At 71.6% G+C, this 56451-nt stretch carries 53 protein-coding genes and 1 riboswitch (1 of these 54 only partly in view); of the genes, 26 read left to right on the forward strand and 27 right to left on the reverse strand.

The genetic code is table 11. The features are described 5' to 3' along the window. Nucleotides 1–128: 128 nt before the first annotated feature. The 3 genes from ABZU43_RS13370 to ABZU43_RS13380 form a co-directional block, all read right to left on the reverse strand. The gene (locus tag ABZU43_RS13370; RefSeq protein ID WP_355006793.1) at nt 129–647 is read right to left on the reverse strand and encodes a TrmH family RNA methyltransferase; all 519 of its coding nucleotides are present in this window, start codon (nt 645–647) and stop codon (nt 129–131) included. Between the two features lie 341 nt (nt 648–988). Further along, on the reverse strand, nt 989–3472 hold the full coding sequence (locus ABZU43_RS13375; protein ID WP_355006794.1) for a DNA topoisomerase IV subunit A: 2484 nt from the start codon (nt 3470–3472) through the stop codon (nt 989–991). Nucleotides 3473–3564: 92 nt separating this feature from the next. Continuing rightward, the gene (locus tag ABZU43_RS13380; RefSeq protein WP_355007077.1) at nt 3565–5694 is read right to left on the reverse strand and encodes a DNA topoisomerase IV subunit B; all 2130 of its coding nucleotides are present in this window, start codon (nt 5692–5694) and stop codon (nt 3565–3567) included. Nucleotides 5695–5975: 281 nt separating this feature from the next. Here ABZU43_RS13380 and ABZU43_RS13385 point away from each other — a divergent pair, with 281 nt between their 5' ends. After that, entirely contained in the window at nt 5976–7232 is a 1257-nt protein-coding gene (locus ABZU43_RS13385) for a hypothetical protein (protein ID WP_355006795.1), read from the forward strand. Nucleotides 7233–7374: 142 nt separating this feature from the next. Next, nucleotides 7375–8238, forward strand: coding sequence for an alpha/beta fold hydrolase (locus ABZU43_RS13390; protein WP_355006796.1), 864 nt, complete (start codon nt 7375–7377; stop codon nt 8236–8238). Nucleotides 8239–8257: 19 nt separating this feature from the next. Here the strand turns inward: ABZU43_RS13390 and ABZU43_RS13395 are convergent, their stop codons facing one another. Then, a complete protein-coding gene (locus tag ABZU43_RS13395; RefSeq protein WP_355006797.1) occupies nt 8258–8428 on the reverse strand; it encodes a hypothetical protein in 171 nt (56 codons plus the stop codon). Between the two features lie 197 nt (nt 8429–8625). Between ABZU43_RS13395 and ABZU43_RS13400 the strand changes: the two genes are divergently transcribed. Beyond that, nucleotides 8626–9255, forward strand: a complete 630-nt coding sequence (locus ABZU43_RS13400; protein WP_355006798.1) for a hypothetical protein — start codon at nt 8626–8628, stop codon at nt 9253–9255. 12 nt (nt 9256–9267) lie between these two features. Beyond that, nucleotides 9268–9825: a hypothetical protein gene (locus ABZU43_RS13405; RefSeq protein WP_355006799.1), complete on the forward strand. Its 558-nt coding sequence runs from the start codon at nt 9268–9270 to the stop codon at nt 9823–9825. 36 nt (nt 9826–9861) lie between these two features. On the opposite strand, the gene ABZU43_RS13410 is transcribed toward ABZU43_RS13405, so the two are convergent. Further along, entirely contained in the window at nt 9862–10767 is a 906-nt protein-coding gene (locus tag ABZU43_RS13410; protein ID WP_355006800.1) for a DUF72 domain-containing protein, read from the reverse strand. Between the two features lie 134 nt (nt 10768–10901). Here ABZU43_RS13410 and ABZU43_RS13415 point away from each other — a divergent pair, with 134 nt between their 5' ends. Further along, entirely contained in the window at nt 10902–11405 is a 504-nt protein-coding gene (locus tag ABZU43_RS13415) for a DinB family protein (protein WP_355006801.1), read from the forward strand. 47 nt (nt 11406–11452) lie between these two features. On the opposite strand, the gene ABZU43_RS13420 is transcribed toward ABZU43_RS13415, so the two are convergent. The 3 genes from ABZU43_RS13420 to ABZU43_RS13430 form a co-directional block, all read right to left on the reverse strand. Further along, nucleotides 11453–13516 (reverse strand): glycogen debranching N-terminal domain-containing protein, encoded by a 2064-nt coding sequence (locus tag ABZU43_RS13420; RefSeq protein WP_355006802.1) that lies wholly within the window; start codon nt 13514–13516, stop codon nt 11453–11455. After that, nucleotides 13513–13920, reverse strand: a complete 408-nt coding sequence (locus tag ABZU43_RS13425; RefSeq protein ID WP_355006803.1) for an SCP2 sterol-binding domain-containing protein — start codon at nt 13918–13920, stop codon at nt 13513–13515. The genes ABZU43_RS13420 and ABZU43_RS13425 overlap by 4 nt, the downstream gene beginning before the upstream one ends. 80 nt (nt 13921–14000) lie before the next feature. Continuing rightward, a complete protein-coding gene (locus tag ABZU43_RS13430) occupies nt 14001–14510 on the reverse strand; it encodes a DUF664 domain-containing protein (RefSeq protein ID WP_355006804.1) in 510 nt (169 codons plus the stop codon). Between the two features lie 78 nt (nt 14511–14588). Between ABZU43_RS13430 and ABZU43_RS13435 the strand changes: the two genes are divergently transcribed. After that, entirely contained in the window at nt 14589–15104 is a 516-nt protein-coding gene (locus ABZU43_RS13435) for a 2'-5' RNA ligase family protein (protein WP_355006805.1), read from the forward strand. Nucleotides 15105–15313: 209 nt separating this feature from the next. Then, nucleotides 15314–15499 (forward strand): hypothetical protein, encoded by a 186-nt coding sequence (locus ABZU43_RS13440; protein ID WP_355006806.1) that lies wholly within the window; start codon nt 15314–15316, stop codon nt 15497–15499. Nucleotides 15500–15515: 16 nt separating this feature from the next. Here the strand turns inward: ABZU43_RS13440 and corA are convergent, their stop codons facing one another. Then, nucleotides 15516–16568: a magnesium/cobalt transporter CorA gene (gene corA, locus ABZU43_RS13445; protein WP_355006807.1), complete on the reverse strand. Its 1053-nt coding sequence runs from the start codon at nt 16566–16568 to the stop codon at nt 15516–15518. 230 nt (nt 16569–16798) lie between these two features. Here corA and ABZU43_RS13450 point away from each other — a divergent pair, with 230 nt between their 5' ends. The 5 genes from ABZU43_RS13450 to ABZU43_RS13470 all read left to right on the forward strand — a co-directional run bounded on the left by ABZU43_RS13450 (nt 16799) and on the right by ABZU43_RS13470 (nt 21654). Next, entirely contained in the window at nt 16799–18757 is a 1959-nt protein-coding gene (locus ABZU43_RS13450; protein WP_355006808.1) for an amino acid transporter, read from the forward strand. An 86-nt stretch (nt 18758–18843) separates the two neighbouring features. Beyond that, nucleotides 18844–18955, forward strand: a riboswitch (SAM riboswitch). Between the two features lie 32 nt (nt 18956–18987). Then, nucleotides 18988–19131: a hypothetical protein gene (locus tag ABZU43_RS13455; RefSeq protein WP_355006809.1), complete on the forward strand. Its 144-nt coding sequence runs from the start codon at nt 18988–18990 to the stop codon at nt 19129–19131. Nucleotides 19132–19231: 100 nt separating this feature from the next. After that, nucleotides 19232–20098, forward strand: coding sequence for an ABC transporter substrate-binding protein (locus tag ABZU43_RS13460; protein WP_355006810.1), 867 nt, complete (start codon nt 19232–19234; stop codon nt 20096–20098). A 39-nt stretch (nt 20099–20137) separates the two neighbouring features. Next, a complete protein-coding gene (locus ABZU43_RS13465) occupies nt 20138–20911 on the forward strand; it encodes an amino acid ABC transporter permease (RefSeq protein ID WP_355006811.1) in 774 nt (257 codons plus the stop codon). Continuing rightward, nucleotides 20908–21654 carry an amino acid ABC transporter ATP-binding protein gene (locus ABZU43_RS13470; RefSeq protein ID WP_355006812.1) on the forward strand — a complete coding sequence of 249 codons (747 nt, stop codon included), beginning with the start codon at nt 20908–20910 and terminating at the stop codon, nt 21652–21654. The genes ABZU43_RS13465 and ABZU43_RS13470 overlap by 4 nt, the downstream gene beginning before the upstream one ends. Nucleotides 21655–21662: 8 nt before the next feature. Here the strand turns inward: ABZU43_RS13470 and ABZU43_RS13475 are convergent, their stop codons facing one another. From ABZU43_RS13475 to ABZU43_RS13485, 3 genes are all read right to left on the reverse strand, one after another. Next, a complete protein-coding gene (locus tag ABZU43_RS13475; protein ID WP_355006813.1) occupies nt 21663–23237 on the reverse strand; it encodes a Na+/H+ antiporter in 1575 nt (524 codons plus the stop codon). 252 nt (nt 23238–23489) lie between these two features. Further along, on the reverse strand, nt 23490–23708 hold the full coding sequence (locus ABZU43_RS13480; protein WP_210816850.1) for a winged helix-turn-helix domain-containing protein: 219 nt from the start codon (nt 23706–23708) through the stop codon (nt 23490–23492). 1057 nt (nt 23709–24765) lie between these two features. Then, nucleotides 24766–28119: a BTAD domain-containing putative transcriptional regulator gene (locus ABZU43_RS13485; protein WP_355006814.1), complete on the reverse strand. Its 3354-nt coding sequence runs from the start codon at nt 28117–28119 to the stop codon at nt 24766–24768. A gap of 137 nt (nt 28120–28256) precedes the next feature. Between ABZU43_RS13485 and ABZU43_RS13490 the strand changes: the two genes are divergently transcribed. The 3 genes from ABZU43_RS13490 (at nt 28257) to ABZU43_RS13500 (ending at nt 30348) form a co-directional block, all read left to right on the forward strand. Beyond that, nucleotides 28257–29135, forward strand: a complete 879-nt coding sequence (locus ABZU43_RS13490) for an alpha/beta hydrolase (RefSeq protein ID WP_355006815.1) — start codon at nt 28257–28259, stop codon at nt 29133–29135. Nucleotides 29136–29503: 368 nt separating this feature from the next. Beyond that, nucleotides 29504–29953, forward strand: coding sequence for a hypothetical protein (locus ABZU43_RS13495; protein WP_355006816.1), 450 nt, complete (start codon nt 29504–29506; stop codon nt 29951–29953). After that, nucleotides 29950–30348 (forward strand): hypothetical protein, encoded by a 399-nt coding sequence (locus ABZU43_RS13500; protein WP_355006817.1) that lies wholly within the window; start codon nt 29950–29952, stop codon nt 30346–30348. Before ABZU43_RS13495 ends, ABZU43_RS13500 begins: the two co-directional genes overlap by 4 nt. A 32-nt stretch (nt 30349–30380) precedes the next feature. On the opposite strand, the gene ABZU43_RS13505 is transcribed toward ABZU43_RS13500, so the two are convergent. The 3 genes from ABZU43_RS13505 to ABZU43_RS13515 form a co-directional block, all read right to left on the reverse strand. Then, the gene (locus tag ABZU43_RS13505; protein WP_355006818.1) at nt 30381–32549 is read right to left on the reverse strand and encodes a hypothetical protein; all 2169 of its coding nucleotides are present in this window, start codon (nt 32547–32549) and stop codon (nt 30381–30383) included. After that, nucleotides 32542–32763, reverse strand: a complete 222-nt coding sequence (locus ABZU43_RS13510) for a hypothetical protein (RefSeq protein WP_355006819.1) — start codon at nt 32761–32763, stop codon at nt 32542–32544. Before ABZU43_RS13510 ends, ABZU43_RS13505 begins: the two co-directional genes overlap by 8 nt. 108 nt (nt 32764–32871) lie before the next feature. Continuing rightward, entirely contained in the window at nt 32872–33789 is a 918-nt protein-coding gene (locus ABZU43_RS13515) for an SDR family NAD(P)-dependent oxidoreductase (protein WP_355006820.1), read from the reverse strand. A gap of 131 nt (nt 33790–33920) precedes the next feature. Here ABZU43_RS13515 and ABZU43_RS13520 point away from each other — a divergent pair, with 131 nt between their 5' ends. Beyond that, nucleotides 33921–34742, forward strand: coding sequence for a helix-turn-helix transcriptional regulator (locus ABZU43_RS13520; protein ID WP_355006821.1), 822 nt, complete (start codon nt 33921–33923; stop codon nt 34740–34742). Nucleotides 34743–34745: 3 nt separating this feature from the next. Here the strand turns inward: ABZU43_RS13520 and ABZU43_RS13525 are convergent, their stop codons facing one another. The 3 genes from ABZU43_RS13525 to ABZU43_RS13535 all read right to left on the reverse strand — a co-directional run bounded on the left by ABZU43_RS13525 (nt 34746) and on the right by ABZU43_RS13535 (nt 37913). After that, a complete protein-coding gene (locus tag ABZU43_RS13525) occupies nt 34746–35513 on the reverse strand; it encodes a TetR/AcrR family transcriptional regulator (RefSeq protein ID WP_355006822.1) in 768 nt (255 codons plus the stop codon). Between the two features lie 76 nt (nt 35514–35589). Continuing rightward, entirely contained in the window at nt 35590–37224 is a 1635-nt protein-coding gene (locus ABZU43_RS13530; protein ID WP_355006823.1) for an MFS transporter, read from the reverse strand. Beyond that, a complete protein-coding gene (locus tag ABZU43_RS13535; RefSeq protein WP_355006824.1) occupies nt 37218–37913 on the reverse strand; it encodes an SDR family oxidoreductase in 696 nt (231 codons plus the stop codon). Before ABZU43_RS13535 ends, ABZU43_RS13530 begins: the two co-directional genes overlap by 7 nt. A 162-nt stretch (nt 37914–38075) precedes the next feature. Between ABZU43_RS13535 and ABZU43_RS13540 the strand changes: the two genes are divergently transcribed. The 4 genes from ABZU43_RS13540 (at nt 38076) to ABZU43_RS13555 (ending at nt 41943) form a co-directional block, all read left to right on the forward strand. Continuing rightward, nucleotides 38076–39368 (forward strand): sensor domain-containing protein, encoded by a 1293-nt coding sequence (locus tag ABZU43_RS13540; protein ID WP_355006825.1) that lies wholly within the window; start codon nt 38076–38078, stop codon nt 39366–39368. Continuing rightward, nucleotides 39356–40021, forward strand: a complete 666-nt coding sequence (locus ABZU43_RS13545; RefSeq protein ID WP_355006826.1) for a response regulator transcription factor — start codon at nt 39356–39358, stop codon at nt 40019–40021. The genes ABZU43_RS13540 and ABZU43_RS13545 overlap by 13 nt, the downstream gene beginning before the upstream one ends. Nucleotides 40022–40112: 91 nt before the next feature. Continuing rightward, on the forward strand, nt 40113–41174 hold the full coding sequence (locus tag ABZU43_RS13550) for a Gfo/Idh/MocA family oxidoreductase (RefSeq protein WP_355006827.1): 1062 nt from the start codon (nt 40113–40115) through the stop codon (nt 41172–41174). A 220-nt stretch (nt 41175–41394) separates the two neighbouring features. Beyond that, the gene (locus tag ABZU43_RS13555) at nt 41395–41943 is read left to right on the forward strand and encodes a DUF1062 domain-containing protein (protein WP_355006828.1); all 549 of its coding nucleotides are present in this window, start codon (nt 41395–41397) and stop codon (nt 41941–41943) included. A gap of 41 nt (nt 41944–41984) precedes the next feature. Here ABZU43_RS13555 and ABZU43_RS13560 read toward each other — a convergent pair whose 3' ends face one another. The 3 genes from ABZU43_RS13560 to ABZU43_RS13570 all read right to left on the reverse strand — a co-directional run bounded on the left by ABZU43_RS13560 (nt 41985) and on the right by ABZU43_RS13570 (nt 44014). Continuing rightward, complete coding sequence (locus ABZU43_RS13560) at nt 41985–42143, reverse strand: hypothetical protein (protein ID WP_355006829.1); 159 nt, start codon at nt 42141–42143, stop codon at nt 41985–41987. Between the two features lie 265 nt (nt 42144–42408). Then, nucleotides 42409–42630, reverse strand: coding sequence for a hypothetical protein (locus tag ABZU43_RS13565; protein WP_030335934.1), 222 nt, complete (start codon nt 42628–42630; stop codon nt 42409–42411). A 301-nt stretch (nt 42631–42931) separates the two neighbouring features. Continuing rightward, nucleotides 42932–44014: a PIN domain-containing protein gene (locus ABZU43_RS13570; RefSeq protein WP_355006830.1), complete on the reverse strand. Its 1083-nt coding sequence runs from the start codon at nt 44012–44014 to the stop codon at nt 42932–42934. Between the two features lie 219 nt (nt 44015–44233). On the opposite strand from ABZU43_RS13570, the gene ABZU43_RS13575 reads away from it, so the two are divergent. Beyond that, entirely contained in the window at nt 44234–46270 is a 2037-nt protein-coding gene (locus tag ABZU43_RS13575) for a glycosyl hydrolase family 28-related protein (RefSeq protein WP_355006831.1), read from the forward strand. Between the two features lie 45 nt (nt 46271–46315). Here the strand turns inward: ABZU43_RS13575 and ABZU43_RS13580 are convergent, their stop codons facing one another. The 4 genes from ABZU43_RS13580 to ABZU43_RS13595 all read right to left on the reverse strand — a co-directional run bounded on the left by ABZU43_RS13580 (nt 46316) and on the right by ABZU43_RS13595 (nt 50321). Continuing rightward, entirely contained in the window at nt 46316–46951 is a 636-nt protein-coding gene (locus tag ABZU43_RS13580) for a hypothetical protein (RefSeq protein ID WP_355006832.1), read from the reverse strand. A 13-nt stretch (nt 46952–46964) separates the two neighbouring features. Further along, nucleotides 46965–48062 (reverse strand): SRPBCC domain-containing protein, encoded by a 1098-nt coding sequence (locus ABZU43_RS13585; RefSeq protein WP_355006833.1) that lies wholly within the window; start codon nt 48060–48062, stop codon nt 46965–46967. A gap of 67 nt (nt 48063–48129) precedes the next feature. Beyond that, the gene (locus tag ABZU43_RS13590) at nt 48130–49179 is read right to left on the reverse strand and encodes a nitronate monooxygenase (protein WP_355006834.1); all 1050 of its coding nucleotides are present in this window, start codon (nt 49177–49179) and stop codon (nt 48130–48132) included. Nucleotides 49180–49208: 29 nt separating this feature from the next. Further along, entirely contained in the window at nt 49209–50321 is a 1113-nt protein-coding gene (locus ABZU43_RS13595) for a hypothetical protein (RefSeq protein ID WP_355006835.1), read from the reverse strand. Nucleotides 50322–50471: 150 nt separating this feature from the next. Between ABZU43_RS13595 and ABZU43_RS13600 the strand changes: the two genes are divergently transcribed. After that, nucleotides 50472–51422: a hypothetical protein gene (locus ABZU43_RS13600; protein ID WP_355006836.1), complete on the forward strand. Its 951-nt coding sequence runs from the start codon at nt 50472–50474 to the stop codon at nt 51420–51422. A 265-nt stretch (nt 51423–51687) separates the two neighbouring features. Continuing rightward, on the forward strand, nt 51688–51960 hold the full coding sequence (locus ABZU43_RS13605) for a hypothetical protein (RefSeq protein WP_355006837.1): 273 nt from the start codon (nt 51688–51690) through the stop codon (nt 51958–51960). Nucleotides 51961–52195: 235 nt separating this feature from the next. Here ABZU43_RS13605 and ABZU43_RS13610 read toward each other — a convergent pair whose 3' ends face one another. Next, entirely contained in the window at nt 52196–53464 is a 1269-nt protein-coding gene (locus ABZU43_RS13610) for an Nramp family divalent metal transporter (protein ID WP_355006838.1), read from the reverse strand. Between the two features lie 263 nt (nt 53465–53727). On the opposite strand from ABZU43_RS13610, the gene ABZU43_RS13615 reads away from it, so the two are divergent. From ABZU43_RS13615 to ABZU43_RS13625, 3 genes are all read left to right on the forward strand, one after another. After that, nucleotides 53728–54135, forward strand: coding sequence for a GntR family transcriptional regulator (locus ABZU43_RS13615; RefSeq protein WP_112678633.1), 408 nt, complete (start codon nt 53728–53730; stop codon nt 54133–54135). A gap of 85 nt (nt 54136–54220) precedes the next feature. Continuing rightward, complete coding sequence (locus ABZU43_RS13620; protein WP_355006839.1) at nt 54221–55111, forward strand: ABC transporter ATP-binding protein; 891 nt, start codon at nt 54221–54223, stop codon at nt 55109–55111. Beyond that, complete coding sequence (locus ABZU43_RS13625) at nt 55108–56094, forward strand: transporter (protein ID WP_355006840.1); 987 nt, start codon at nt 55108–55110, stop codon at nt 56092–56094. Before ABZU43_RS13620 ends, ABZU43_RS13625 begins: the two co-directional genes overlap by 4 nt. 47 nt (nt 56095–56141) lie before the next feature. On the opposite strand, the gene ABZU43_RS13630 is transcribed toward ABZU43_RS13625, so the two are convergent. Further along, nucleotides 56142–56451, reverse strand: the 3' portion of a protein-coding gene (locus tag ABZU43_RS13630) for a crosslink repair DNA glycosylase YcaQ family protein (RefSeq protein WP_355006841.1). 779 nt of this gene lie beyond the right edge of the window; 310 of the gene's 1089 nt are visible here — the last part of the coding sequence; its start codon lies off the right edge, out of view; it ends in the stop codon at nt 56142–56144.

The following is a 56451-nucleotide window of genomic DNA, read 5'->3' on the forward strand; positions in this document are numbered from 1 at the left end:
GCCGCGGGGGGGCCGCCCCTCCGGGGGGGGCGCGCCCCCGTCCCGCGTTCCCCCCCCCCCCCCCCCCCCCAACGCCGCCGGTCGTCGTCCGGGCCCGCCGCAGGCCGGCCAGTTCTTTGAAACAGGCCTCAAAGGAGGCCGGCTAGTTTGTAGAGGACCAGGGAGCCGGCGACGGCGACGTTCAGGCTGTGGCCGTGGCCGACCATGGGAATCTCCACCGCCGCGTCCAGCTGGTCGAGCGCCTCGGGCGGGATGCCCGTCGCCTCGTGGCCCAACAGCACCACGGTACGGCTCCGAGCGGCGGGCAGATCACCGAGCCGGACGGCCTCGTCGGCCAACTCCACCCCGAGGACCCGGGCACCGGCGGCCCGTTCGGCGGCCAGCCAGCGCAGCGGACTGCCGACCCGGTGAACGCAGCCGGGCTGGCGAAGCGTGTTGCCCCGGGCGACGGCCTCGTCCACCCAACGGAACGGCGGCACGGCGAGGCAGGCGCCGACCGCGTCGCACGTACGCAACAGGGTGCCCAGGTTCGCGCCGTGCAGCGGCCAGAGTGGCGCGGCGATCAGGTGGCCCCAACAGCGGTGTGGCCGGGGACGGCGGGCGGCACGTAACTCACGCCTCGGCCGGACCCGGATGGCGGCGCTCACGCCGCGCCGGCGACTCCGCCGGACAAAGAAGAAATCATGTTGAGGGGTGCTTCGCGGTGCACCCGGACCCTCACCGACAACAGAGGGACCACCATACCGCGCCGGCGGACGCCCCACTCCGCATGATCGTGCTTGATCCAGGAGCGAGTGGCATCACCTCGTCGGTGAAACCACTACTTCCTGGATCGAGCACGATCTTTGGCGGCTCGACCGTCAAGATCCGCACAGCTTCAGGGAAACTGCTGCCTGCGGTATCCCGGAAGCAGCAACTTCCCCCAGGTTGTGCAGATCTTGGGGCCGGGGCACGCCCCGGAGGGCGGCGCGACAACGCGGGTGAGGGGTCAGTCGCGTTCGATCAGGTGGCCTACCACCGTTGGGCCGAGCATCACCGCGAAGCCGCTGCCGTCGCGGCGTGGGTCCGCGGCGGGCAGCTCGACCGGCTCGCCGGTGCCGGTCGCGCCGACCGGTCGCGGGCCAACCCAGGCGACGGCCACGTCCGTCTCACCCTTGAGGAAGCGGTGCGCGCGCACGCCGCCGGTCGCCCGGCCCTTTGCCGGGTACGCCTTGAACGGCGTCACCTTGACCGTCGCGCCGGTGGAGGTGACCACCATCGGCTCGCCGTGCCCCGGGTCGTCGGTGCGCACCGCGCCGAAGAACGCGACCCGCGCCCCGGCCGGCAGGTTGATCCCGGCCATACCGCCGCCCTTGAGACCCTGCGGCCGCACCAGCCCGGCGGGGAAGCGCAACAGCGAAGCCTCCGAGGTGACGAAGGTCAGCGTCTCGGTGCCGTCGGTCAGCCAGGTCGCCCCGACCACCTCGTCACCGTCGCGCAGACCGATCACCTCGAACTCGTCCGAGCGCACCGGCCACTCCGGTGAGCAGATCTTCACCGCGCCCTGTCGGGTGCCCAACGCCAGCCCCGGTGAGCCCTCCGCCTGCCCGCCGAGCGGGGCCAGGCCGACGACGGTCTCCCCCGCCGCCAACGGCACCAGCTCGGCCGCGGACATACCGCCACGCAGTGACACGGTGCCCGCCTGCTCGGGCAGCACCGGCAGCGGCAGGACGTCGACCTTGAACGCCCGACCGGCGCTGGTCAACAGCAGCACCCGACCACGGGCGGTGGAGTGCACTGTGGCGCGTACCGTGTCGTGCTTGACCCGGCCGTTGCGTCGGCGCCCCTCGGAGCTCTCCTCCGACTCGGCCGCGGTCCGGGCGACCAGCCCCGTCGCGGAGAGGATCACCTGGCACGGGTCGTCGGCGACCTCCAGCGGGCCGGCCGGCGCGGACGCGGCCAACACCTCCTTGAGGTCACCGTCGACAAGCGTCGTACGACGTTCGGTGCTGAACTGCTTGACCACGGCCGCCAGCTCGTCGGAGACGACCCTCCTGAGCACCCGCTCGTCGTCGAGGATCTTGCTCAGCTCGGCGATCTCGGAGCGCAGCCGCTCCTGCTCGGCCTCCAGCTCGATCCGGTCGAACTTGGTCAGCCGGCGCAACGGAGTGTCCAGGATGTACGTGGCCTGGATGTCGGAGAGGCCGAACCGGCTCATCAGCCCGTCCTTCGCGGCCTGCGCGTCGTCGCTGCCCCGGATCAGCCGGACCACCTCGTCGATGTCCAGCAGCGCGATCAGCAGACCGTCAACCAGGTGCAGCCGCTCCTGACGCTTGCGCCGACGGTACGAGGTGCGCCGGGTGACCACCTCGTACCGGTGGGCCAGGAAGACCTCCAGCAGCGCCTTGAGGCCCAGCGTGCGCGGCTGCCCGTCGACCAGGACCAGGTTGTTGACGCCGAACGACTGCTCCAGCGGGGTCAACCGGTAGAGGTCGGCCAGCAGCGCCTGTGGGTTGACTCCGACCTTGCACTCCACGACGAGCCGGGTGCCGCTCTCCCGGTCGGTGAGGTCCTTGACGTCCGCGATGCCGGTCAGCCGCTTGGTCTTGGTGACCTCGTTGGTGATCGCGGCGATGACCTTCTCCGCGCCGACGCCGTAGGGCAGCTCGACAACTGTGATCGCCTGACGGCCCCGGCTACCCTCGATCGGGCCGATCTCCACCTTGCCGCGCATCCGCACCACGCCGCGGCCGGTCTCGTACGCCCGGCGCACCTCGTCCAGGCCGAGCAGCACCCCACCGGTGGGCAGGTCGGGGCCGGGAACGAACTCCATGAGTTTGTCCAGAGTGGCGTCCGGGTGGTTGATCAGCCAGCGGGCTGCGGAGACGACCTCTGCCAGGTTGTGCGGGATCATGTTGGTGGCCATCCCGACCGCGATCCCGGACGCGCCGTTGACCAGCAGGTTGGGGAAGGCCGCCGGCAGCACTGTCGGCTGGGTCAGCGACCCGTCGTAGTTGGGCTCGACGTCGACGGTGTCCTCGCCCAGCTCGCCGACGAGCAGCATGGCCTCGCGGGACATTCGCGCCTCGGTGTAACGCGATGCGGCCGGGCCGTCGTCGGGGCTGCCGAAGTTGCCGTGCCCGTCGATGAGCGGCACGTTGAGGGAGAAGTCCTGCGCGAGGCGGACCATGGCGTCGTAGATCGCCGTGTCGCCGTGCGGATGGTACTTTCCCATTGTATCCCCGACAATTCGGGCGGACTTCACGTGCCCACGGTCGGGGCGGTAGCCCTGCTCGTACATCGACCAGAGGATGCGCCGGTGCACGGGCTTGAGGCCGTCGCGGGCGTCGGGCAGGGCGCGGGAGTGGATGACCGAGAACGCGTACTCCAGGTAGGAGTCGGAAACCTCGGTGACCAGCGGGTTGTCGAAGACCCGCGCGCCGGCCTGATCGAACGAGGAGAGGTCGACCTTGTTTTCCTTACGGCGTGCCATGACTCAGCTCTCCATCGGAACGGAACGGGCGCTCACGCCGTCGCGAAGCGGCGGCACGAGACACCGTCGCGCTGTATCGAAAACCCGCTCGCTCATGCGTCGATCGCATCCCGGTCGACGCGGTCGGCGGAGTCGATGAGCCAGTTGCGGCGCGGCTCGACCTTCTCGCCCATCAGCAGTTCGAGGATGCGTTCGGCGGCGTCGACGTCGTCGAGGGTGATCCGGCGGACGGCCCGGGTGGCCGGGTTCATCGTGGTGTCCCACAACTCGTCGGCGTCCATCTCACCGAGGCCCTTGAACCGCGGGATGGGCGTGACGATCTGCTTGCCGGCCTTCTCCAGCTTGCGGACCGTCGCCTCCATCTCGGCCTGGGTGTAGGTGTAGACCGTCTGCGGACTGCGCCCCTTGGTGGTGATCTTGTGCAGGGGTGGCATCGCCGCGTAGAGCCGACCGGCCTCGATCAGCGGTCGCATGTACCGGGCGAACAGAGTGATCAGCAGCGTACGGATGTGGGCGCCGTCCACGTCGGCGTCGGCCATGATCAGCACACGGCCGTAGCGCAGCGCGGACAGGTCGAAGGTGCGCCCCGAGCCTGCGCCGAGGACCTGCACGATGGCCGCGCACTCGGCATTGTCCAGAACCTGCTGGAGATTGGCCTTCTGCACGTTGAGGATCTTGCCGCGGATCGGCAGCAGCGCCTGGTATTCCGAGGAACGGGCCATCCGGCTCGTGCCCAGGGCGCTGTCACCCTCGACGATGAACAGCTCGCTGCGATCGATGCCGGTGGCCCGGCAGTCGACGAGCTTCGGCGGCATGGACGCGCCCTCCAGGGCGGTCTTGCGCCGGGCGGCGTCCTTCTGCTGCTTCTGGGTGAGCCGCACCCGGGCGGCGTCGACGATCTTCTGCAGGACGGTGCGCGCCTCGGCCTTGGTGCGCCGGTCCTCCAGCCATGCCTTGATGTGCGCGTCGACCAGGGACTGGAGAACCTTGGTGATGCCGGTGGTGGAAAGCTCGTCCTTGGTCTGCGAGGTGAACTGCGGCTCCGGGATCCGCACGTGCACCACCGCCGTCATCCCCTCCAGGACGTCGTCCAGGGTGGGCGGCTCCTCCTTGGCCTTGAGCAGACCGCGGGTGTTGCGGATCGCGTCGGCGAGCGCGCGGACGAGGGCCCGCTCGAAACCCTTGCGGTGGGTGCCACCGTGCGCGTTACGGATGGTGTTGGTGAAGCACTCGACGGTGCGCTCGTAACCGGTGCCCCACCGGAACGCCACCTCGACCTCGGCGCGCCGCTGCACGTTGGACTGCATGACGCCGTTGGCGTCGGCGGCGTTCTCCCGGTAGGTGCCCTCGCCGTTGACCAGCAGGGTGCCGGAGACCGGCCGGTCGCCGGCCGGGGCGAGGAACTCCACCATGTCGCTGAGCCCGTTGGGGTAGTGGAACCGCTCCTCGGCGGGCGCCTCACCGGTCAGGTCGCGGAGCAGGTAGGTCACGCCGGGGACCAGGAAAGCGGTGTTGCGCAGCTTCATCCGGACGGCGTCGACGTCGAGCGCGGCGCCGGTCTCGAAGTAGCGGGCGTCGTGCCACCAGCGGATCGAGGTGCCGGTGCGCTGGCCGCGCTTCATGGCCCCGGCCACCTGGAGCCCGGGGCCGGCGGTGAAGGGGGCGTCCGGCCCGTCGCCGTCGAAGATGCCCGGGACGCCGTGTCGGAACGACATCGCGTGGATCTTGCCGGCCCGGCGGACGGTCACGTCGAAGCGACGGGACAGCGCGTTGACGGCCGACGCGCCGACGCCGTGCAGACCTCCGGAGGTCTTGTAGCCGGAGCCGCCGAACTTGCCGCCGGCGTGCAACCGGGTCAGCACGAGCTCGACGCCGGAGATGCCGGACTTGGCGTGCACGTCGGTGGGGATGCCCCGGCCGTCGTCGTCGACCTGCACCGAGCCGTCGGCGTGAAGGATCACCTCGACGTGGCTGGCGTGACCGGCGACACCCTCGTCGGTGGAGTTGTCGAGGATCTCGTTGACGAGGTGACCCACGCCACGGCTGTCGGTGGAACCGATGTACATGCCGGGCCGCTTGCGGACAGCGTCCAGCCCCTCAAGGTGGGTGAGGTCATCGGCCCCGTACAGGGTGTCTGGCTCTGCGGTCAACTGGTCGTACTCCCCGGTCTCGGCGGTGTGCTGCCTGTCACCGGCGACATCAGCCGGCGTGGCGCGCCGCAGCGAGCCTAGCCCGAGGCTAGGACAACCACCGGAGGACCTACGCGACCCGCCGCGCGTGGCCGTCCGGACGTGAGCCAACGAACAGCGTTCGGGTGATCATGAAACCACGCGGAGACACCGCCACCGGCGGCGCGGGGCCAACTCGACGCGATAGCGGGTCATGCCTACGCGCCAGTGTCTTTCGTCGAACGAATCTGTTACGGGCCATTGACGCCTGTCGCGCCGGGGTGATCTGATCGCGCTCTCAGAGAATCTTTCATCTTTCGATGGTTGGGGGCCCCATGCCCAGGTTCCGGCGTACCGCGCTCGCCGCGGGACTAACGATCGCCATGGCCGCGTTGTCGACCGCCGTCGCGCTGCCCGCACCCGCGGCTGCCGCGCTGCCCACCGCGGCGGTGGCACTCGGGGACAGCTTCATCAGTGGTGAGGGTGCCGGGGCGTACACCCCGGTCGTCGACGTCAACGGAGTCAGCCAGGGCTTCCCCGGTTGGACGGCGGCGAACAACAACGCGTTCTTCTGCCACCGTTCGGCGAACGCCTCGCTCAACCAGGCCAACCTGCCGGGCATCCAGAACCGGTTCAACCTGGCCTGCTCCGGTGGCCAGCCGCACGACATCGCCAACGCCTCCCAGGCGCGGACCAACGGTCGTACCGTGGCCTCGCAGCTGAGCCAGTTGCGCGCCGTCGCGCAGACCCAGGACATCGACCTGGTGCTGATCGGCCTCGGCTCCAACAACAGCTCGTTCACCTTCGGCAGCGTCGCGGAGAAGTGCGCCAACCGGTTCATCGCCGACGCCTGGACCGGCTGGTGGGAGTTCTGGGCGTACCTGAACGGGCCGGTGGAGCAGAAGCCGTGCAGCGACGCCGACCTGGCCACCGCCGCGCAGCTCAGCGCCGCGACCGCGGAGACCACCGCAGCCGTACGCCAGATCCTGACCACCCTCGACCAGGTGGACGCGGACGGGCAGCACCGGGTGGTGTTCCAGGACTACACGAACCCGCTGCCGCTGGACCTGAACCAGCAGTTCCACGAGGAGGACAGCCGGGACGACACCCGGGACAAGTTCCGTGACCTGGGTGCCGAGCGGTACGCGGCCGGTTGCCCGATCCACCGGGCCAGCCTGGCGCCGGGGCACCGCTTCTCCCAGGGTCTGGGCGGCATCGTGCAGTCCACCCGGAACACTCTGGCCGCCGAGTTCCCCGCCGACGACCTGGTGTACCTCAACGTGCAGCAGGCCTTCAACGGTGCCCGGCTCTGCGAGCAGACCAGCAGCCCGAGTGGCTCGCTGGCCACCCCGATCCGGCTCCAGGACGGCGCGACCGGCACCTTCGTCACCAGCCTCGCCGGCAAGGACAAGATCGCCATCCAGCGCATCGCCAACACCTGCGTCAGCTACTTCCAGACCTGCCAGGAGTCGTGGCACCCGAACGCCACCGGGCACCAGGTGCTCGGCCAGTGCCTGAGCGGCGCGGCCTCCACCAGCGCCCGAGCGGTGGCCTGCGTCCGGGCCAGCAACGGGGCGATCTCGGTCTCCTGACCACAGTGTCCTTCGGAGGGCTCCGCCGATCGGCGGGGCCCTCCGTCGCGTCCAGCGAGCGCGCGGCACGTCTGCCCGTCGCTGTCGTGGGCCGCACGGCCGGCTACTACCCGCCGGTAACGTCAGGCCGTAGGCTGGGTCAATGAACGGGGACCCGGAATACGCGCAGGAGTTCGTCGACGTCGACGGTGGCCGGCTGGGTGTGCAGGTCTATCCGGAGCCGCCCGGGGTGACCGGCGCGCCGGTGGTGGTGATCTGGCCGGCGATGGGGGTCCGGGCCCGGTACTACCGCCCCTTCGCCGCCGAGCTGCGCGCCGCCGGGCTCGCCGTGGTCGTGGCCGACCTGCGCGGTACCGGGGCGAGCACGCCCACGCCGAGTCGGGCGGACCGGCACGGTTACGCCGAGCTGGCCAACGACGTCGGCGCCGTCCTGGCCGCTCTCAAGCCGCGACTGGACGGGCGCACCCGACTGCTCCTCGGGCACTCACTCGGCGGGCAGGCCAGCCTGCTGCATCTCGCCCTGCACGGGACCGACGAGGTGGACGGCCTGGCGCTCATCGCGGTCGGCATCCCGTACTGGCGGACCTACCCGGGCCGGCGAGGCCTCGGCGTGCTGCCTCTCACCCAGGGGATCGCCGCGACGGCGGCGCTGCTCGGGGTCTGGCCAGGCTGGGGCTTCGGCGGCCGGCAGGCGCGCGGCGTGGTCCGTGACTGGGCGTACACGGCGCGGAGCGGCCGTTTCCCCAGGCTCGACGGTACTGACACCGAGGCGGCGGTCCGCGCGGTGCGGACCCCGGTGCTGGCCGTCAGTGTGGACGACGACCAGTACACCCCGCACGAGACAATGGACCACCTGTGCGCGAAGCTCGTCGACGCGCCGGTCACCCGGGAGCGCTACACAGTGGCGCAGGCCGGGGCGACACTGGACCACTTCACCTGGGTCCGCGCGGGCGCCCCGCTGGCGCGGCGGATCGCCGGTTTCGTCGGCGACCTGCCGCCCCGCTGAGCCGTACCGGCCGGTCGGCTCACTCGTCCTGATCCAGCGGCACGAGTTTCCCGTCCCGTTCCACCTGGATCTCGGCGTGCTCCTTGCGGGGTGGGACCTCTGCGGTGTTCCGGTGTGGGTCGTTGTCGGGGTGCATGAGCACCGCGTCTGTTTTGGGGGTCTTCTCCCGGCTCTCGTCCGGCTGCGACATGGCGTTCCCCTCTCGTCGGCGTCGCTCGGGATCTACCCGCCGCCGGGCGAACGACTCCTGCCCGGGGCAGGTAGACCCGCCGACGCCGCTGATGTCCGGTAGCGGCCCGCCACGGCGGTGATCGGCCCGCCCGGGGCGGGGTTAGCCGCTCGACCGGCGGGTAAGCCGCACCGCCCGACACGGCGGAAGGGGATCACATGTCCGAACGGCATACCGCACTGCGCTCGATGCACGATCTGGGCCTGGCGGCCTGGTTTGGCGGCTCCCTCATGGGTGCCTTCGGCGTCAACGGCGCAGCGGCGAAAATCAGCGACTCGACCCAGCGGCTCCCGGTCGCCTCGGCCGGATGGTCCAAGTGGACACCGGTCAACGCGGCCGCGATCGGCGCCCACCTGGCCGGGGCCGTCGGCGAGCTGGTGACCGAGAGCCCACGGGTGGCGGCCCAGTCCGGCGTCGCCCGGGCCAGCGCCATCAAGACCGCCTTGACCATCGGCGCGCTGGCGGTCACCGGTTACAGCCGGTTGGTCGGCATGCGGCTGGAGAAGGCGGGTGGTCCGTCGGTGAGCGGTGCCACCGAACCGAACCACCAGACACCGGCAAGTGTGGCCTCGTCGCAGCGGCAGATGAAGCTGCTCCAGTGGGCCATTCCGGCGCTGACCGGGACCCTGGTCGTGGTCACCGCGTACATGGGTGAGCAGCAGAAGCCCGGGCAGGTACTCCGCGGGATGCTCGGTCGCGCCGGTGGGATGAAGGGCGCCTCGAAAAGCATGATCAAGATGGCGGGAATGAGCAACGGCAAGCGGCCGATGGCGATGGCCGGACGCTGAACGGCAGGCCGGTTGGCGTCCCGCCGCCACCTCGACGGCGGGGCGCTGACCGGCCTGCGCGCGCACCGGAGCGATGACGGGTCCCACGCGGGCGGCGAGCGTGCCGGCGACATGTCGTACGCCGCGCTCGGGCGGGCGGTCCCGGCCCGAGGACGGCACATCGTCCGCCGTAGCGGCGGACCGACGAGCGGGGTGGCCATGACGGCGCACGAGGGACGCAGCGGGAACAACGACCGGCTGGAGCCGGAGGCGACCAGGCCGTGGGGCACCGGCGACGACTTCGACGCCGACGCGCCCTGGGGCACTGGCGACGACTCACCGATGGACGAGGGCAGCGAGGAGACCGCGGTGCCCGAGGGACGGCGCGGAGAGCGACGCGCGGGTGCCCCGGTGGGCCGCTCGGACCCGGCGGGACGACACGGCTTCGGCTCGGTCGAGCCGACCCGTACGACGATGGCCGGACCCGGTGCCCCACCCGATCCCGCCCCCAGCGGCAGGAGCTTCCCCGACGACGCGGACATCGGCGAGTCGACCCAGGACGCCCTGCGCAGCCGGGGGCGGCGGTCCTGAGCGGACCGGCGTCGGGCCGGGTGACCGGTGCGGAGGTCAGCCGGTCGCCGGGACGGCCTGTTCGACGAGCATCGTCTCGGCGAGCAGTTGCGCCAGCCGGGTGGCGTCGCGCTGGGCCTGCCCGGCGCAGCAGTTGTTGAACAGCACGTGCAGCTCGTCGGAGAGGTCGGCGAACTCGGCCAACAGCCCGGCCCAGTGTCGGAGCTCGTCCTCGGCGTACGCGTACCGGAACTTCTCCTGCTTGTCTCCGTCGCGCCAGGCGTCGCTGTGACCGTGGAACCGGACGATCGCCGGCTCCGCTGTCATGGTCAGGATCGGCGGCACCGACGACGGGTGCCCCTGTGGCATGTCGACGCAGACCACTGACAGGTCGTGGGCGCGTAACAGGTCCAGAGTGTCCGCCGTCGCGTCGTCGTCCAACCAGGAGCCGTGCCGCAGCTCCACACCGACGCGCCACGGGCGGCAGCGCTGCGCCAGCTCGACGATCCGGCGTTCGGCAGCGGGGCTGCGCACCAGCCACGGCGGAAACTGCAACATCACCACACCGAGCTTGCCGGCCGCCGCGATCGGGTCGAGGGCCGCGCGGAACCGGGCCCACAGCTCGTCGTACGCCGGCTCCGGCAGGTCTCGCCGACGGATCCGGCTCGGGCCGCCGGCCGGTCGCAGGTCCCGCGGCAGCACGGCGACCGGTGTCGGGTGACCGGTGAAGAGGCTGAACGCCTTGACGTCGAAGGTGAAGTCGTCCGGCGTGGCGTCCACCCAGCCCTGGGTCGTCTCCGGCACCGGGATGGCGTAGTAGGACGTGTCCACCTCGACCATCGGGAACTGGCTGGCGTAGAAGCCCAGGCGACGGGCCGGCGTGCTGGCCGAGCGTGGGTACCACCCGGAACGCAGCAGGGACTGGTCCGCCCAGGACGACGTGCCCACCTTAATCACACCCATGTCATTCAGTGGACCGCCACCGGCGCGGATCGGCAACCGCTGGCGGGTCTCCGGTCGAGGAGGTGTCGTGCCCGGGAAGTGTCGGTGCCTCGCCCTACGGTGGCACCGGGTGGACATCAACGAAGGGTGGCGGCATGACCAGCACTGAGCGGCTCACCGGTGAGCGCGCCGATCTCCTGCAGACACTCCACACGCACCGCGGTTTCCTCCTGCGGACGGTCGACGGGCTCACCGACGAGCAGGCGGCCAGCCGCCCCACCGTCAGCGGGCTTTGCCTCGGCGGCCTCATCAAGCACGTGTCCGGCGTCGAGCACCGGTGGATGCTCTTCGCCGCCGGTGGCGCGGAGGCGATGAACCGCGAGGAGGTCGACTGGGTCGGTCAGTTCCAGATGCTGCCGGGCGAGACCCTCGCCGGGCTGGTCGAGCGCTTCCAGGAGGTGGCCGCCCGGACCGACGAGTTGACCGCCACCCTCGACCTGGACGCGGCGCACCCGCTGCCGCAGGCGCCCTGGTTCGAGCCGGGAGCGAGTTGGACGGTCCGGCGGGTGCTGCTGCACCTGATCGCCGAGACGGCCCAGCACGCCGGGCACGCCGACATCCTGCGGGAGTCGATCGACGGCGCCAAGACGATGGGCTGACCCGACACGCGCGGGCGGGCCGCGCGGTGGTCGCCGAACAACAAGCCTCAGCGGAGTCGGGTGCGTGCCCGAACCTCGGTGGTGCGGTCCCTGGCGTAGGCGTCGGAGTGGCCCCAGCGGCCCGGGATGTCCAGCAGCTCCAGCCGACCGAACCCCTCGGGCACAGCCGGGTTCACCAGCAGGTTGTCGCCGGTGGGTCGCAACCCCAGGGTGGTGCTCAACAGCATCAGCAGTGCCCCGGACGACCACGACTGCGGGCGCGCGGCCCCCGGCAACTGCACCGGATACTTCGTCAGGCTGCGCTCGTGCCCGGCGATCGCCTCCGGCACCGCGCCGCCGAGAGTCTGCGCCAGGTCGAAGATGCCGCCCGCGATCGTTGCCGCGTGCGTGTCGCAGCCGTAACGGCGCAGACCCGCGGCGATCAGGGCGTTGTCCGCCGGCCACACCGCCCCCAGGTGGGCGCCCACCGGGTTGTACGGGCGCTGCCCGGTGGCGAAGGTGCGCACCCCCCAACCACTGAACAAGCGCGGTCCGACCAGGTGCTCGGCGACCCTCCCCGCGCGGTCGTCCGGGACAATCCCGCTCCAGAGCAGATGCCCGATGTTGGAGGCCAACGCGTCGACCGGCTCACCGTACGGGTCGAGCGCCAACGCGTAGTAGTCCCGGTGGGGCAGCCACCAATCCCGGTTGAAGCGGTCCTTCAGCGCCGCGGCCTCCCGCTCCAGCCGGTCGGCGTACGCGGGGTCGTCCCAGAACTTCCGGGCCAGCCGGGCGCCCCGCCTCTTCGCGTCGTACGCGTAGCCCTGCAACTCGCAGGTGGCGCGGGGAAATGCGGGTTGCCTGTCGTCGGCGCTGGTGATCGAGTCCGGGGAGTCCTTCCAGCACTGGTTGACGGCGCCGTGGCGCTCGTTTCGACGCTGGTAGCGCACATAGCCGTCTCCGGTCAGGTCGCCGTACTCGTCGATCCAGTCCAGCGCCATCCGGGCCGGGTGGCGCAACTCGCGTACCAGATCCGCGTCGCCGGACCACCGCTCGTACTCGTCGAGCAGCACCACGAAGAGCGGGCTGGTGTCCGCCGATCCGTAGTACAGCGCGTTCGCCTGGTCGCCGAAGGCGCCGGACTCGCCGTAGCGCAGGTGGGCCAGGATCTTGCCCGGCTCCTCGTCCAGGTCGTCGTCGAGTTGGGCCCCCTGCAGGAACGCCAGCATCCGCAGCGTCGCGGGGGTCAACTCGGGAGTGAACGCCACCGTCTGCAGGCACGTCATCATGCTCTGGCGCCCGCACAGCCACATCGCCCACGGCAGACCCCCGATCGGCACCCGATCGGGGGACGACCACGGTTTGTACCGCAGTGCCGCCAGGTCCGCCAGGGCACCGGAGTACATCGCCTCCAGGCCGTCGCGTTCGGCGGTCAGCGTCGGGGCGGCGTCCATCCAGTCGGCCAGGTCCTCCCGCATCCCCACCCGCACAGCCCGCTGGTGCGACTCCAGGGAGGCGCGTACGTCCTGGCCGCCTTCGCCGCCCATGTTCATGGCGATGTGCAGGTCGGTCTCCCACGTGCCTTCCGGGGCGACCCGGATCCGGAACGTCATTCCCCCCTCGTCCACCTCGGCCGGAGCGGTGCTCCGCACTGTGGTCTGACGCACGAACCGCTGCCGTTGGTAGCGCAGGACGAGCTGGCGGTTGGCCGAGTCCGGGGTGATCTCGACGGCCCGCCGCCGGAGGTGCCCGATCTCGGCGATGTCGGTGAAGTCGCTGCCCATCTCCACTCGTATCGTGAAGTCGGCCGGCTCCGGCGAGTGGTTGAGCACCGTGATGTTCTCGTGCATGCAGTCGTGCACCGAGCGGTACCGAATGATCGAGACGTCGGCGTCGACGTAGTGGCTCGAAGTACCGGGGACCAGGACGAACCGAGTCTCGAAGTACGTCATGTCGTCGCGGGACAACGCGTTGATCCGTTCACCGTCGATCGTGAGCACCCAGTGGGACAGGAAACGGGTGTCGTACGCGAAAACACCGACAGGGGCCTGCGGGTCGGGTTCGATGTCGCCCTGGGCGTCGCTGATCGCGAACACGTTTCCGGCGATCACGTGCAGCAGTTCCTGCTTCACGACCGAACCTCCCGAGCGCCCGTCGTGGTCCGGCCCGCCAGGGCGGCCCGACCCAGCTCCCGAGGGTGGCGGGCGTCGGCCGGCCCCGCGAAGATTCGCCGCAGCACCAGCAGCAGGCGCATCTCGCCCTGCATGGTCAGTTCGTTGCTCAGCATGGCCGCGCCGGGATGCAGCTCACCGTTGACCATCCGGTCGAACACCCGCCGGTCCGCGCTGACGACCAGGTCGGCGTCGTCGGCCGACCGTGCCACCTGAACCTGCTGGTCGGCGATTGTGAGGTACCAGTGATCGGTGCTGCCGTCGTCGCGGACGTCCAGCCGCAGCGTTCCCGCTGTGGTCTCCGGCAGGTCGGGCCGCCGACCGGTGTCCAGCTGTCGCAGGTACTGCTCCGCCGTCGCGCCCATCGGGTCCCCTCCCCACGGTTCCCCGCAGGATCACCCGCGTCGGGGTGATGCCGGCTCACCCGCAACGGGTGAGGGACGCGTCAGTCGGCCTGGATGAGGCCGCGCACGTAGGCGGCCTGGCCCACATGTTGCAGGTCGTCGTCGACGATGCTGACCAACCGGACGCCGAGGGTGACCGGCGGGTCCCACCCCTCGTCGACCACGCGGTCCAGGTCCGCCGGGCCCAATCCGGCCAGCAGGCTTCCGGTACGCGCCGCGACCGCCTGGTAGTAGTCGATCAGCGCCTGCGCGCTCTCCGGCCGCACGGCGGCGACCTGAGCGGGCGAGTGCCCGTAGCCGGTGTTGTCGGGGTCGGCGGCGAGCCCGAACCGACCCGCCCAGTCGCCGCTGACCCAGATCTGCTCGGCGTCGAGCAGGTCGGCGACGTGGTGGTCCTGCACCCGGGTGAGGTGCCAGACCAGCCAGCCGACCGAGTTGGCGCCCGGCCCGGGCTGGTGGCGCAGTTGCTCGGGACTGAGGCCGTCGACCGCCGCGCGGACGAGTTCGGGCAGCCTGTCGTACGCCTCGGTCAGCAGGTCACTCACGTCCACGGGTACGCCTTCCAGGTCGGTTTCCGAACAGGTACCGCCAACCCAGGGCGCGCAAACCTCGGCCGCTACGGTGATCGAATGGTCGCCGCGGTGGAGTTGTACCTGGACCCGGACGCCACCCGCCGGATCCGGGTGCTCTGGGACGCGCTGGAGGCCGAGGGGGTGCAGAGCATGCGCTCGCTGCTGGAGCAGCGCCACCGTCCGCACGTCTCGCTCATGGTGGCGCCCCGCTTCGACAGGGAGCAGGTTGCCGAGGCGCTACAGGGGACGGTGGTGGCCGCCCCGCTGCGGCTCGACTTCCAGCATGCCGGCCAGTTCGTCGGTCGGGTGCTCTGGCTCGGGCCGGCACCCACCCCGGAGTTGCTGGCGCACCACCGGCTGGTGCACGACCGGCTCGCCGCCGCCGGCATCGCCCTCGCCGAGCACTACCGGCCGGGGCGGTGGGTGCCGCACTGCACGCTCTCCATGCGAGTGCCGAACACGCTGATGGCCGCCGCGGTGCGCCGCTGTCTGGAGGTGTTGCCGCTGAGCGCGACAGTGGTCGGCGCGGCGCTCACCGACCACGCGCGAGGAATCGCCCACCCGCTGCCGTGACCGCACCTCGACCGTCGAGGCGTAATGTCCGGTTTGGCGGGCGCCAGTCGGAAACCCGAAAACAAGCGGTGCGGATGCGGCCGGGCGTGGGAAGGTTCGAGTGGCTGTCGTACCGGTGGTGGGCTGCTCACAGGTGGTCCGCCCGGCCGGTGTGGCGCGGGGTCACCCCGCGCCTCCCACGGCGGCTTCGACGAGGAGAGGCAGGGCCCATGCAGGCTCAGCGCAGGCCACCGCGCACGGAGCGGAGCCAGACCCGGGACGACCGGACCGGCGGGGGAATGACCGGGGCGGCCACGCCACTGACGATCTGGGCGGCCGCCGTACTGCTCGGCCGGATCAGTGCCGGCGACGACGACGTCGAGGAAGAACGGCACATCCTGCGCGGCATCGAGTGAATCCCGGCCGCGCGGGTCAGAGCCAGCCGCGCCGCTTGAAGATCACATAGAGGGTGCCGCAGACCAGCAGCATCAACAGCAGCGCGAAGAGGTAACCGAAGCGCCAGTTCAGCTCCGGCATGTGGACGAAGTTCATGCCGTACACGGTGCCGATGAGCGTGGGAGCGAAGAGGATCGCCGCCCAGGAGGAGACCTTCTTCAGCTCCTCGTTCTGGCTGTAGCTGGCCGCGGTGAGGCTGCGCATCTCCTCATTCTGCTGCTGCGAGACGAGGGTGGCGTTGACGGTGAGGATGTTCTGCAACAGGTGCCGGAAACCGTCCACCCGCTCCACCACCTGGGTCAGGTGGTCGGTCACGTCGCGCAGGTAGCGGCGCAGCTCCTCGTCGGCGCTGGCGGCGCCGTCGGCCAACGCGTCGAGCACGCTGAGCAGCGGGCGGGCAGCCCGCTGGAACTGGATGACCTCGCGGCTGAGCCCGTAGATGCGGCGGCTGGCGTTCGGGTCGCCACCGAACACCTGGGTCTCGATCTCGTCGATGTCGTTCTCCAGTCCGGCCACCACCGGCGCGTACCCGTCGACGACCTGGTCGAGGATCGCGTACAGGACCGCCTCCGGCCCCCGGGCGAGCATCTGCGCCTCGGTCTCCAGCCGCCGCCGCACCGCGGCCAGGTCGGGCGCCTCACCGTGCCGGACGGTGACCACGAACCCCGGGCCGATGAACAGGTGCAGCTCGGAGAACTCGACCTCCTCCCGGAGGTCGTCGTAGCGGGCGGCGCGCAGCACCACGAACAGGGTGTGCCCGTAGCGCTCCAGCTTGGGCCGCTGGTGGGCGTTGATCGCGTCCTCGACTGCCAGGTCGTGCAGCCGAAACTCCCGGGCCAGCGAGGTGATCTGCTCGATGTCGGGCCGGTACAACCCGATCCAGGCCATCGCGCCGTCCTGCTCCTGGAGGCAGCGGTACGTCTCGGCGAGGCCGGACGGCGAGGCGAACCGGTGCCCCCGGATGTAGACCGCACTGTCCACCAGGCCGCCGTGGGACGTGGCGGCGGGTGACTCCGTGGGCGGCGGCACACCGACCCTCGTCTCTTACTCGTCGAGTTGGCGGCCGAAGCCCCCACCCGGGCGGAAGCGACGGCCGCCGACCATGCCCTGTCCCCTCCCCCGGTGCCGTCCCGACCAGCCCGGGGCGCTGCTTCCCCGCTGTCCTGGGCCCTGAAACCCGCAGTGGCGTCGGTTGGGTTCCGCGCACCGGCGGACGGGGCCGGCCCGTCGGGCGGATACTCACGGTGACCGTGGGCGGGATGACGGGGGACGCGCCGGTGAAGGTCGACAGACGCACCGGCCGGTTGCGGGGGTGGCTGCTCGATGCCGGCTCGGACCAGGCCGTGCAGCACCCGGGGCCGCACGGGCGCCCGCCGGAGCACCGGCACCACCCGTGGTGGAAGGTGATGTGCCTGACCGGGGTCGACTACTTCTCCACGCTGGGTTATCAGCCGGGCATCGCGGCGCTGGCCGCCGGGGCGCTCTCACCGGTGGCGACCCTGGTGCTGGTGCTGGTGACCCTGCTGGGGGCGCTGCCGGTCTACCGGCGGGTGGCGGTGGAGAGCCCACACGGCGAGGGCTCCATCGCGATGCTGGTACGCCTGCTGAGCTACTGGCCGGGCAAGTTGCTGGTGCTGGTGCTGCTCGGTTTCGTGGCCACCGACTTCATCATCACCATCACCCTCTCGGCCGCCGACGCGACGGCGCACATCGACGAGAACCCGTTCTGGCCGAGCGGGCTCAAGGGTCACGAGGTACTTGTCACGCTGCTGCTGGTGTCGCTGTTGGGCGCGGTGTTCCTCAAGGGATTCACCGAGGCCATCGGGATCGCCGTCGTCCTGGTCGCGGTCTACCTGACGCTGAACGCGGTGGTGGTGGCCGATGCGCTGTGGCGGGTGGCCATGCATCCGAGCGCGGTCGGCGACTGGACCACGATGCTGACCACCGGGCACGGCGATCCGTGGCTGGTGGTCGGGCTGTCGCTGTTGGTCTTTCCGAAACTGGCGTTGGGTCTGTCCGGCTTCGAGACCGGGGTGGCGGTCATGCCGAGCGTACGGGGTGACCGGCAGGACTCGGAGGCACGCCCGCTGGGCCGGATCCGAGGCGCGCGCCGGCTGCTCACCACCGCAGCGGTGATCATGAGCGTCTTCCTGATCACCAGCAGCGTGACGACCACGGTGCTCATCCCGCCGGAGGCCTTCCGGCCGGGTGGACCGGCGAACGGGCGCGCGTTGGCCTACCTGGCGCACGCCCACCTCGGCGAGGTGTTCGGCACCATCTACGACCTGTCCACGATCGGAATCCTCTGGTTCGCCGGGGCATCGGCGATGGCTGGTCTGCTCAACCTCGTGCCGCGCTACCTGCCCCGTTACGGCATGGCGCCGACCTGGGCGCGAGCCGTCCGGCCGCTGGTGCTGGTCTTCACCGCCGTGGCGTTTCTGATCACGATCGTCTTCGAGGCCAGCGTGGACGCGCAGGGCGGCGCGTACGCCACCGGGGTCCTGGTGTTGATCACCTCGGCCGCGACGGCGGTGACGCTCGCGGCGCGCCGGCAGCGTCAGCGCGGCCGCACCATCGCGTTCGGCGTCATCACGGTGATCTTCGTCTACACCACGTCGGCGAACGTGGTGGAACGCCCGGACGGCGTCAAGATCGCGGCCTGTTTCATCGGCGGGATCGTCCTGGTGTCGGTGCTGTCCCGGCTGATGCGGGCCTACGAGCTGCGCGTCGACCACGTCGAGCTGGACGACACCGCCGCCCGGATGATCGACGAACGCGCCGGACGACGGATCCGCCTCATCGCGCACGAACCCGACCGGCGCGACGAGGCGGAGTACCGCGCCAAGCTGGCGCAGACCATGGCGGACAACGAATTTCCCGACGACAGCGACGTCATCTTCGTCGAGGTCACTGTCACCGACCCGTCCGACTTCGAGACCGAGCTGCTGGTCAGCGGCGGGATGGTCGACGGCCGCTTCCCGGTGCTCAGGCTGGCCAGCTCGTCGGTGCCCACCGCGCTCGCCGCCCTGTTGCTGGAGATCCGCGACCGCAGCCGTCGACGCCCTCACATCTACTTCCAGTGGTCCGAGGGTGGCCCGACCCGCAACTTCCTGCGCTACCTGGCGTTCGGGCAGGGCGCCATCGCCTCGGTGACCCGGGAGATCCTGCGCCGCCAGGAGCCCGACCCGCACCGTCGACCGCACGTGCATGCCGGCTGACCTGCGAGCCGGCAGTCCGTCGCGCACAGTGAGCGTGGTCATACCGACTGGACGATCCACCCGTTCCTGCTGCTAGCCTCGGCGTAGGTCATGAGCGCCAGCGCGAAGCCCCGGCTCGCTGGCCGGCAACCCTCCTCCGCGGTGGGGTGCCCCGGGTGAAGACCAGGCACCGGCAGGACGTCGGTGCAAGCGTGGCCTGGCACCCAGGTCAGCACAGACCCGGGAGAACCATGCGCATCATCCTCAGCACCACCCCACCGACCGACGTCGCGGACTCCCGCACCGGTCGACCCTCGCCCGCACTGATCCGGCGACGGCACGTGGACATGATGCGAATGTGCAGCGCCGCCTGTCGTCGCGGCACCGCGCTCTAGCACCCCCTTCCCGAGCTCCTTTCCCACCGGTACGCCCATCGGGCGCGCCGTCGGTGGCGCACGTCCGTGCGCGCCGAGACACCACCCTTCGGAGACACCAGTGCGATTTCTTCCTGCCCTGACCCACGCCGCCGCCCTGGGCGCTGTCACGATCCTTGCCGCCACCGCCCTCACCGCCTGCGGAGACGACAGCTCCTCCGACGCCGACGCCAACCCGTACGGCCTGGCCCAGTCGGGCGTGCTGCGCGCCGGAACGCTGACCGACGCCCCGCCGAACGTGTACCTCGAGGACGGCAAGTTCACCGGCTTCGACAACGACCTGCTGACCGCCGTGGCCGGCAAGCTCGGTCTCACTGTCGAGTTCGTCGGCACCGACTTCTCCGCGCTGCTCAGCCAGGTCAACAACCGCAAGTTCGACGTCGGCAGCTCCTCGATCACCATCACCGAGGCCCGCAAGAAGACTGTCGACTTCGGCAACGGCTACGACTTCGGCTACTTCGGCCTGGACGTCCCGGCCGGCTCGCCGATCACCAGCTTCGACCAGCTCGCGGGCAAGCGGGTCGTGGTGGTGCAGGGCACCGTCCAGGACGACTACGCCACCGGCAAGCAGCTCAACCCGGTGCGGGTGCCGGACTACAACGGCGCGATCAACCAGCTCAAGGCGGGCACCGCCGACGCCTGGATCGCCCCGGCGGAGATCGGTGAGAAGTCGGCCGCCGACAGCAAGGGCAAGATCACCGTGGCGGCCAAGCAGCTCAGCCCGGCACCGACCGCGTACGCGGTGGCCAAGGGGAACGACAAGCTGCGCGAGGCGCTGAACAAGGCCCTCGACGAGGTCATCGCCGACGGCACCTGGACCCGGTTGCAGGCCCAGTACTACCCGGGCCGTCCGATCCCGGCGGACTTCGCCCCGGGCAGCGGCGCGGTCAAGGTCGCGCCGTCGGCGTCCGCGTCGGCCGCGTCCTGAACCGGTGACGAGCGAGCGGGGCGGTAGGAGGAGCAACCGATGGATCCGTTGAGCACCCTGTGGGAGACCTTCTTCGACTGGGACGCGATGCGCGAGGCGCTGCCCGAGATGCTGACCGTCGGGTTGCCCAACACGCTGATCCTGGCGGTCTCCGCCGCCCTGCTCGGCTCGGTGCTGGGCCTGTTGCTGGCCGTTGCCGGGATCTCCCGCAGCCGCTGGCTGCGCTGGCCGGCGCGGGTCTACACCGACGTGTTCCGGGGGCTGCCGGCCGCGGCGACGATCCTGCTGATCGGGGTCGGGCTGGCCCCGCTGGGCATGCAGGTCTGGGGGCCGGATCCCTACCCGTTGGGCATTCTGGCGCTGTCGCTCATCGCCGCCGCGTACATCGGGGAGATCTTCCGCTCGGGCATCCAGTCGGTGGAGGCCGCCCAGTTGGAGGGCGCGCGGGCGCTCGGCTTCTCCTGGGGCGACGCAATGCGGCTGGTGATCATTCCGCAGGGCATCCGGCGGGTGCTGCCGGCCTGGGTGAACCAGCTCATCGCGCTGATCAAGGACTCCAGCCTGGTCTACTTCCTCGGCCTGGTGGCCAGCCAGCGGGAGCTGTTCCGGATCGGGCAGGACTACGCGGCCACCACCGGCAACGAGTCGGCGCTGCTGCTGGCGGGGCTTTTCTACCTGGCGTTGACAGTCCCGCTGACGCACGTCGTCAACTGGATCGACCGGCGGCTGCGCAACGGCAGGCCGGCCGCCGCACCTGACGACGAGGACGACGAGCCACTGTTGCCCACCGCCACCCAGGGAGACCGGCGATGACCACCACCGAAACGACCACCTCGGTCAGCCTCGACGTACGCGACGTGCACCTGGCCTTCGGGCCGAACCGGGTACTGCGCGGCGTCGACCTCTCGGTGCCGCGGGGCGCGACGGCCTGCGTCATCGGCCCGTCCGGGTCGGGCAAGTCCACCCTGCTGCGCACCATCAACCGGCTGATCGAACCGGACCGGGGCGACGTGCTGCTGGATGGGCGCAGCGTGCTCGGCGACGACCCGGACGCGCTGCGGCAGCGGGTGGGCATGGTGTTCCAGCAGTTCAACCTCTTCCCGCACATGAGCGTGCTGCGCAACGTCACGCTGGCGCTGCGCCGGCTGCGCAAGCTCGACACGGACGAGGCGGAGGCCGTGGCCCGGGCCCAGTTGGAGCTGGTGGGGCTGGCCGGCAAGGCGGATTCCCGGCCGGCGCAGCTCTCCGGTGGCCAACAGCAGCGGGTGGCGATCGCCCGCGCGCTGGCGCTGCGCCCCGAGGTGATGCTCTTCGACGAGGCGACGTCGGCGCTCGACCCGGAGCTGGTCAAGGGCGTCCTCGGGGTGATGGCCGACCTCTCCGCCGCCGGCATGACCATGGTGGTGGTGACCCACGAGATGGGCTTCGCCCGGCAGGTCGCCGACACCGTCGCCTTCATGGACCGGGGCGTGGTGTTGGAGGCCGGCCCACCCGAGGCGATCTTCGAACGGGCCGAGCACCCGCGGCTTCGCCGGTTCCTCGACCAGGTGCTCTGAGCACTCGGTCACTCGTTGGGTCCGCGGCCCAGCAGCCGGATCTCCTCGTTGTCCAGCGCGGACTGGAGTTCCTGGAGCACCAGGTCGTCGATCTTCCGGTTGTCGCGCAGTCGGGTGACCTCCCGCCTCTTGTGGGCGAGGACGCCGAGGCGCAGTCGGTGTTCCAACCGGCGATCCTCGGCGGTGTACCCGCCGCTCTCGTTGAGGTCCTCCAGATGCCGCCGGTACTCGGCCTCCAGCCGGCGCACCGAGTCGTCCTGGGCACCGACCTCCGCGGCGACCTGCGGTAGGGCGGCCAGGCCCACCTCGGTGGCCCGCCGCCGGGCGTTGCGGGCCTCGTCGACGCGTTCCGGGTCGCCGGTGAGCCCGGCCCAGCGCACCACCAACGGCAGTGTGGTGCCCTGAAGCAGCATGATCAGCACGATCACCAGCGCGGTGACGAAGATGATCAGGTCGCGTTCGACCACCGGTCGACCGTCGACCATCACCGTCGGGACGGCCAGGGCCGCGGCGAGCGACACCGCGCCCCGGAAGCCGGACCAGCCCGCGACGGTTCCGACCCGCCAGCTCGACGGCCCCTGGCTCGGGTCCATGATGCGGCGACGCCGCAGCCTCGCGATCTGTGCGGTGAGGTAGACGAAGAGCAGCCGGGTGCCGATCACGACGAGGGTGACCACCAGCACGATCACCAGAGCCCGCTGGGGCGAGGTGCTGGTGATCCCCCGCACCGCGCGGGGAATTTGCGTGCCGAGCAGGACGAACAACCCGCCGTTGATCAGGAAGGTGGACAGGTCCCAGAACGCGTACGCCAGGACCCGGGACCGGGCGCGGATCACCCGTGGGCCGGCGTAGGCAAGCACCAGGCCGGCGACCACCACCGCCAGCACTCCGCTGGCGTGCACCGAGTCGGCGAGCAGGAAGGCACCGAACGGGGTCAGCACGCTGAGCGCGCCCTCGCGCAACGGATCGTCGAGCCGTTTGCGGATCAGCACCACTGCGGCCCCCACCAGCAGGCCGGCGACCACACCGCCGACGCTGGCGCCGACGAACTCCTCGCCGATGCCCAGCACACCCGGGTCGGCGCTGTGGCTGAGCAGCCCCACTGCCACAGCGAAGACCACCAGCGCCGTGCCGTCGTTGATCAGGCTCTCCGCGTGCAGGGTGGTGAGCAGCTTCCGGGGCAGCCGCTTGGCCAGGCCGGTGACCGCCGCGGCGTCGGTCGGCGCGAGGACCGCGCCGAGCACCCAGGCGGCGGCGGGGTTCACCCCGAACGCCTGTGCGGCGAACGACACGGTGACCATGGTGAGCACCACCAGCACCACGGCCAGCAGCCCGATCACCGGCAGGTTGGCCCGGATCTCCCGCAGGCTGATGGTGAGGCTCTCCCGGTACAGGATGGCCGGCAGGAAGATCAACAGGACCAGGTCGGGTTCCAGGGTGACCTCGGACAGCGGCGGCGTGAGCCCGAGCAGCACACCCAACGCGATGAGCAGGATCGGCGGGGCGACCCGGTACCGGCCGCCGAGGGTGGTGCCGACGAGGACGGTGACGCCGAGTGCCACGATCAGGACGAGCGCCTCCACGCGTACCCCCTCCGATCATGGCCGACGGTGGACGCGCCGGTGGTTCCATCTGACCGCACCGGCCGGTGGGTTCCGGCCTAAACCGGCAAGTCGCCAGGTAGCCCGAAGCAGGGGGCGTGTGGTCTGGCATGAGAACGGGCACCGGGATAAAAGGCGTGAGCCGGGAGAGAAGAGCTACGGGCTACTTCTCGGCATGGGTCGTGGTTCCGTCGTGCGCCTTGACCAGCTAACAGACGCGTTCAGTGGCCGGCGCTAGTCGCGTGCCGTGACGTAGACCCCTCGGCCCGGCTGGCCGTACACCAAGCCCCGAGCCTTAAGTTGGATCATGACGAAGCGGATGACTGTCTCACTCACCTCGTAGAGCGCGCAGAGCTGAGATGTGCTGGGCAGTTTGTCGCCAGGCTTCAACACGCCCGACTCAATCTGTCTCGTGATGTCGTCTGCGATCTGTTGATACAGCGGCTCAGCCATCGGTCGTCCTCCCTGCATTCCAGAGAACACGCAGGGGGATTCAACGGCCGACACGGGGTATCGTGGGTACGCCCAGTGTACCCAGTAACGTAGGTTGGGATGTGCCGATGGTGAGCTTCAACGAGTACCTAGCGGCAGTAGCCATGACCTTGGCGCGCAGGCATAAGCCGGTGTGGTCATGGCTTAAGTGGCGCAACGTCTGCAAGTGCGGGAACGAGCTGCCCTGTCGTGCCAGACACAAGGTCCCGATCAACCGGGGTCACTGGCCTGGAGAGAGCCGATGACGAAGCATGCACCGGTCCTGCCGCTCTGGCTGTGCGAGGGGTGCGACCAGCCGTGGCCCTGTGTCACACGCCGCTCGGAACTGCTGACCGAACACGAGCGTGTGCCTCTGGCTTACTACATGAGCCTGTACCTGACCTCCGCCGGACAGGACATGAGCTGGGCACCCCCGGATGTACTCCGACGCAGGTTCATCGGTTGGTTGCCGTGAAGGCCGGAGACGTCGTGTTCATCGGCCCGGACTGTTCGGTGCAGTTCACGGGGGCCCGGGCGCTGGTGATGCGGCTGGGGTCCATCGGCGAGGTTGACCCGTACAACGGGTGGGTGTGGGTTTCGGGGTATGTCCTCGACGCGCGAGGGCTGGCCACGGCCAAGCGTGACCTGTACGTGATCAGAGCCGGGCTGCGCGTCGCCTCGGTACCAAGAATGGTCAGCAAATCGGGGCCCAACGAGCGTCACCCGACGCGTATGGGCCAAGGCCGTGTTTCAAAGGTCCCGGCCGTCGCGGCGCGACAGGCGCGGCCCGGTGTTCGGCTTGGCAATTGTTCGTAGATCTTGGACAGTTTCCGTTAAGCCGTTAAGCCGTAACGGAAACTGTCCAAGATCTACGAAGTACGGGGGCCCTGGAGCGGTGCGGCAGCCAGGCGGTGGGGTAGCGCGCCGCCTCGGCGTTGTTGAGCTGACCATGAAGAGCATCGGGCATGATCACCATCGTCGGCCCGTGCAGTGAATGAGCTGCCGGCCCTGGCATCGGGCAGCATTCGCCCGGTGGCGCTCAGGTTGGGTCGTCGGCGCGGACGCGCGCCAGGAGCATCCGGGCGGTACGGCGATGCTCGGCGGCTTCCTCGTCGCGGCCCAGCGCAGCGGCCAGATCGGCGAGGTGCGCGGCCACCGGGCCGACGGTGACCACACCGCTGCCGGCAGCCAGTTCGGTGGCGGCGGGGCGGAGCGCGCGGGCGACGCGTTCCATCGTGGGACGGTCGCCGACGGCCAGCGCCGCCCGCGCGGTGAGGCACAGCCGCACCTCCCGAAGCAGATCGTGCGGCCCGTCCGGCAGGGCCCGCAACGCCGCTGTGGCAGCACCGGGGTCGTCGGCGGCAGCGAGCAGCAGGGGCCGCACCCAGGGCTCATGCGGGCCCCAGTCCAGCCGCTCCCAGTCCTCGTCGTCCGGCCCGGGAATCGGCCGCGGTACAGCGGCCAGCCGGGGGTCACCTGCCGGCGGGGCGTCGCTGACCGCGTCGGCCAGGCGCAGGCCGAGCAGGGCGAGCGGCAGCAAGCCCTGGGCCAGGCCCGGCATACCGTCGGCGGGCAGCTGTTCGGCGGCGGCACGGTACGCGGTTGCCGCGGCGTCCCGGTCGCCGCCCAATGCCAGCCGCAGCGCGGCGTACCACCGGGTGAAGACACCGACCAACGGCAGCTCGTACGCCTCGGCGAGGCGGTCGGCGGCGAGGGCGTGCGCGTCGGCGGCGGGCCGGTCGGCCAGCGCGCAGTTGGCCTGGACCAGGACGAGGTGGCCGAGCACCTCGAAGGTCACCAGGTGGTGCCGGGCGGCCAGCTCGACCAGTTCCACGCCGATCCGGGCCCGTGCGTCGGCCAGACCGACGCGGTGGAAGGCGTGCATGAAGCGGGCGTTGAGCGCGAACGCCAGCAGAGCGGGATCGCCGATGTCGCGGGCGATCGTCTCGGCCTCGGCGGCGGCGCGCCGGCCACGATCGGTGGTGGTGCCGCGCAGCTCCAGCGCGAGGGTGCTCAGCAGCCGGCTGCGCTGCGCCGAGCCGATCGGGCCGAGCGCGGTCAGGGCGTGTTCGGCGGCCCGGACGATGTGCCCGGAGAGCAGGTCGTCGTCGTTGCGCGTCCAACTGGCGGGCACGTCGAAGCCAGCCAGGGCCTCCTGGATCAGCAGGGGGTCGCCGGTGGACTCGGCGACGGTGATCGCCTCGGCACGCCGTAGCCGCGCCTCGGCGAGCCGGCCCGTCACGGCCAGCGCCCGCCCCAGGCCGAGCAGTGCGGTCACCCGCCCACGCGGCTCGACCCCGCCGGCACTGTCGTACGCGTCGATCGCCTGGCCCCACAGGCGGGCCGCCTCGTGGGGGTTGCCGCCCCGCTCGGCCCGCTCGGCCGCCACCTGGGCGTACGTCGACGCCTCGGCGGCGTGGACCGGCCCGCCGGCGCGCAGCAGGTGGTATGCGAGGGCCGCCGGCTCAACGGGTTCCCGCTGTCGCAGCACCTCGGCGACGGCCGCGTGCCAGGCGGCGCGGCGCGGCGCTGACAGGTCGGCGTAGAGCGTGTCGCGGACCAGGATGTGGGTGAAGCGCAGCCGCCCGTCGGACTCCCGCTCGCTGAGGAACCCGGCCGCCAGGGCGCGGTCCACGGCGTCCAGCGCCGCCGTCGGGTCACCGGCCAACGCGCCCAGCACGTCCGGGTCGAGGTCCCGACCGAGCACTGCCGCCTGCCGCAGGACGGTGCGGGTCGAGGCGGGTAGCTGCGCCAACCGGTGCCGGATCACGTCGCGTACCCCGGGCGGCACGGCTGCCAACCCCGCCTGCCCCGTGCTCGCGTACAGCTGGGCCAGCTCGCGGACGAAGAACGGGTTACCGCCGCTGCGCCGGTGGATCGACCGGGCGGTGGCCTGGTCCAGTTCCGCCCCGACGATGGCACCGGCCAGCTCGCCGGTCGCCGACGCGGGCAGGCCGGCAAGATACTCCCGGACCGGCTCCAGCCCCGCGGCGCGGGCCAGCGTGGCGGTCAGCTGCGGGCTGATCTCGGTGGCCCGGTAGGTGCCGAGGATCAGCACCGGCCCGCTGGCCGGCTGCGGGCCGGTGAGCAGTGCGGTCAGCAGGTCCAGGGTGTCGCCGTCGGCGCGGTGAAGGTCGTCGAGGACCAGCAGGACCGGCTCCCGGTCGGCGACCGCCGCGATCAGCGAGGCCACCGCGCGGTGTCGACGGAACCGCACGGTGGCGGGGTCGGCCGAACCGTCAGCCGAGCCGCCTCCCGGCTCGGCAGCGGCGGCGGGCGCGGCGGCGGTCCCGGCGAGCGTGTCGGTGATCTGGGTCCACGGCCACGCCGGTGGGGCGCCCTCGTACTCCGGGCTGCGTCCCCACGCCGTGGTCCAGCCCTCGGCGGCGAGTTGCCGGGTCAGGGCCTCGGCCAGCGCCGTCTTGCCGGCACCCGGGTCGCCACTGAGCAGGGCGAGCGTGGGCTGGCGGCGGCGGGACGCGGCCTCGGCGGCGTGCCGCAGCCGCTCCAGCTCCGCGTCGCGGCCGACGAACGGGCGCTGCTCCGTCTCGACGGGTCGCGCGGGTTCCCCGGGGCCGGGGGTGGCGGCCCGGTCGAGGGGCGGGGCGAGGTGCGGCGCCTGGGCGAGGATGTCGGTTTCCAGCCGTCGCAGCTCGGGTCCCGGGTCCACCCCCAGCTCGGTCACCAGGACGTGGCGGGCCTCCCGAAGTGCGGCCAGCGCGTCGCCCTGCCGGCCGGCGCGGTACCGGGCCGTCGCGAGCAGCCGCCACGCGTCCTCGCGCAGCGGATGGCTGGCCAGGTGTGCCGGCAGGTCAGCGGCGGCCTCGTCCGGTCGGCCCACCGCCAGGAGCGCCTCAGCCCGCCGCTCGACGGCGAGCATCCGCAGCTCGTCCAGCCGGTTGATCTCCGCGACCGCCCAGGACTCGTTGGCGCAGTCGGCGTACGCGGGCCCGCGCCAGAGCCCGAGCGCCGACTCCAGCGCGGCCAGGGCCGGCGCGGGACGCCCGGCCGCCAGCAGCCGGGCCGCCTCACCAACGGCCGCCTCGAACTGTCCGGCGTCCACCGCGTCCGGGGCGGCCTTCAGCGCGTACCCGGGTGGCTCGGTGACCAGGATCCGGGGCGGCTGCCGGGGTGGCCGATCGGGCTCCAGGGCCCGGCGCAGGTCGGCGACGAAGGTCCGGATCGCGCCCACAGCGCCGTCCGGTGCGACCTCCCACAGGTCGTCGACGAGACGATCCACCGGCACCACCCGACCGTGGGCGATCAACAGCCGGCCCAGCACCAGGCGCTGCCGGTGTCCCCGCAGGGCGACCGGGCCGCGCTCGGTCGCGGCGATCACCGGCCCGAGTACGCCGAAGGTCACCGCGACGGGCGCCGTCAGCTGCCTGGTCATGGCACCAATCTAGGCCCGTGGCCCGGCCGGCACTGATCCGACGCTGACCGGCTGCTGATCACCGCCGGGCAGGCTCGGTGAGGTACGACGGCGACGGGCCACCGCCCCGCCGGGACTGCTCACCAGAAAGGTTCCCCGTGGACCCGAAGATCAACGGATTCGACTACCGACGCGTCACCGTCGCCGACGGGGTGACGCTCAACGCCGCCGTGGGCGGTTCCGGGCCGGCGATCGTGCTGCTGCACGGTTTTCCGCAGACTCACCTCATGTGGCGGCACGTCGCCGCCGATCTGGCCGCCGACCACACGGTCATCTGCCCGGACCTGCGCGGCTACGGCGACAGCGACAAGCCCCTCGACACCGATGGCACCGGGTACGCCAAGCGCACCATGGCCGCCGACATCGTGGCGCTGGCCGGCGCGCTCGGTCACGAGCGGTTCGCCCTGGCCGGGCACGACCGGGGGGCTCTGGTCGCGTTCCGAGCCGGCCTCGACCATCCGGAGGCGATCAGTCACCTGGCCCTGCTCGACGTGCTACCCACGCTGGACATGTGGGACGTGTTGCACGGCGCCAGCGCCGCTGTGGCGTTTCACCTCTATCTGATGGCGCAGCCACCCGGCCTGCCCGAAGAGCTGATCGCCGGCAGCCCGGACGCCTTCTTCGGTCACTTCCTGGACGTCTGGACCCGTGATCCGGAGGCCCTGCCGGCGGAGGTGCGTGCCGCGTATCTGCGCGCGTCCCGCGACGCCGTCCCCTCGATCGTCGCCGACTACCGAGCGTCGGCCGGTATCGACGTGACCCACGACGCCGTTGACCGGGCGGCCGGCAACCAGCTGCGGATGCCGGTGGCGGTGCTCCAGCAGGACTGGGGCGCGGCGCTGGGCTACGACGCGGCGGCGGTGTGGCGGGCCTGGGCGCCGGATCTGGACCACCAGACGGTCAGCTGCGGGCACTTCATGGCGGAGGAGGCCCCAGCCGAGGTGCTCCGGGCGCTGCGCGCCCTGCTCGCTCGCTGATCGACAGGCGACCCGGCCCACGATCGTCACCCTGGGGAAGATATCTGACACTCCCTGTCACCGGGTGACCGTGCGGCCGGGTCGCCGCGCTTCACCCTTCCCACCGCCCAAAAACCAGCGTGCAACGCCCCTTGACCTGCGGGAATGCGACGTTACACAGGTGGACGCCAACCGGTCATCGGTGATACACAGGCAGGTACCGGCAGCCAACGACGTCGAGTCGCTCCATCTTCTCGCTCACCGACCGTCCACAGGCAACGCACCACCGGGCTCCGCCGCACGGTTCGCGGCTCCACGGCCGCGACCCACCGAACGGCACCGACCCACCGGGGCGCTGCCGGACGCCGGTCCTCGACCAAGGAGTTGCCGTGGGAAATCTTCGTATCCGATCCCGCCACCAGCCGTACGAGATCGCTGTCCTGGCCGCAGCACCGCTCTGCGGCGTTCTGATGATGACCCTCAACGTCCGGCCGACGTCCGTTCAGACGTCGATGCCGGAGCCCATCCAGGTCGCCTGGGAGCTGGGTCTGGTCGCGGTGGGCGTGGGCGGACTACTGGGCATCCTGTGGCCCGGCCGGCTCTCCACAGGGCTCGGCCTCGAACTCGCGTCGGTGCTGGTGCTGGGCACGATCACCGGCATGTACGCGGTGGCCCTGTTGGTCATGTCGGGCCGAAACTCCGTTGTCGCCACGTCGTTCGTGATGGCGGTGACGGTCGGGTCGCTCTGGCGGGCCGCGCAGATCGCCATCGACCTCCGCCGCCTGGCCCGCGCGTGCGAATTTCTGACCTACGAACAGTTGCAGGCAGGTGTCACGTGATTACCGCACCCGCGCCAGCTGCCCCGCACTGGGTGCAGGTGGCGCTCAGCGTGCTCGGCATCCTCGGCGGGGGCACCGGCCTTGCCGCGATCGCCACAGTCGTGGTGCAGCGGGGCAAGTTCAAGGCCGATGCCGCCGACACGCTCACCGAGGCCGCCCTCACGCTCGTGCAGCCGTTGCAGACACGGATCACCCAGTTGGAGGTCGAGGCGTTCAGCGCCCGGTCCGAGCTGGGCACGCTCCGCGAGCAGGTCAACCAGTTGCAGTTCGTCGTCCGGGTGCTCACCCGGACGTTGGACCGCTGGCGGGCCGCGATCCGGGCCCCCGACGCCACCCTGCGCAAGGTCCGCGCGACGGTGGCGGAGTCCGACCGGATTCCTGAGATGGATCGTTGACCGGCGTCGCTGCCCCCTGTGGCCGGTAACCCTCAATTGGCGTCGCGAAGGCGTTCGGTGAGTTCGCGCACCGCAGCCCGGAACTCGGGGTCGGTCTCGCCCGGATGATGCCCCCGCAGCGGCGGCGCGGACCGCTCTCCCGGCGCTGGCAGCAGGTGTGCAGGGTCCCGCAACCGCCTGTCGACCTGGCCCGCCGGATCGACCGGGTCCGGAGCTGGATCACCGGGTCGGTGTGCGGCGAACACCCAGCCGCCGACCGGGTCGGTCTCCCGCCAGAGGTTGAGCCACCGCCACTCGACCCGCTCCCCCACCTCCCGCAGCACCTGCTCGTTGAGGTAGGCCGGAAAGAGCCGGGCGTACAGGCGGTCCAGCGGTGAACCGTAGGTGAGCAGCGCGACCCGTCGGCGTACGCGCGGAGGCAGCCGCAGCACCGCCAGCGCCAGCAGCGCGGACCCGTGGCTGTGCCCGCAGAGCAACACCCCGGCGTGCCGCTCGGCCAGTTGGCTGATCCGGTCGGCCAGCTCCGGCACGGCCCGGTCGGCGTAGCTCGGCGGGGCGAACGGGTGCGCGGCCCGAGGCCAGAAGGTACCCAGGTCCCACAGAATGCCGACGTGCCGGCGGAACCACGCGGTCCGATAGGCGAACACACCCCCGGCCAACAGTGTGAGGAGCAGTCCCGCGAGAAGATAGGTGCTTCCGGTGAGCCCCATCTCGACGACTCGTGGCGGCAGCCCGAACACCTGTCGCGCCAACTCCTCCGGCTCACGCCCGGTACGCCCCACCAGGCTCGTGATCAGTCCGATCAGCGCGAGCACCGCGTACGTGGTCGCGATCAGACCCAGCCACTCGGTGAACCTCGCCCGGGCGATGGTCGTCATCGTCAGCCGCAGCCGCCCCGCCGCCTCCGGCGGAACCACCGGGAAGTCGAGACGGGTGATCGCCGTTGCCGCGGCGCGTCGTCGCCGCCGCGACAGGAGGGTCAGGGCGCCACACACCAGCACCCCCGCGACCACGTGCAGGAAGAAGGACAGGAGCGTCCAGCGGTACGGCAGCGGCGGTCCACCGTCGCCGGAGTAACCGCCGAGCAACTGCCCGATCTGGTAGACGAGACCGGCGGAGAGCCCGCCGGCCAGGCCGACCGCGAAGGCGGCGACGACCGCCGCGCCCAGGCCACGCCGCAGCGCGGACCGTCCGCCCGCACGGCCACGGTGCCACAGCACCAGCCCGCTGAGCACCACCAGCAGGGTCATCTGACCGAACAGGGCCCCGGCCGCGATCCCGCCGTAGCCGGGCATCCCGGTCGACGACGGCCAGCCATGGTCGTCGCGCGCGACGAGGACGAGGGTCGCCACGCTCAGACCGACGGCCAGGACGCCTGTGGTGCGGGCGGTCCATTCCGCGGTTCGCGCCATCGCGGCCCGGTCGGCCAGCCCGGGGGCGGCGAGCAGACCGACGCAGACCAGCAGCACCACCACGCTGAGGGTCAGCAGCAACGTCGTCCCGACCGTCGCGCCACCGGTGTGACGGGCCGCCAGCAGCATGAGATCGAGTACGGCGAGCGCGGCGGCGACGTGGATCGCTCGCAGCCGCTGCACCAGCGGTTCCACGGTCCACACCGCGTTGCCGTCCGGGTGGGACCGGCGCTTGCCGACAAGTAGGAGTAACACGATGGCGGCGATCGGCAGGAGTGCCAGCACGCACAGCCGCTGCCCGAGGTGCCGGCCGTCGAGCCCGGCCATCGTGTCGAAGGGCTCACGACAGCGGGCCGCACCGAGACACCGCCAGGCGAACAGGTCGAGGGCGACCCCGGCGATGGACACCACGTACAGCACTGTGAGGTTGAGCGCGAGGAGCCGGCACAGCATGGTGACCCCGGCGGCACGGCGGCGGCCGGTGGGCAGCATCCACACGGCCACGTTGCTGAACATGAACGGCAGCAGGAAGACCATGGAGAGGGTCCGGGCCACGGTGCCCGCGGGCAGGTCACCCCAGCGGTACGCCTCCAGCGTCACCCCGTCCGGGTCGGTGCCCTCCGACCGGTCGGGGCGGTGGAAGCCGCCGCGGTTGTCGCCGGCGACCTGCCGGACTCCCGGGCGGTCGAGGATGACTGTGGGTTCGCCCCCGGACACGCCGTGCACCCGCAACTCCACCACGTCGGGTCTGCGCGGTTGGTTGCCGTGGTCCGGCTCTCTCTCAGGCATCGGGCCGCTCCCCGTGCCGCCGCTGGTCGGACCCGTCCCGTCCGCTGACCTGTCGCGCGTATCCCCGCAGGCCGGGCATCCCGTCGACCAGGACGATGAGCAGCAGCTGGGCGGTCAGGAGCAGCGCGGGGCCGATGACGCCCAGGGCCAGGAACGACGCCCTGCCCGGGTTAACCCGCCAAAGCAGCAGCCGTCCCGGAAGCCCGCCCGCCATCGCCATCCTTCCCCGGCCCGCAGCTGCCACCGCCGGACCAGTCGTACCACCCGGACTGCCAGGCCCGGAGTGGTTCCGTCGAGCCGGGCCGGCCGGCGTGACGCCGCGCTACGACATCAGGTCCGACGCCACGTCCCAGAGCCGTGCGGCGTTGCCGGGGTCGACCGCGTACGCGGCCACGCCGCTGTAGTCGGCGGGCCGCTCGGTGACGACCGGGGCCTCGGCGCAGTCCTCGAAGTAGCGACCGCCGACACCGTCGAGCAGGGGGGACGCCGCGAGCAGCACGGAGGTCGCCGCGCCCTGCTGCGGGGTCTTGTGCACTTCCCGGGGCGACTTCAGCCCACCGGTGTGCTTCTGCAACCCGGTGGCGATGGCGCCCGGGTTCAGCGCGTTGGCGTAGATGCCCTCGCCGGACCAGCGGCGGGTGGCTTCCACGGCGAGCAGGGCCTCCGCGCTCTTGGACTGCCCGTAGGCCAGTAGCGGGTCGTACGGCCGGAACGCGAAGTGCAGGTCGTCGAAGATCACCGGGGAGAAGAGGTTGCCGCTGGAGCTGACCGACACGACTCGGGCGCCGCCGGCCGCGGCGAGGGCGTCGTGCAGGCCGACGGTCAACGCGAAGTGCCCCATGAAGTTGGTGGCGAACTGCATCTCCCAGCCCTCGGCGGTGCGCTCCAGCTCGGGCAGCGCCATGATCCCCGCGTTGTTGACAAGGATGTGCAGCGGCTGGTCCCAGGCGGCGACGAACTGGCGTACCGAATCCTGGTCGGCCAGGTCCAGCGCGCGGACGGTGACCCGCTCCGCGCCGATGCTGGCCGCGATGTCGCCGGCGGCCTGCTCACCCGCCGCGACCCGGCGGACCCCGAGCACGACCTCGGCGCCGGCAGCGGCGAGGGAACGGGCCGTCTCGATGCCGATGCCGGCGGCACCGCCGGTGATGATGGCCCGCTTGCCGCTGAGGTCCACCCCGGCGATGACCTCGTCGGCGGTGGAGGCGAAACCGAAGGGGGTCGTGATGCGCTCTGTCATTGCTGTCCCGTCTCTCGATCACGCTTACTCCGACACTGTCACCCGGGCGGCAGGCGTTAGCCGGTTCCCTGTTTTTCCTGGTAGTGGCAGGACCAGGATGGGCGGTCGGTGGCGGCTCCTACGATGGGCGGGTGAGCGCGGCCGGCCCGCTGGGCGAATACCTGCGTGCCCGGCGTGAGCTGATCGGGCCGGGTGACGTCGGCTTGCCCGCGCACGGCCGTCGGCGGGTCCCCGGCCTGCGGCGCGAGGAGGCCGCCCTGCTCGCCGGCATCAGCGCCGACTACTACCTGCGGTTGGAGCAGGGGCGTGACAGGCACCCGTCGACGCAGGTGGTCGAGGCGCTGGCACGCGCGTTGAGGCTGGACGCGGACGCGGAGGCACACCTGCACGCCCTGGCCCGGCCGGTGCCGGCCCGCCGGGCGGCGCGACCCTCGGAGCGGGTGCCGGTGGGCATCCGGCAGTTGGTCGGTTCGTGGGCCGAGACCCCGGCCTTCGTGCACGGTCGACACCTGGACGTGCTCTTCGCCAACCCCGCCGCGACCGCGCTGGCGCCGATCTTCACCACCGGGGTGAATCTCCTGCGCGCGGTCTTCCTGGACCCGAGCGTGCCGGCGCTCTACCCGGCTCTGACGGCTGTCGCGGCCAACGCGGTGGCCGGCCTGCGCGCACAGGTCGGCCCCGAGGTGGACGACCCCCACCTCGTCGAACTGGTGCGGGAGCTGACGGCCGGCAGCGAACGGTTTCGGCGGTTGTGGGCCCGGCACGACGTCACGGCCCGCGCCGGCGGTGGGGTGCGGGTGTTCCAGCACCCGGAGGTGGGCGAGTTGGCGCTGCGCTACGAGAAGCTCACGATCAGCGGCACCACCCAGTCTCTGGTGGTCTATCACGCCGAGCCGGGCAGCCCGTCGGCGCGCTCGCTGGCCCGGCTGGCTCGACGGGCAGCACCGCGCTAGCGGCTACCGGTTGGCCGCCCGCTCGGTGACCACCACCGAGATCCCGTCGAGGACGCGTTGCAGACCGAACTCGAACGCGTACTCCGGGCCGTACGCGGCACCGTGCTGCTGGCCGGCCGCGGTGCCGACCCGGGACGCGGTCGGGTAGGCGTCGGGCTTCAGGAATGTCTCCAGCCAGGGCGCGTGCGACTGCCACCACTGGCCATCGGTCATGCCGGTCTCGCGCTCCAGGTCGACCACCTCGGAGGCGGCCCGGGCGGCGCTCTTCACGTGACCCAGCACGAGGGTGAGCACGGCGTCGACCTCGACGTCCGTGAGCCCGATGTCGACGATGGCGCTCAGCTCGTAGTCGTACTTGGCCATCAGGTGCGGACCGAGCACCGGTCGGGTCGTCTCGGCCCGCAGCATCCAGGGATGCCGCTGGTAGAGCGCCAGATTGTCGCGGGCGATCCGCTCCAACCGCGTACGCCAGTCGCCCTCGACGGCGGGGCGTGGCATCTCGCCGTACGCGGTGTCGATCATGACGGCGACGAGTTCGGCCTTGCCCGGCACGTAGGTGTAGACCGACATCGTGCCGACCCCCAGCGCCTCACCGACCCGGCGCATGGTCAGCGCGTCGAGCCCCTCGGCGTCGGCGATGTCGATCGCGACCCGGACGATCCGATCGACGCTGAGCGCCGGACCGGCGCTGCGGCTGGTCGGCTCCCGGGTGCGCCAGAGAAGGGCCAGGCTGCGGGCCGGGTCCGCGGTCGCCTTGCGCTCACTCGCCATGGTGCGGCCATCCTAACAACGAGACCGTACGTCGTACCCGGCCGCGCCGGCCCTGCTCCGGGGGTGCCGCGCGGTGTCAGAGCGCCTCGCGGTCGTCGGAGAGCGTCGGGCCGGCCGCGGCGGGCACCAGGTGTCGGACCTCCGGTTCCCCGTCGGTCAACTCCCGGGCCCGTTGCTCGGCCGCACGGTCCTCACCTGTCAACCGGCCGCCGTGCTGGCGCAGGTGCTCGTCCCAGGACGGCACCAGGTACACCTCGACGAACCGGTCCACCGTCTCGGCCGGGCGGAACAGCCCCCACCGCATCGCGCCGGTCCGCTGCCGCGCGCCACGCACCAGGTCCATCGCCGCCAGGAACCGTTGGGTCCGCTCCGGCCGGACCGTGTACTGCACTGTCACCAGCACCGGCCCCACCCCCGGGTCCGGCTCCCGCGCCAGGTGCAGTTGCGGCCAGTAGGCAGCCGGTTCCCGGTTGACCGAGCGCAGGTCCGGCAACGGCCAGATCCGACTCGTCAGGGTGCCGAGAAGCATCAGGGCCGCCGCCGCCAGGTACGCGGGGAGCAGCCCGGCCATCTCGGCCACCAGACCCCACAGCAGCGCGCCGGCGGCCTGCCCACCGGCGAAGCACACCTGGTAGACGGCCAGGCCCCGGGCCCGTACCCAACTCGGCAGGAAGAGCTGCATCTCGGCGTTGACGTTGGCCAGCACCGTCACCCAGGCCATCCCGGCGGGCAGCAGGGCGAGCAGCACCAGCGGCACCGCCCGGACGGTGCCGACGACGGTCAGCGCCACTGTGAACAGCGCCCCGGCGATCAGCAGGAGCTGGTTGGCCGTCAGCCGGGTGCGGATCACGGCCAGCAGCACGCCACCCGCGATGGCGCCCACGCCGAGGGCGGCCAACAGCACCCCGTACCCGCCGGAGCCCAGCCCCAGCCGCCGACTCGCCACCAACGGCAGCAACGCCCACAGCGCGCTGGCCGGGACCACGAAGACCAACGCACGGCGCAACAGCCGGCGGACGATCGGCGAGTGGCGTACGTAGCGGCTGCCGGCGCGCAACGCGGCGGTGAACCGTTCCGGCACCTCGACCGCGCGGGCGTTGCCGGGTCGCCAGCGCCACAGCGCGTACGCGAAGATCGCGAAGGCGACCGCGTTGATGCCGAAGACCGGGGCCACGCCGGTACGGGCGATCAGCACGCCGGCCACCGCGGGTCCGACCGCCCTCGCCACGTTCACGCTTATCGACCCGAGCGCGGACGCCGACCGGAGTTGTTCCTGCGGCACCAGCTCCGGGATCACCGCCGCCCAGGCCGGCAGGGTCAGCGCCTGCCCGACACCGAACGCGAAGGTGAGGGTGAGCAGCAGCGCGGGCGGCATCCGGTCGGTCACTGTGAGCAGCGTCAACACGACCGCCACCGCCACCAGGAACAGCTGCACGGCGATCAGCAGGTGCCGGCGGTCGAAGCTGTCGGCCAGCACCCCGGCGGGCAACGCCAGCAGCAGCACCGGCAGCAGACTGGCGGTCTGCACCAACGCGACGAGGGTGGAGGCGTTGGAGTGGTTGATCAGCAGCCACTGCGCGCCGACGGTCTGCATCCAGGTGCCGATGTTGGCGGCGAGCAGGGCCAGCCACAGGTTGCGGTAGACCGCCGTCCGCAGCGGCGCCCAGGCCGAGACCGGACGGTCGGCGGGTCCGGCTGCGGCCGTCACCACCGCCCGTCCGCGCGCAGCACGCGCTCACCGGAGACGTAGAGGTCGTCGGGTTCGAGCAGCAGCAACCGGACGACCTCGGTGGCGACCTGGTCGGGCATGGCGTACACCTCGTCCAGGAACTCGGCACCCACCCGTTCCTGTAGCCGGGTCGGCATCGGCCCGGGGTGCAGCTGCATCACCTTGACCCGGTTGCTGTGCTGGGCCTCGGCCAGCGAATCGACAAGGCTGTTGCCGTAGCTCTTGGTGGCCCGGTAGACGGGGATGCCGGGCCGGGGGGCCGCCAGCGCCAGCGCGCCGATGTAGACGACGTTGCCGTGACCCTGCCGGTGCAGGTGCTGCACCGCCTCCCGCAGCAGGTACGTGATGCCCAGAACGTTGATCTCCACGGCCCGGCGGATGTGTTCCACCGACAGGTCCCCCAGGTCGCCGCCCGCCCACATGGAGGCGCAGGCCGCCACCCCGTCGATCGTGCCGTAGCGCTCGACCACCTCGGCGAAGGAGTCACGGACCTGCTCGTAGGAGGAGATGTCGCAGACGGCGCCGTCGCAACCCAGCTCGTCGGTAGCGGCGGCGACCTCGGCGGGCACGTTGCCGAACACCACCACCTGATGCTCGTCGACGAGCAGTCGGGCCACCGCGAGGCCGAGACCGCTGGTCCCGCCGACCACCACGAAGGTTCTGGCACCCATGTCTCTCCAGCCGCCGCCAGCACAGGTCACGCGGGTCGCGTGACCTCGCGTTCTTCCCGTTTCCGGGCCGCGCACACCCGTTCGCTGGTAGTGCTGGGCATACCCCGAAGAGGGGATCTGGACGGCTGGGGCACCCGGTCGCCCCCGATTAGCGTCTGCTGCATGACCACGGAACACCCTTCGCACCTGGCCGAGGCGCTGCGCCGCCGCCGCTGGCTGATCTCCGCGTGGCCCTGGCGCGCGCTGGCCTACCTGGTCACCACGGTGCCGATCGCCGGCGTGCTCGGCGTCGGGCTGCTCGTCATCGGCGCGCCCCTGCTGGCCGCCGCCAACGGGCTCCGCCTGCACGGCCGACCACCGAGCATCGCGCTGATGCTGTTCCTGGCGACCGGCAGCCTCACCCTGTTGGCGTTGGCCCCGCTCGTGAGCTTCCCGGTGGCCGTCGTCGAGCGGTGGCGGGTCGGGCTCGTCGACGGTCGCCCGCTGCCCTCGTCGCCGTGGCCGGGCCTGGTTGCCCGCTACCGCAACGCCGCGACCTGGCGGGAGGTGGCCTACCTGTTCTGGCTGGGCGGGTTCACTCCGGTCGCCTACTGGGTGTTCCTGGTGCTGGTGCTGCTCGACCTCGGAATGATCTCCAGCCCCTGGCTGGCCGGAGACGCCAACCAGCCGGTGGTGATCTGGCAGCCGATCGACAGCACCGGCGAAGCCATTCCGTACGCCATCGTGGGGGTGCTGCTGGTCCCGGTTCTCTGGTACGCCGTCGGTCTGCTCGCCGCCGTCCAGGCAGCCGTGGCCCGGTGGTTGCTGGCCCACCCGGTGGACGCGGCGGCGCTGCGCGAGGTCACCCGCTCCCGCACCCGACTGGTCGGCGCGTACGAGGCCGAACGCCGTCGTATCGAGCGCGACCTGCACGACGGCGCACAGCCCCGGCTGACCAGCCTCACCCTCCAGCTCGGGCTGGCCCGGCTGGACGTACCCGAGGACTCCCCCGCGTCCCGCCCCCTCGCCGTGGCGCACGACCAGGCCCGGGGCCTGATGGTGATGCTGCGGCAGTTGGTGCACGGCATCCGCCCGCAGAGCCTCACCGACCTCGGCCTGGCCGGCGCCGTCCGCGAGCTGGCCGACGCCGCCACCATCCCGGTCGCCGTGCACGCCGACCTGCACGACGAGCTGCCGGAGATCGTGGACACCACCGCCTACTTCGTGGTCTCCGAGGCGCTGGGCAACGTGGCCCGGCACGCCCGGGCGACCCGCGCCGACGTACGCCTCACCCGGGTCGGCGGTGACCTCGTCGTCGAGGTGACCGACGACGGCCACGGCGGCGCCGACCCGGCCCGGGGCACCGGCCTGACCGGGCTCGCCGACCGGGTCGCCGCCGTGGACGGCCGGCTACTGCTGTCCAGCCCGCCCGGCGGTCCTACAGTGGTCCGGGTGGAGTTGCCATGTCGTCGGTGACCCGGGTGGTGCTCGCCGAGGACGAGGTGCTGCTGCGGGAGGGTCTGGTCGCGCTGCTGACCCGCTTCGACTTCACCGTGTGCGCGGCCGTCGGCTCCGCACCGGACCTGCTGGCGGCGGCCCGCGACCACCAACCGGACCTGGTGCTGACCGATATCCGGATGCCGCCGGGCCGCCGCGACGACGGGCTGCGCGCGGCCGTCACGCTGCGCACCGAGCGACCTGACCTCCCGGTCGTGGTGCTCAGCCAGTACGTGCAGACCGGGTACGCGGCGGCGCTGCTGGACAGCGGCGACGGCCAACGCGTCGGCTACCTGCTCAAGGACCGGGTCGCCGAGGTCACCGAGTTCGTCGACACGCTGCGCCGGGTCGCCGACGGCGGCACCGCCATCGACCCGGACGTGGTCCGGCAACTGCTGCACCGCCCCCGCGACCCGCTCGCCGCGCTGTCCGCCCGGGAACGGGAGGTGTTGGCGCTGCTCGCCGAGGGACGCTCCAACGCCTCGATCGCCGGCCGGTTGCACGTCAGCGAGGCGGCGGTCGGCAAGCATGTCGGCAACATCCTGCTGAAGCTCGACCTGCCCCCCAGCGACGACACCAACCGGCGGGTGCTCGCGGTCCTCACCTACCTGCGCGCCGACCCGGTGACCTGACCGGCACCGGGCCGAGATCGGGCCCGGCGTAGATTCTTCTCAGCGGTACCGCGCCAGGTCAGGGCGCGGACCATCCAGACGGGGGCACGGCATGGCGAAGACGCTGCGGGTTGGTCTGCTGGGGTACGGGCTGGCGGGCCGGGTGTTCCACGCGCCGCTGATCGCCGCGACCCCCGGGCTGCGGCTCGACGCCATCGTGACCCGTGATCCGCAGCGACGCGAGCAGGCGCGACAGCACTTCCCGGACGCCCGCCTGGTCGACGACGCCGACGAGTTGTGGCGTACCCCGGACGCCCTGGACCTGGTCGTGGTGGCGACGCCGAACCGGCAGCACGTGCCGATGGCGCGCGCGGCGCTCGCCGCCGGCCTGCCGGTCGTCGTCGACAAGCCCCTCTCCCCGACCGCCGCGGAGGGCCGCGTGCTGATCGACGAGGCGACCGAGCGTGGGGTGCCGCTGACGGTCTTCCAGAACCGGCGCTGGGACGGTGACTTCCTGACCGTCCGCCGCCTGGTCGAGCAGGGCGAGTTGGGGCAGGTGCTGCGCTTCGAGTCCCGGTTCGAGCGCTTCCGTCCGACGATCAAGCCGGGCTGGCGGGAGCTTGCCGGGCCGGAGGAGGCCGGCGGCGCCCTCTTCGACCTCGGTGCCCACCTCGTCGACCAGGCGGTGCAGCTGTTCGGCCAGGTCGAGAGGGTGTACGCGGAGGTGGACCGTCGCCGCTCGGGCGCGGCCGTCGACGACGACGCCTTCGTGGCGTTGACCCACGCCAGCGGGGTCCACTCGCACCTGTGGATGGGTGCGGTGACCGCTCAGCTCGGGCCGCGCCTGCGGGTGCTGGGCGACCGGGCCGGCTACACCAGCTACGGGCTGGACGTGCAGGAGGCGGCGCTGCACGACGGTGGCCGCCCGGACCAGCCGGGCTGGGGTGAGGTCCCGCCGGACCGCTACGGCCTGCTCGGCGTCGACGGTGACCTGCGGCCGGTGCCGACCGAACCCGGCGCGTACCAGAGCTTCTACGCCCAGGTGGCGGCTGCGCTGCGCGACGGCACGCCGATGCCGGTGGACCCACGGGACTCCGTCCACACTGTCGAGTTGATCGAGCTGGCCCACCGGTCGGCGGCCGAGGGCGCGGTCCTGCCGGTTTCGAAGGCCTGACCGGTTCGCTCGTCCCGCCACCCGGGCTCCTGACTGACGCGTAAAACCAGTGGAGCGGCGCCGCCGTGCGCCGTTACCGTGCTGCGTAACCAGGTCGTCTAGGCAAGGACGTGCCGTTGTACACCCTGTGAGACCTCCCGAGAGCTGATCTGTCGCGCGTCGCGCCTGTGCGCCGCGCTCCTTTTTGCTGCGGACTTCTCACTGAAACTGGTGTACCTCTGTGCTCATTCACTGGGCCGTCGTGCCCACCTGCCTGCCGATCGTCAACCGCCGTTGCCACGCGTGCCCGTCCCAACGCCTTCGGGCGAGCGGCAAGTTCCGTGTCAACGCCAACCACAAGCTCCTCGACGTCTGGCTTCTCGTGCTCTGCACCGAGTGCGGGGAGACGGCGAAACTCACCGTCCTGGAACGGATGACCGTACGCACCATCCCACCCGAACTGCTGGACCGGCTCCATTCCAACGACGGCGGCCTGGTCGCCGAGCTGCTCCAGGATCCGGCCGTCCAGCACCGGAACCGATTCGCCCTGGACTGGACCGACGCCTGGCGTCTCGACACCGGCGGATCGGAGTACCTGGACCTCGACGTGATCGACGTCGCGGTCCGCAACGCGGCACGGGTCCCGGTCCGGCCGACCCGACTGATCGCTGAGGGTTGCCGTCTGTCGCGCGGCGAGATCGACCGACTGATCATGGAAGGCAAGGTCGTTTCGGCGTTCCGGTTGAGCGGCAAGCTCTCCGGCGACTTCACCTTCACGCTGAAGCACTGAGCCGATCATGGGGGCCTGTCCGGCAGGACGCCGGGCAGGCCCTAATCGGCGTTCTCCTCAGTGGGAGCACCGTCCGGCGCGCGGGCGTCGTCGTCGGTCAGCGCGTCGTCCGACGAGGTGCCGAGGTTGGCGAGCCGACGCTCGGCCTCTCGGACCTCCTCGTCGATCCTGGGGTTCTCCTCGTCGGGACCCTGCGACATGGGCGACCTCCATCGGGCGCGACCGGCAGCCCTCCGGATACCCGACCTGAGGGCGGGGACACGGAGATCCGCCGCCATCCCTTGATCAGGTGATGAAAAGTAGCTCAATCCGCTCCCCGGGACCTACTTCTCATCACTTGATCACTTGATGAGGAGTAGTTGAGCCGGCCAGCCGAGTTGTGGAGTGGTAACCGAGCGCCGGGCCCGGTCGGCGGGCGCGCCGGGCTGTAGCCCAGGAGCGTTGCCGACCCGGCCCGGTGCCGGATCAGCGCTGCTTTAGCTCGCGCCAGGATGGGTGGGTGCCGCGCCAGGCGTCGGCGAGGATGGCCGCCGAGGCCCGGCTTGGGCACTGCTGCACCCGCTCACGACCCGACGCCCCACCGATCTGGGCGCGGACCTCCCAACCCTGCCCGTCAGTACGGATGTACACGTCCCGGCGCCCGCGCGGGGTCGTGTCTCCGTTCCACCAGTGCTCCTCCACCTTCATTCGCCGACCGTATAGCAATTCCCGCGCGGAGGGTACGGCGCAGGTATGCCCGGACTGGGGCAAGGGCGACAATCCAGGCGCATTTCGGGCCAACCGTTGGCGGTTCGAAACCATAACGGGCGGTTCTCCCGCTCCTGAGTTGCGAATCAGGAAGCTCTGCCCTGCAGCCCGCCCGCAATCCCCAACCTTGTTGATCAAGAAGTTCGCGCCAGGGATCGCGTTCCCACTGACGGAAACCTCTTGATCAGCTCGTGCGGGAGGGCGGGTCAGCGGGAGGGTGGGGTGCGGATCGGCGGGGCGGTCAGGTTTGGGTTGTCAGGAGGTAGTCGTCGGCTTCGGGGCTCCAGCGCAGGTCCAGTACGCCGGCGGTGGCGGCGGCCTTGCAGAACTGTAGGAAGCTGCGGTAGCCGAGCTTCTTCTCGCTGAAGTCGGGGCGGGCCCGGCGTACCTGGTTCTTCAACCCGGACAACGCCACCGGGTTGCCGCCGCTACCGAGGTCCGCCACGACGCCCCGGAGCAGACCGAACGCCACCTCCCGGTCGCCGTGCTCGGGCAGTGAGACCTCGGGGTCACCCTTCGCCGGCCCCTCGGCCAGCTCGATCACGTTGCGCTCGGCGAGGTGGCGCAGCAGTTCGCCGAAGGTACGGAAGCCGTAGTCGGACTCACTGAAGGTGGGGTCCTTGCGCAACAGGGTCCGCTTGAGCCGGGAGGCGGTGACCTCGCCGTTGGCGCTGCCCTGCAAACCGGCGACCGACTGGGCGACGAGCACCGCGAGGGCGTCCACATCCCGATCGGGCTCCGCGTCCTGCGGTCGACGGTCCTGCTCCTGCTCCGGCTCGGGTGGGCGCTGTTCCGCGCCGGCCTGCCGGGTGGCGGGACGAGCGCGCCGGCCACGGGCCGGCGGGATGTCCACGCCCTCCAAGCGGTCGTAGTACAGGAACTCGTCGCACGCCGGGGGAAGCAGCCCCGAGGTGGACCCCTCGACCCCGACGCCGATGACCCGCTTGTTCAGCTCGCGCAGCTTGTGCACCAGCGGGGTGAAGTCGCTGTCACCACTGCAGATCACGAAGGTGGAGATGTAGTCGCGTTCGAACGCCAACTCGATCGCGTCGACGGCCATCTTGATGTCCGCGGCGTTCTTACGGGACGCGCCCATCCGCTGCGGGATCTCGATCAGCTCGACATGGGACCGAGTGAGCATCCGGCGGTCCTCGTCGAAGTAGGACCAGTCGGCGTACGCCCGTCGGACGACCACCCGACCCCGTTCGGCCAGCGCGTCGGCGATGGGCCGGAAGTCGAAGGCCGCGCCGCCACGATGGTCGCGCGCGCCCAACGCGAGGTTCTCGTAGTCGAGGAAGAGGGCAATCCGGTCTTCTTGATCCACGCGGATCAGCCTACGCCGGGCGTGAGCTGGTGGGGGCAGGCGACGCGCGGCACCTCAACTCGACAACCGTCCATTTCTTGCGGCCTGATAGTCGTTTATTTTCGTTGTTCGATAGTCGTCTTGCAGCGCTCTGTCTGGTGCTGCATCATGGCGATCAATGTCGGGCGTCGGGGGGACGCCGGGCGGACCTCCACCACCACCCACCCAGGAGGGTCACCGATGTTTCGCAGCCTCACGCCGGCGCGGGGACGCCCCGGCCGGCCCGGCGGCACCGCCGTCGCGCTCGCGGCCGGTCTCGCCGTGCTGGTCGCCGGACCCACCGCGGCCGTCGCCAGTCCACCCGCGTCCGCCGGCGCGCAGCCGGTGGTCACCCGGGCCGCCCTCGATCCGGCGCTGGTCGCCGGACGCGGCGCGGACGTCGACTTCCTTGAGCAGGAAGCGGAGAACGCCCGCACCAACGGCGAGATCATCGGGCCCGACCGGACCGCCTACACGCTGCCCGCGGAGGCTTCCGGCCGCCGGGCGGTCCGGCTCACCCCCGGGGAGTACGTGGAGTTCGTCCTGCCCAGCGCGGCGAACGGGATCTCCGTGCGGTACAGCATCCCGGACGCGCCGCAGGGTGGCGGGATCACCGCGCCGCTGCGGGTCGCCGTCAATGGCAAGCACCTGCGCACCATGACGCTGACGTCGCAGTACTCGTGGCTCTACAACCAGTACCCGTTCACCAACGACCCGCAGGCCGGGCTGCTGCACCCGGACTGGTGGATCACCGAGTGCCAGTGCGTGCCGTCGGCCACCACGCCGTACCCGAGCATCACCAAGCCGTTCCGGCCCACCCACTTCTACGACGAGCAGCGGCTGCTGCTCGGGCGTACCTACCGGGCCGGCGACAAGGTCCGGCTCACCGCGCCGCCCGGCAGCGCCGCAGCCTGGACGGTCATCGACCTGCTCGACTCCGAGTTGGTGGCGCCGCCGCACGTCCGACTGCTCGCGGCGAACGTGCTCGCCTTCGGCGCCGACCCCACCGGCCGGCGGGACTCCGCCGACGCGCTGGACCGGGCCATCGCCTTCGCTCGGCGCGCCCACCTCAAGGTCTACATTCCGCCGGGCACCTACCAGGTCAACCGGCACATCATCGTCGACGACGTGACCATCGAGGGTGCCGGCAACTGGTACACCACGATCAAGGGCCGCGAGGTCGCCCTGCCGACTCCCGCGCCGGACGGCTCCGTGCACACCGGGGTCGGGTTCTACGGGCGGGACGCCGCCGACGGCGGCAGCCGCAACGTGCACCTCTCCGGCTTCGCGATCGAGGGCGACGTGCGGGAACGCATCGACACCGACCAGGTCAACGCGATCGGTGGGGCGATGAGCGACTCCACGATCGACGGGCTCTACCTGCACCACACCAAGGCAGGTCTGTGGTTCGACGGCCCGATGCGCAACGTCCGCGTCACCAACAACATCATCGTCGACCAGATCGCCGACGCGCTCAACTTCCACACCGGCGTGACCGACTCCCTCGTGTCGCACAACTTCGTCCGCAACACCGGCGACGACGGCCTGGCGATGTGGTCGGAGAAGACGGCCAACGCACGGAACACTTTCGACCACAACACAGTGCAGTCACCGACCCTGGCCAACGGCATCGCCATCTACGGCGGCACCGACACCACCGTCTCGCACAACCTGGTCGCCGACCCGGTACGGGAGGGCAGCGGCCTGCACGCCGGGGCCCGCTTCGGCGCGGAGCCGTTCACCGGGCACCTGCGCTTCACGAACAACACCACGGCCCGCGCCGGCACGTACGAGCTGAACTGGAACATCGGGCTGGGCGCGATCTGGGTCTTCGCCCTGGATCGCAGCATCGAGGCGCCTATCGAGGTGACCGGCGACGCGTACCTGGACAACACGTACAACGCGATCATGCTGGTCAGCGACTGGCCGGTGAAGGACCTCTACTCGATCTCCGACGCGCGGTTCCGGGACGTCCGGGTCGACGGCACCGGCACCTCGGTGCTCAGCGCCCGCGCTGCCGGGTCCGCCTCGTTCGCCAACGTGGACGCTCGCAACGTGGGCGCGGTCGGCGTCAACAACTGCGGATCGTTCCACTTCACCCCGGCCGGTTCGGAGTTCACACTGACCGACCTCGGCGGTAACGACGGCGGGTGGCTCGCGCCGTGGCTGCTGCCCAACACCATCACCTGCGACGACCGGCCGCCCGTGTCGCCGCCCCCGCCACCGGCGCAGTGGTGACAGCGGTGGGCGGCCCGAGCGATCGGGCCGCCCACCGCACACGGATCAGCGCATCCTGGCGTACGCCAGCGGAACGGTCGTGGGCTGACCGTCCCATCTGCCGCTCAGCGTGCCCCCGGTCGACCCGTCGGCCCCGGCCCCCGGCCGGCGCACGACGACCAGCTCGACGGTGTCGGTGGCGATGAGCGTGCGGTCCTCGTCGACCACCCGTCGCACCGCGCCGACGGCCGGTACCTGGGCGGCGGCGGTGCCGTCGACGACGACCGTCACCGTCGGCTCACGCACCTCGCGCCGGCCGTCGACCTCGAAGTACTGCTCCGCCTGGCCGCTGCCGGTGAGGATCGCGTGGGCGAGCGCGGCCGCGTAGACCGGGTCGACGCAGCCGTCGTACACCCACCGCTTGCCGAGCACCGAATGCTCGGTGGTGCCGACGAGCCAGCTGTCCGCACCGTCGAGGGGCGCGGCGCGGTAGGTGAGCGGAACATGGTGGACCGGCCCGTCGGGGGCGCCGACCAGCATCGTCTCGATGCCGACCTCGCCGTCCGGGTCGTCGAAGCGGTAGGCGCCCCGGCTGACCACCTCGACTCCGGTCGGTCCGGCGTACCACTGTCGGGTGGGCAGCCAGGCCGTCAGCAGGTCCAGTTTCGTGGGGTGCAGGGTCGCCCTGTGCAGCAGTGCCATGGCGGCAGCCTAGTCAGAGGCCCGCGCACTGTTGCCCGCCGATCGTGCAGTTCTCCGGCTCCCGGGCGTTCGGCCGGCTGTCGCGGACGTCGAAGCTGATCGTCTGGGATCCCCCGGCCGCCACGGCGGCTCCGGTGAAGGTGATCACCCGTCGGTCCTGTCGCCAGTTCGCGCCCTCGACGTCGTCGACAGTGGTGCCTTCGGCGAGGGTGACCACCACTGCCCAGTCCGCCACCGGTGCGCCGCCGGGGTTGCCGACCACGATCTCTCCGGTGTAGCCGAACAGTCTGTCGGATTCGGTCTCGTAGCGGGCCGTGACGGGCGCCGGTGGCGGAGGTGGCGCCGCCGACGTGGGCGTCAGCGAGGGCTTCGCCGACGGGGTCCGGGTCGGCCGGGTGGTCGCTGATGCGGTGGCCCGGGAGGGGCGCGCCGAGGGGGTCGCCGTGGAGACGACCGTCGCCCTGCCGGCCGTCGCGGTCGGCGACGCGGACGCGGTAGCGGTCGGTGCGGGCGCGGCGACCGGCTTCGGGTCGGGCGACAACGTCACCCATGCCGCCGTCCCCGCCAGCAGCACGGCCCCGGCGACCACGGCGATCAGCGTGCGACGCCGACGGGGGTTGCGGCCGGCCCTGCCGCGTACGCCGATCAGCGGCAGTTCCGCGGTCATCCCACCGTCGGCCCGGCGCAGGTCGACCTGCTGGAAGGCGAGCCAGTCGAGAATGGCCGGCAGTCGTACCGTCAGCGCCTGCCGGAACTGTTGCTCGCGCGGCTTCTGCTGCTCGACCGACCACCCGCCGTGCGTGGTGACCTCCCGCACCTCCAGCCGGCAGCCCTGGGTCGTGGCCGTGACGTCACAGGTCACCTCGCTGAGCCGACCGGCCTCGTCGCAGGCCAGCACGAGCAGGTCCGGCTCCTGCCGCTCGGTGACCTCGACCTCGACGTCGGCCTGGAAGCCGGGCAGGCCGGCGGTGCGCAGCAGCAACCGGTCCGGTACGCCCTCGACCATCTCGGCCTCGGCGAACCAGCGGCCGAGCAACTCCCGATCGGTCAGGGCGCGCCAGACCCGCTCAGCCGGGTGGGACAGCTCGACCTGCGCACCGATCTCGATCACGGCGAGACTCTAACGGGTTGCCCGCCCGGCCTGCCCCGCCCGCCCGAGCCGGTTGCCGACGTCCTGGTCAGCCCCAGCGGCTCGACCGCTCGACCACTGTGGCCAGCGCGGCCCGTGCGTCTGCGCTCACCTCGGCGACCACCTGCGCCGCCGGCACGTCCCGGGCCAGCGGGTGCGCCTGCCCGGCCCACAGGTTGGCCACCGATGCGTCCGCGTCGCGCCGGGCGGCGGCGAGCAGGGGACGCGTCAGGTGCAGCACCTGGGGGTAACCACGCGGTGCCACCGCGTCGTGCTCGCGCAGGAAGTCGTTGGCCACGCCACGGGCCCGCTTACCGGTGTACGCCCGGGTCAACGCGGTCGGTGCGGCACCGGCCACCGCCGCCCGGTGCATCGGCGAACTGCCCGCCTCGGGGCAGCGCAGAAAGGCCGTGCCGAGTTGCGCGGCGGCAGCGCCGGCGGCCAGCACGGCGGCCACCGAGGGGCCGTCGACGAGGCCACCCGCGGCGACCAACGGCCGGTCGCAGCGGGCGGCGGTCAGCCGGAGCAGCGGCAGCAACCCGTAGTCGTCGTCGTCCGGCAGACCGCCGCGATGCCCACCAGCCTCGGTGCCCTGCACCACCACCGCGTCCACACCCAGGTCGGCGGCGGCGGTCGCGGCGTCCGGGCGGGTGACGGTGGCCCACACCTCGGTGCCCCGCTCGCGCAGGGCGCTCACCGCCGCCCGGTCGGGCAGCCCGAACACGAAGGACACGACCGGGACCGGGTCCGCGAGCAGCGCGGCCAGCTTCTCCGGGTACGCGTCGTCGCCGCCCACCGGCTCGCCCAGGCTCACGCCGCGTCGCGCGGCCTGCGGGGCGAGCCGTTCGGCGTACGCCCGGACGGCGGCCTCGTCGACCCCGCCGGGGTCGGGCAGGAAGAGGTTCACACCGAACGGCCGATCGTTACGCGAGCGGACCTCGGCAACATCGGCGAGCAGCCGTCCGGTGTCGATCATCCCGGCGGCGAGGAAGCCCAGCCCACCCGCGGCGGACACGGCGGTCACCAGCGCGGGCGTGGACGGGCCACCAGCCATCGGGGCGGCGATGATCGGGTGACGCAACGTGGACAGGACGGACATCCCCCCATCCTGCCGTAGGCCCGGCCCGCTCAGCGGCGCGCGGTGTGTCTCCACCACAGCACGCCGGCGAACCCGAGCAGGACCAGCAGTGTCCCCGCGCCGAGGGCCAGCGGCCAGGTCCGCCCACCCCCTGCGCCAGCCTCTCCGGCGGCCGGACGGACCGCCGTGGGCGACACCGGGTCGACGGACTCCGGGGAGGGCGCGGCGGTGACAGTGGTGGCCGTGGCCGGGTAGCGCAGGATCGTCGAGCGGGTGCCGGCGGGCTGACCGGCGGACTCGGAGACGGTCAGCAACGACCGGCCGTCGCGACTGTAGGTGATCGATTCGCCCTGGGGCTCGTCCGGCAACGGGGTGATCCGCGGGGTGCCGGTGGTCAACGCGCGGACGACGTCGCCGTCGGGGACGTCGTACTCGAAGGCGTCGGCGTAGCTGCGCAGCACCACCCGCCGTCCGTCCGGTGCGCTGGCCGCGCCGGTGATCACGCCGCGCCCCAGGAACGAGAACGGGTTGCTGGTCGTGGTCGAGGGCACCGTCACCTGGCCGAGCGCGGTCAGCGGCGTCGTCGCGTCCGGCCGCAACGCGGTGGCCGGCGCGTAGACGAAGACGGTGCCACTGCCGCCCTTGGTGACGATCAGCGGCCGACCGGACGCGTCGAGCAGCAGCGCCTCGGCGTCGTGCGGACGGTCCGGGTAGGTCATCCGGTGCAGCACCGGCTGCTTCGCCCCCGGTGCCAGCCGCCACACGCCGACCGTCGGCCGGGAGCGGTCGTTGTCACCGATGTCGGCGACCCAGACGGTGCCGTCCCGGCCGATGGCCAGGTCCTCGGTGTCGCGGGGTCGGGACGGGAAGGAGACGGTACGCACCACGGCGCAGCGCTGGTCGAGGAAAAAGATCCGGCGACGGGCCTCGTCGTCGGCCCCGTCGTTGATCACCACGTACCCGTCGTCGGTGGCTACCATCCCGGAGATCTCGCGCAGCCGGTCGTCGCGCACCTGGCAGACCGGCGTCCCCGCTGCCGCGCCCGCCGTGGCAGCGCCCGGCACCAGCACCACGGCCGGCGGCAGCACGCCCGCGAGCAACGCGGTCGCCACCGCCCCCGCACGAGCACGCCGCCCCCAGGTCAACCGTCCACGTACCCGCATCGCCCACCCTCCTCGTCGCGGCCGTGACCGGCCACCCGCCCATCCTGGCCGATCCCGGCCACGGTCGGCGGTGATCGGGGGGACGCGCCGGGACCCCTGGTCGATGTACTGTCGCTCCGCCTGATCTTCACGCCGGGGGTGGACATGTCCGTGAGCGACACCGCGCCGGCCACCCGGTTCGTAGTGCGGCTGCTGCGCCGCCTCGGCCGCCCGGCCAGCGGCCCCGCCGTCGTCTGGGTGCCGCTCGCCGCTGTCGTCTGCGGCCTCTTCACCGGCGCCCTGGCCAGCAGGGCCGCCTGGGAGAGCTCCCGACCGCAACCCGACCGGGCCGAGGCCGCCGCCATCCTCACCGAGGTCTTTCCCGGCCACGACCTCGGCGAGATCGACACCCCGCCGGCGCTGTTCGTCGTCTACGGGCACGCGCTGCGCCTGTCGACGGTCAAGACCCTCGTGCTCGGTGACGGCGGCGAGTACCAGGAGAGCGCCACCGGCGCCGGCGCCCTCGGCGCGCCACCGGTGCCCGCCGAGCAGATCGTCACGGTGGCCCGGGAGCGCCTGACCGGTGCCGGCTGGCGGGTGTACGACCCACAGGTCTCCGACCGCGTGAGCTGCGCGGACAAGATGTGCGCCACCCCGCGGGCGGTCATCGACACCGCGCTGACCGCCCGACGTGGCGACACCATCCTGAACGCCTCGATCTCCTCGCAGACAGCCGTCGACGCCAACTACCTCTCGGTCGAGCTGCACCGCGCGCCGCCACCCCTGGTGGTCCCCGCCGGAGTGCTCGGCACGGTGCTGGGCGCGGTGGCCGGTTGGCTGGTCTTCGGCTGGGTCAGCCGACGCACCGAGGGACGCCGCAGCCGCGGCACTGTGAACGGTCTGATGGGTGTGGCCACGGTGCTGTGGTGGCTGCCGGTGCCGCTGGCCGCACCGCAGTTGCTGTACCACCACCTCGGCGAACCGCACCCGGCCTGGCACCCGTACTGGGAGTGGCTGGGCCAGCCGGCCGCGTCGCTGCTCTTCCTGGTCGGCGCGGTGTGCGTGCTGCTGGCGCTGGGGCTGGCCGCCGGTACCCGCCGGAACACCACGCAAGCCCGCTGACAGTCACGGCCGGTGTCACCTGCCTGCGCGACCTGGGGGCACCCACCACGGTACGGACGCCGACCGCCGGCCACTGCCGTCGCGCGTGGCGCCACACCCTCTCAAGATCCGCGCAACTACCGGGATGGTGCTGCTTCCGCCGCTGCGGAGGCAGCACTGTCCCGGAAACTGCCGAGATCTCGACCGGCGTGCCGGCCTGACTGGAGCGCTGGCGGGTAAGCAGCGGCCCGGCGGCATGTCGACACCCGCCGGGTGGGAGGCTCCGATGAGCACGTACCGGGATGATCAGGGCGAAACGTTCCCCCCTCCGGAGGCGGATGCCCAGGAGCAACGACAGGACGCGGTCGACGTCGGGCCACCGGACCGGGTGTCGGGTGACGTCGACCCCGAAGCGTCCGAGGCGGACCTGGCCGAGCAGGGTGCCCTTCCGGCGGGCACGCTGGAGGAGGTCACCTCGCTGCCTGCCGACGCCAACCCGGCGGACGCCCTCGAACAGCGCCAGGAGATCCAGGCCCGCGACGAGGGGCGCCGTACCTGACCACACCCGCCACCCACAGGAGGCGCGCCCGGTCACCCACGCAGTTCCGGCACGTACACAGGTCCGGCCACCCACACGGGACCCGGCCCGACGTGGTCTTCGAGGGTGATGCCTGTGAGTCATCAAGATGACTCACAGGCATCACCCTCGTGGGAGTGTCCGGGCCCAGACAACCTGGCCGGCTCAGCCGGCGACGCCGACCAGCCGGCTCAGCCGGCGACGCCGACCAGCCGGCTCAGCCGGCGACGACCTGCCAGAGGAGAAACGCGTTGAGCGCGACCACCAGCACGGCCACCAGGGACGCCGCGGCGGTGGTCAGCGGGTGGTTGACCAGGTTGCCCATCAGATCGCGTCGGCGGGTGAAGGCGACCACCGGGATCAGCGCGAACGGGATGCCGAAGCTGAGGATGACCTGGGACAACACGAGCGCCCGGGTCGGGTCGAGGCCGATGGCGAGCACTGCCAACGCGGGCAGCAGGGTGACCAGCCGGCGCAGCAGCAGCGGAACCCGCCGCCGCAGGAAGCCCTGCATGATCACCTCTCCGGCGTAGGTGCCAACGCTCGTGGAGGCGAGCCCCGAGACCAGCAGTGCGACGGCGAAGCCGAACGCGGCGGCGGTCCCGATGGTCTGGCCGAGCCCGGCGTGCACCCCCTCCAGGCTGTCGGCGCCGCCCGGGCCGCCACCGCGGAAGCTGGCCGCGGCGATCAGCAGCATGGCGAGGTTGACCGCGCCGGCGGCGCTCAGGGCGAGCAGCACGTCGGTGCGCTGGCCGCGGAACAGGATCCGACGCTCGCTGTCGTCGGCGGCGGGGATGCGATCGCGGGTGAGCGCGGAGTGCACGTAGATGACGTGCGGCATGACTGTCGCGCCGAGGATGCCGGCGGCCAACAGCACGCTGTCAGTGCCCTGTAGGCGCGGCACCATGCCGGCCATGGCCGAGCCGGGATCGGAGCCGGAGGCGAGCAGGTTGGCGGCGAAGGCCAGCACGATCACGCCGAGCAGGACGGCGATGGCGATCTCGAAGGCGCGGTACCCGCGCGAGCGCAACGCCAGCACGGCGAAGGCCGCAGTGCCGATGATGATCCCGCCGGGCAGCAGGGGGATGCCGAAGAGCAGGTACAGGGCGACAGCGCCACCGATCACCTCGGCCAGGTCGGTGGCCATGGCCACCAACTCGGCCTGCACCCACATCACCCGGTTCAGCGGCCGGGGCAGGCGTTCCCGGCACAGCTCGGGCAGGCTGCGCCCGGTGGCCAGACCGAGCTTCGCGGTGAGCGTCTGCACCAGCATCGCCATCAGGTTCGCCACCACCACGACCCAGACCAGCAGGTAGCCGTAGCGGGCGCCGGAGGCGGAGTTGGTGGCGAAGTTGCCGGGGTCGACGTATGCGACGGCGGCGACGAACGCCGGGCCGAGCAGGATCAACCGCCCGCGTACGCGGCCCCGGGCGCGAGCGGCCTGTAGTGGAGTCGCCCTCGACGTCGTCAGTTCGTTGGTGACCATCGAACACCTCCCGTCCACGCGGATCGCTGCCGGTCCCTTCCCCACGTGCTGACCCTCGGGTGCCAACCGGTGGCCTGCCGGTGCCACCTGGGTCGGCCCGCCCGACAGGACTCGATGCGCCCGCCGGCAAGCAACGCGGCGCGCCGGGCGAGACGCGGCGCGCCTGAACAGAACGTGCCCCTTCGGGCTTGACAGCCGGTGGGCCACCGATGAAGCTGTCTATTAGTCCTACTGTCGTAGGACAACAGGAAGGATCATCGGGAGTGATCGAGTTCGTACTGGACAGCCGGTCGAAGGTGAACACCTACATGCAGCTCGTGCAGCAGGTGAAACAGGCGCTCCGGGTTGGCCTGCTGACGCCGGGCGACCAGTTGCCGAAGGTCCGGGATGTCGCGCAATCCCTGGCGATCAACCCGAACACGGTGCTGAAGGCGTACCGGGAGTTGGAGATCGAGGGTCTGGTCGGCGGCCGACCCGGGGTGGGCACGTTCGTCCAGCGCACGCTGGCCAGCGCGTCCCTGCCCAACCAGGCCGAGCTGCGCGACGACCTGGTCGCGTGGCTGCACCGGGCGCAGGCGGCCGGCCTCACGGCGGAGGACGTCATCGCCCTGGTGGAGACGACGCTGCGCGCCACCCTCGCCGACGACGCCCCACAGAAGGAGCCTGCGTGAGCGAGCAGGGCGAACGAAGCATCAGGCACCACGAGCGCTCGCGCGACCGCGAAGCGGTGGCGTGAACGGAACGAGAGGACAAGGAATGGACATGGTCTTGGAAGCAGACCGGCTCGGCAAGCGGTACGGCAGCACCTGGGCGTTGCGGGACTGCTCGCTGCATCTGCCGGCCGGCCGGATCGCCGCGCTGGTCGGGCCGAACGGCGCGGGTAAGAGCACGCTGCTGCACCTGGCCGTCGGGCTGCTCAAGCCCGATGCCGGTGCGGTCCGGGTGTTCGGCCGGTCAACGTACGGCGACACCGAGGGCCTGGCCGACATCGGCTTCGTTGCCCAGGACACCCCGCTGTACCGGGACTTCACGGCGGCCGAGTTGGTCGTCGCCGGCGGCAAGCTGAACAAGCGGTGGGACGCGGCGTTGGCCCGCCAGCGGCTGGCACAGCTCGGCATCCCGCCGGACAAGCCGGTCGGCAAGCTTTCCGGCGGTCAACGGGCCCAGGTCGCGCTGGCTCTGGCGCTGGCGAAGCAGCCGCGGCTGCTGCTGCTCGACGAGCCGGTCGCCAGCCTCGACCCGCTGGCGCGACGGGAGTTCCTCCAGTCGCTGATGGGCAGCGTCGCGGAGTCGGGCACCACCGTCCTGCTCTCCTCGCACCTGCTGGCCGACCTGGAACGGGTCTGTGACTACCTGATCGTGCTGAACGCCTCCCAGGTGCAGCTCACCGGCGCGGTCGACGACCTGGTCGCCGAGCACCGGCAGCTCGTCGGGCCACGACACGACGGCGGCGTCATCGGGGGCGTCGCCGCAGTGATCCGGGCCAGCCACACCGACCGGCAGTCCACTCTGCTGGTCCGCGCCGACGGGCCGGTCACGGATCCGGCCTGGACGGTCCGCGAGGTGAGCCTGGAGGACGTCGTGCTGGCATACCTGGCCGACGGCACCACGAAGACCAGTCACAGCGAGTGGGGGGTAGCAGCATGATCTGGTTGACCTGGCGGCAACACCGCAAGCAGGCGTTCTACACGCTGCTGGCGCTCGCCGCGCTGGCCGCCCTGCTGGTGCCGATCGGCATCGCGATGCGGCACACCTTCGCCGACCTCGGGCTGACCGACTGTGCCAGCCAACTCGCCCGCGCCGACGTGACGCAGGCGACCCGGGAGACCTGCGACGCGGGGTTCCACCGCTTCAGCAACAAGTACGGCAGCCTGAACCTGGTGGCCGTACTGCTGATCACCCTGCCGGCGCTTGTCGGCCTGTTCTGGGGTGCCCCGCTCGTCGCCCGCGAGGTGGAGCAGGGCACGCACCGGTTCGTCTGGACCCAGGGCGTCGGCCGGACCCGCTGGGCCGTGGTGAAGTTCGGGCTGGTGGGCGCGGCGGTCGTGCTCCTCGCGGTGGTCTACGGGCTGGGCATGTCGTGGTGGGTCGACCCGCTCACCCAGGCCGCGTTCGAGGGTCGGTTCGGCGTGATCGTCTTCGACCTGCAGGGCGTCGCTCCGATCGGCTACACCCTCTTCGCCGTCGCGCTCGGCGTCTTCGTCGGCACCATCTGGAAGCGGATGCTGCCCGCCATGGGCATCACCCTCGCCGGGTACATCGGGGTACGGGCGGCTGTGGCGATCCTGGCCCGACCGCACTACCAGCCGGCCCGCACCCAGACCTTCCCCATCGAGGGGGAAGGGCCGCCGGAGATCAGCCGGGGGGACTGGGTCCTCGCCCAGGGCATCCGTCAGCCCGACGGAGAGTTGGTCTCGGACGGCCGGATCCAGTGCCCAACGGGTGGGAAGGGGCCGGACGGTCGGGTCTGCGGTGCCGAGTTGGGCCTCGAACCGGGCGCGTACAACTGGCAGCTCTACCAACCGGCGGACCGGTTCTGGCTGTTCCAGGGCATCGAGACCGGCATCTTCGTCGCCCTGGCTTTCCTGCTGCTCTACCTCGCCATTCGCCGGGTGCGCCGGATCGCGTAGCTCGACGGCGGGTGATCGCCGGGGCCACGGGGCTCGGCGATCACCCGTCAGGGTAGACCCTCGACGGTGAGCGACAGCCAGGACGCCAGGTCGCGCACCTCCTCGTGCACGGACCGGGTCACCTCCGGGGTGAACGGCACGTCCTCGTGAATGGCGTGCACGGTGAACGTGCCGCGCCGACGCTCGGCAGTGGCGTCCACCTTTCCGACCAGCCGGTCGCCGTGCAGGATCGGCAGCGCGAAGTAGCCCCACCGTCGACTCGCCCTGGGCTTGTACATCTCCAGCACGTACTCGTACTCGAAGAGGTCGGCCAGGCGGACCCGGTCGTGCACCAGCCGGTCGAACGGCGACAACAAC

Source organism: Micromonospora sp. NPDC005205, from assembly GCF_040608275.1.
Lineage (GTDB): Bacteria > Actinomycetota > Actinomycetes > Mycobacteriales > Micromonosporaceae > Micromonospora.

Bases quoted from the DNA above. Each gene is read 5' to 3' on its own strand.
- ABZU43_RS13480 (WP_210816850.1), bottom strand. From the start codon at position 23,708: ATGGCTGAGCCGCTGTATCAACAGATCGCAGACGACATCACGAGACAG.
- ABZU43_RS13450 (WP_355006808.1), top strand. From the start codon at position 16,799: ATGACGGGGGACGCGCCGGTGAAGGTCGACAGACGCACCGGCCGGTTG.
- ABZU43_RS13625 (WP_355006840.1), top strand. From the start codon at position 55,108: ATGATCTGGTTGACCTGGCGGCAACACCGCAAGCAGGCGTTCTACACG.
- ABZU43_RS13525 (WP_355006822.1), bottom strand. From the start codon at position 35,513: ATGGCGAGTGAGCGCAAGGCGACCGCGGACCCGGCCCGCAGCCTGGCC.
- ABZU43_RS13545 (WP_355006826.1), top strand. From the start codon at position 39,356: ATGTCGTCGGTGACCCGGGTGGTGCTCGCCGAGGACGAGGTGCTGCTG.
- ABZU43_RS13505 (WP_355006818.1), bottom strand. From the start codon at position 32,549: ATGCCTGAGAGAGAGCCGGACCACGGCAACCAACCGCGCAGACCCGAC.
- ABZU43_RS13535 (WP_355006824.1), bottom strand. From the start codon at position 37,913: ATGGGTGCCAGAACCTTCGTGGTGGTCGGCGGGACCAGCGGTCTCGGC.
- ABZU43_RS13595 (WP_355006835.1), bottom strand. From the start codon at position 50,321: ATGCGGGTACGTGGACGGTTGACCTGGGGGCGGCGTGCTCGTGCGGGG.
- ABZU43_RS13440 (WP_355006806.1), top strand. From the start codon at position 15,314: ATGCAGGCTCAGCGCAGGCCACCGCGCACGGAGCGGAGCCAGACCCGG.
- ABZU43_RS13485 (WP_355006814.1), bottom strand. From the start codon at position 28,119: ATGACCAGGCAGCTGACGGCGCCCGTCGCGGTGACCTTCGGCGTACTC.
- ABZU43_RS13470 (WP_355006812.1), top strand. From the start codon at position 20,908: ATGACCACCACCGAAACGACCACCTCGGTCAGCCTCGACGTACGCGAC.
- ABZU43_RS13400 (WP_355006798.1), top strand. From the start codon at position 8,626: ATGTCCGAACGGCATACCGCACTGCGCTCGATGCACGATCTGGGCCTG.
- ABZU43_RS13395 (WP_355006797.1), bottom strand. From the start codon at position 8,428: ATGTCGCAGCCGGACGAGAGCCGGGAGAAGACCCCCAAAACAGACGCG.
- ABZU43_RS13435 (WP_355006805.1), top strand. From the start codon at position 14,589: ATGGTCGCCGCGGTGGAGTTGTACCTGGACCCGGACGCCACCCGCCGG.
- ABZU43_RS13610 (WP_355006838.1), bottom strand. From the start codon at position 53,464: ATGGTCACCAACGAACTGACGACGTCGAGGGCGACTCCACTACAGGCC.
- ABZU43_RS13385 (WP_355006795.1), top strand. From the start codon at position 5,976: ATGCCCAGGTTCCGGCGTACCGCGCTCGCCGCGGGACTAACGATCGCC.
- ABZU43_RS13375 (WP_355006794.1), bottom strand. From the start codon at position 3,472: ATGGCACGCCGTAAGGAAAACAAGGTCGACCTCTCCTCGTTCGATCAG.
- ABZU43_RS13510 (WP_355006819.1), bottom strand. From the start codon at position 32,763: ATGGCGGGCGGGCTTCCGGGACGGCTGCTGCTTTGGCGGGTTAACCCG.
- ABZU43_RS13550 (WP_355006827.1), top strand. From the start codon at position 40,113: ATGGCGAAGACGCTGCGGGTTGGTCTGCTGGGGTACGGGCTGGCGGGC.
- ABZU43_RS13620 (WP_355006839.1), top strand. From the start codon at position 54,221: ATGGACATGGTCTTGGAAGCAGACCGGCTCGGCAAGCGGTACGGCAGC.
- ABZU43_RS13465 (WP_355006811.1), top strand. From the start codon at position 20,138: ATGGATCCGTTGAGCACCCTGTGGGAGACCTTCTTCGACTGGGACGCG.
- ABZU43_RS13575 (WP_355006831.1), top strand. From the start codon at position 44,234: ATGTTTCGCAGCCTCACGCCGGCGCGGGGACGCCCCGGCCGGCCCGGC.
- ABZU43_RS13590 (WP_355006834.1), bottom strand. From the start codon at position 49,179: ATGTCCGTCCTGTCCACGTTGCGTCACCCGATCATCGCCGCCCCGATG.
- ABZU43_RS13560 (WP_355006829.1), bottom strand. From the start codon at position 42,143: ATGTCGCAGGGTCCCGACGAGGAGAACCCCAGGATCGACGAGGAGGTC.
- ABZU43_RS13540 (WP_355006825.1), top strand. From the start codon at position 38,076: ATGACCACGGAACACCCTTCGCACCTGGCCGAGGCGCTGCGCCGCCGC.
- ABZU43_RS13515 (WP_355006820.1), bottom strand. From the start codon at position 33,789: ATGACAGAGCGCATCACGACCCCCTTCGGTTTCGCCTCCACCGCCGAC.
- ABZU43_RS13410 (WP_355006800.1), bottom strand. From the start codon at position 10,767: ATGGGTGTGATTAAGGTGGGCACGTCGTCCTGGGCGGACCAGTCCCTG.
- ABZU43_RS13565 (WP_030335934.1), bottom strand. From the start codon at position 42,630: ATGAAGGTGGAGGAGCACTGGTGGAACGGAGACACGACCCCGCGCGGG.
- ABZU43_RS13425 (WP_355006803.1), bottom strand. From the start codon at position 13,920: ATGGGCGCGACGGCGGAGCAGTACCTGCGACAGCTGGACACCGGTCGG.
- ABZU43_RS13390 (WP_355006796.1), top strand. From the start codon at position 7,375: ATGAACGGGGACCCGGAATACGCGCAGGAGTTCGTCGACGTCGACGGT.
- ABZU43_RS13605 (WP_355006837.1), top strand. From the start codon at position 51,688: ATGAGCACGTACCGGGATGATCAGGGCGAAACGTTCCCCCCTCCGGAG.
- ABZU43_RS13455 (WP_355006809.1), top strand. From the start codon at position 18,988: ATGCGCATCATCCTCAGCACCACCCCACCGACCGACGTCGCGGACTCC.
- ABZU43_RS13580 (WP_355006832.1), bottom strand. From the start codon at position 46,951: ATGGCACTGCTGCACAGGGCGACCCTGCACCCCACGAAACTGGACCTG.
- ABZU43_RS13415 (WP_355006801.1), top strand. From the start codon at position 10,902: ATGACCAGCACTGAGCGGCTCACCGGTGAGCGCGCCGATCTCCTGCAG.